The following is a 50166-nucleotide window of genomic DNA, read 5'->3' as shown; positions in this document are numbered from 1 at the left end:
ATCGCCCGCAAGACGCCGCGCTCGAAAGTTACATTCGCCCTCACGACGGCGCTGTCATTGTCGATGAGTGGTACCGAGACCAGATAGCTTCCTTCAGCAAGTGCTTTGCGTACATCCGCAAGCGCGACGATCGCCTCATGGCTGGACGGTTCGGGAACAGGCATGTCCTCCGCCCACAGTTGCAACGCTTCGACTGCATTCGGAACGATGTCTTCCGCCTCGTCCGCGGCTGAAAAGCAGCCGGGAATGTCGGGAAAGCGAATGCCGAACGCGCTGTTGGGATCTTTATCGACCAACGCGAAATAGTTCTTCATCTCAGCCTCCAAGACGCTTCAGGTCACCTATATCCAGCCCGCTTGTTTGGAGATGGCGCGAGCTGTACCGGTTGGTAGATCCTTCTCCGGATGCGGAACGATCAACACGATCTCGCCCTTTCGAAACTTGTGATGCGAGCCGCGTACGGAAACCAGCTCGAAACCATCATCCTCGAGACGCTTCACGATTTTGCGGCTGTCACGCTCAAACAAAGATCCCTGTGCGCACATATATACACATCAACAAAAAATTCAATAGAAAGCATCAGGCCGGTACCCGCCTTGGTGGGATCGAATAGGTGCCCGTTGCGTGCGCTACCGTGTGTCTCTCAGGCCCGGCGACGATGTCGATGTCGAACACCATCAGGCTCTTGCCCAGCTTCAGGATGCGGCAATGGCCGTCGATCGGCCCGGCCTCGGCCTTGCGGACGAAATTGATGTTGAGGCTGGTGGTGACCGAAAGCGCATCCGGTCCGGCATGCGATAGCACGCAGACATAGCCGCCTATGTCGGCCAGCGTGAACAGCGCCGAACCCGACACGGTGCCGCCGGGGCGCAAATGGCGCTCGTCGGCATTGAGTCGCACGATACAACCGCCTGGAAACACCTCCAACGCCTCATAGAAGGTGAACTGGTCGTTGAGCTGCGGGAAAACGGTTGCCATCAGCGTGTTGATTTCGGCAGCCGTCAGCACCGGCTGGAGATTGCTTTGGGCAGGCATTTCAGTCTCCCGGTTTTCCGCCCTGCTTGTATGAACGCGACGTGGCGTTTCTGGCAACGGCCATTCATTAGGGCAGAAGCGGACGAGGGAGTTGGACGAAGCGAGACGGCATACTAGATTAGTTCATCACCGATCCGGAATCGCAGAGGAACGATCATGGCCGAAATCGTCGCCATCAAGCCTGCCGTTGCCGAAGGGCCGGTCGTCTCCAGGCTGGACAACGGCGTGCTACGCCTGACGCTCGCCAATCCGCCGGCCAACGCTCTTTCGCTTGCAACGATGGCGGCGCTGACGGCGGAACTCGACCGCGCCAAGGCCGACAAATCCGTCCGCGTCATCGTGCTTGGGGCGACCGGCAAAGTGTTCTGCGCCGGGCACGACCTCAAGGAGTTGAGCGCGCACCGCGCCGATGCCGATCGCGGCAGGGCCTTCTTCGAAAAGACGTTTTCCGCGTGCGCTTCACTGATGCAGGCGATCGTTCGCCATCCTAAGCCGGTGATCGCCGAAGTCGATGGCCTGGCGACAGCGGCCGGATTGCAGCTGGTCGCCAGCTGCGACCTCGCCATCGCCTCGCACGAGGCGACCTTCTGCACGCCTGGCGTCAATATCGGGCTGTTCTGCTCGACACCGATGGTGGCGCTGTCGCGCAACGTCTCGCGCAAGCACGCCATGGAGATGCTTTTGACCGGCGAGACGATCGATGCGGCAACCGCCAAGGAATTCGGCTTGGTCAACCGCGTCGTGCCGCGCGAATATCTGAATCAAATCGTCACCAAATACGCGCAAACCATTGCCTCCAAATCGTCCTTGGTCGTCAAGATCGGCAAGGAAGCGTTTTATGAGCAGGCCGAGATGGGGCTGGCCGAGGCCTATGATTACACGGGGCGCGTCATGGTCGAGAACATGCTGGCGCGCGATGCGGAAGAGGGCATCGGCGCCTTCATCGGCAAGCGCCAGGCGGAATGGCCGGAGGAATAGGAGGCGGATATGGAACCGCGCATCTCCATCATCACCATCGCCACGGACGATCTCGACCGCGCCGTGCGCTTCTACGAGGCGATGGGTCTGAAGCGCCATGCCGGGATCACCGAGGGCGTTGCCTTCTTCCAGATGGGCGGCGCCATTCTCGGCCTGTTCCCGCGGCAAAGCGCCGAAGAGGATTCGGGCGTTACCTTCTCCAAGGCGCCGTCGGCCGTCTATCTCGCCTACAACACCCGCTCCGACGCCGAGGTCGATGCAGTGCTGGCGATGGCCGAGAAAGCCGGCGGCCGTATCGTCAAGCCGGCTGGCCGCGCATTCTGGGGCGGCTGGTATGGATATTTCGCCGATGCCGACGGGCATGTCTGGGAAGTCGCGCACAATCCGGCCTTTCCGATTGCGGAAGACGGAACGATCTCGCTGCCCGGCTGACGAGGTTCCCCTCTGGCCCATTGCAAGCCACTTGCTCGGCTGTTGGCACCTCGCTCCGAAGCGCTGTATGACGAGGCATGAACCACGACGCCTACGACAACGCCTATATCGCCGGCATCCTCAATTCGGTGAAGACCATCGCCATGGTGGGTGCGTCGGCCAATGACGTGCGGCCGAGCTACTTTGTGCTGAAATATCTGCTCGGCAAAGGGTTTTCGGTGTTCCCGATCAATCCCGGCCAGGCCGGCAAGGAAATCCTCGGGCGGATGACCTATGCCAGGCTGGCCGATGTTCCAGAGCCAATCGACATGGTCGACGTCTTTCGCGGCTCCGTGGCAGTGCCGGGCATCGTCGAGGAGGTGTTGCGGCTCGATCCGCTGCCGAAGGTCATCTGGATGCAGCTTGGTGTGCGCAATGACGAGGCCGCCGCGCGCGCCGAGGCCGCCGGCATCAAGGTGGTGATGAACCGTTGCCCCAAGATCGAATACGGCAAGCTGTCCGGCGAGATCGGCTGGACCGGCGTCAATTCCGGCGTCTTGTCGTCGAAAAAGCCGCTGATGCGCCCGGGATTCCAGAGTTTCGGCGTTCGCCAGAAATAATCTTCCAGCTCTGCCGTATTTTTCCGCCAGCCCCGCCCGCCGTTATCACGGGGAAGGGCATTTTCTTCTTTGCATTCGGAGCCGGGCTCCGCCAAGAATGCGGCGCGCTTTTCAGAAGGTTCAAAGGGAGGTTTTCGATGGCCCGCACGCCCGGTTTCAACACGCTCGCCGTCCATGCCGGCGCCAAGCCGGATCCGGCGACCGGCGCGCGAGCGACGCCGATTTACCAGACGACCTCCTTCGTCTTCGACGATGCCGACCATGCCGCCTCGCTGTTCGGGCTGAAGGCGTTCGGCAACATCTATACCCGCATCATGAACCCGACCCAGGCGGTGCTGGAAGAGCGCATCGCGGCACTCGAAGGCGGCACGGCAGGCCTTGCGGTCGCCTCCGGCCATGCCGCGCAGGTGCTGGTCTTCCACAATCTGATGCAGCCCGGCGACAATTTCGTTTCAGCGACAAAGCTTTACGGCGGCTCGATCAACCAGTTCGGTCATGCCTTCAAGAATTTCGGCTGGCAGGTGCGCTGGGCCGACACCAATGACATCTCGAGCTTCGAGAGCCAGATCGACGACAGGACCAAGGCAATCTTCATCGAAAGCCTGGCCAATCCGGGCGGCGTCTTCGTCGACATCGAGAAGATCGGCGACGTTGCCCGCAAGCACGGCCTGCCACTGATCGTCGACAACACGCTGGCCTCGCCCTATCTGCTGCGGCCGATCGAACATGGCGCCGACATCGTCGTGCATTCGCTGACCAAGTTCATCGGCGGTCACGGCAATTCCATCGGCGGCGCCATCGTCGACGGCGGCACGTTCGATTGGTCGAAGTCGGGCAAATATCCGATGCTGTCGGAGCCGCGCCCCGAATATGGCGGCCTCGTCCTGCACGAAACCTTCGGTAATTTCGCCTTCGCCATTGCCGCCCGCGTGCTCGGGTTGCGCGATATCGGCGCGGCGATTTCGCCGTTCAATGCATTCCTTATCCTGACTGGCCTGGAAACCTTGCCGCTGAGGATGCAGCGCCACTGCGACAATGCGGCCGCAGTCGCCGGATGGCTTTCCAATCATTCCAAGGTCGCCTGGGTGTCCTATCCCGGCCTGCCTGACGACAAGAACAATGCGCTGCAGAAGAAGTACTCGCCGCTTGGCGCCGGCGCTGTGTTCACCTTTGGGCTGAAGGGCGGCTATGCGGCGGGCATCAAATTCGTGGAAGCGCTCGAATTGTTCTCGCACTTGGCCAATGTCGGCGACACCAAGTCGCTGGTCATCCACCCGGCATCGACCACGCATCGCCAGCTTTCCGACGAGCAGAAGATCAACGCGGGGGCAGGGCCGGACACAGTCAGGCTTTCGGTCGGTATCGAGGACGTCAACGACATCGTCGCCGATCTGGAACAGGCTCTCGCCAAGGTTTGATCGCCATGACCCCGCCGAAATTTCTTTCAGTCGGCGTCGACACCGTCGAACCGGAACTTGGCGCGCCGGCGCCGGATCGCCTGATTTCGGGCGATCCGAAGTTCCGCACCTGGAATGTCGAGGAACAGGACGGCGGCCTTTATGCCGGCGTCTGGGAAGCGACGTCAGGCAAATGGCGCATCGAATATGATGAGTGGGAGTTCTGCCACATCCTGTCAGGAGTTTCGGTGATCGCCGAAGACGGCGGCGATGCGCGCACTGTCAGGGCAGGCGACAGCTTCGTGCTGAGGCCGGGCTTTAAGGGCAGCTGGGAAGTGCTTGAAACGACTCGCAAGGAGTATGTGATCAAGCTTTGATCACCCCTGCGGCTGAGCCTGCCGGGCCGAATGCTCAAAAGCGCACGGCGAGCGTTTCCAGCCCATGGAAATGATAGGTGTCGCGCAAGCGCGGCTGTTCGGCAAGATGCAACTGCGGTAGCCGGTCGAACAGGGTTTTCAGCGACACCTGCAATTCGAGCCGGGCGAGCGGCGCGCCGATGCAGAAATGAATGCCGGCGCCGAACGATACGTTCTTCTGGTCGGCGCGGCCCGGCCTGAAGGCGAAGGGCTCGGCGAAGGCCACCGGGTCGTGATTGGCCATGCCGAGCAGCAGACCGATTGTCTCGCCCGGCTGGACGACGATACCAGGCCCGGCCTCGACCTTCTGATAGGCGTAGCGCGTGAACATGTGCAGCGGCGCGTCGAAGCGCAGGCACTCTTCGATCGTCGCGGCTGTTGCTTCCGGCGAGGTGAAGAAGCGTCGTGGGTCGCCGCCTTGTGCAAGGATCGAGCGCACCGCATTGCCGGTCTGGTGGACAGTTGCCTCATGGCCGGCATTGAGCAAAAGGATGGCCGAGGATACCAGCTCGTCCTCCGACAGTTTCTGGCCGTCCTCCTGTGCCGCAATCAGCAGCGACAGAAGATCCTCGCCTGGCCTCTTTCGTCGCTCGGCGACGTAGCCACGCAAAAAATCCGAAAAGTCCTGCGCCGCGCGATTGGCCGTCTCTTCGGTCTTGCGGGTGCGGCCGTGCATGTACATGGCGACCATCCGATGCGACCAGTCGAGCAGCTGCGGCCCCATGTCGACCGGCACGCCGAGCATCTCGGCAATGATGGTGATCGGCAAGGGAGCGGCGAGCGCCGGCAGCAGGTCGACTTCTCCTGGTTCGAAACGGTCGATCAATTCGTTGGCCAGCGCCTCGACGCGCGGCCTGAGCCGCTCGACCTGGCGCGAGACGAAGGCGCGGTTGACCAGCGTTCTGAGCCGTGTGTGGACAGGCGGCTCCAGCTCCAGCATCGAATTGGCCTCGACGCCGTCGAAGGCGCTGAGATGCGTACGGTCCTGGCCGATGCCTCGGCTGTCCGGAATGCCGGCCGGGTTCTGGCGGCCGAAGCGGCGATCGCGCAGCAGACGGTTGACGTCGTCGAAGCCGCCAAAGCACCAGAAGCCAAATTCTTCCCAGAAGAAGGCGTTCGATGCGCCATGCAGGAAGGCGTAGGCCTCGTATGGATTCTGGAAAAAGGCCGGCTCGTGCGGATCGAGCCGCAGGCTGCGCGTGGCTGGATCAAAGGCAAGGTAGGGCGGCTTCAATTCGGTCATGCCAGATCATTAGCGCGGCTTGCCAGTCTGGTGCCAGACCGTATGTTAGCCCTGCCGTGAGGTGAGCCGCCGAAGCGGTTGCGGAAGGACAGTTTTCATGAATGTGATCGTGGTCGGTGCAGGTATTGCCGGACTTTCGACGGCGTGGTCGCTGGTCAAGGCTGGTCACCTCGTCTCGATCGTCGAGCAGGGATCGATCCCCAATCCGCTCGCCGCCTCCGGCGACCACCATCGCATCATCCGCCGCGCCTACGGGGCCGGATCGGGCTACGGCCGGCTGATCACCGAAGCCTATGAGGCCTGGGACGAGATGTGGGCCGATCTCGGTGAAAGCCATCTCGATCCGCGCGGCTTCATCTGTATTTCGCGCGAGCCGGGAGATGAGGCGGAGGAATACCGCGAGGGCATGGAAGCGGGAAATTATCCGTTCGAATTGGTCGAGCCGGACGCTGCGGTCGAACGCTGGCCGTTCCTGCAGCCCGGTTCGTTCCGCTACGCATATTTTTCGCCGGACGGCGGCGCGCTGCACTGCCGCAAGATCGCTTCGGGCCTCGCCAGGTGGCTGCGCGCGAACGGCGCCAATGTCTACGAAAACAGCAAGGTCGCCGAAATCGACGCCGACGCCGGACAGGTCGTGCTTGCGAGCGGCGAAACGATGCAGGGCGACTGGATCGTCGTCGCTGCCGGCGCCTGGGTCCTGAAACTGTTCCCGGAACTGGACGGCGAACTGAAAACCTGGCGTACCGCGCTCGCCTATGTCGAACCGCCGGCGGATTTGAAAGAAACGTGGCAGGCAGCGCCGGTCGTCCTCGACATCGGCGGCAGCGTCGACGGCTATGCAATCCCGCCGACAGGTGGGGCCGGCATGAAATTCGGCTCGGGCCTGCACAGGGTGCCGACTAGCGATGCCGACTGGAACCGCCAGCCGGTGCCGGGCGAAGGCGAGGCGATCCGCAACCTGTTTTCGCCGCCGATTGCCCGTATCGAGGAGTATGAGGTCACCGAAGTGGTCACCTGCGCCTACACCTTCACCGTCGACGAGAAGTTCCTGGCCCACCAGAAAGGCAAATGCCTGGTCGTCTCGGCCTGCTCCGGCCACGGCTACAAGTTCGGCGCGGCAGTCGGCAGAAAGGTTGCGGCCTGGGTCGGCAATGGCGATGTCGACGGCCTGAAGAAATGGCTCAGGGCCGAGGCGCCCTGAGCGCCTAGTATCGGCAATGCCTCGGAATATGCACGCGCCGCCAGCTCGACGAACCCTCCCTGACCACCACGCGGCGAGCCACTGTCTGGTATGACGCCGGAATGTCGATGATGCGCCGCTGCTCCGGCCGCACCAGAACCTCTTCGGCGACGCTCTCGTATTCGGCGGGGAGGACAACGCGCCGCCGGCGTTCCGGCTCAACCACGACGATTTCGGCCACTCGTTCATAGCGTGCCTTGTGCCTGACCTTGCACAGCACCTTGCGGCCGTGGATGATGCGCCATTCCCAGGAATAGCCGCCGTCAGCAACCCTCACGGCGCGGTAGATGGTGCGGGTGATGGCGGGCACGATCTCGTAGCTGACACGCACCGGCGCGATCTGCACCACGCGCTCGCGCGTTCCGTAGATTGGCGCCTCGTATTCCACCTGCTGGCCGGCTGGGCTGACGAGCACGTCCTCATAGACCGTGTCGTAGACGGCCGGCCTGTTGACCTGCTCGTAGCATTCGACCGCGCGTCCGCCGGCAGCCGTTTTGGACGCCATGCCGAGAACGGTGATGCCGGTGAGGGCCAAGGAAGCAGCTTTCCGGATCATCGCACTCCCCCTGTTTGAACTGCATGAAGCAAGTTCAACGTTGAATTGTAGGGTAAGCCGCGGCTGGAAAAAGCGGTTTCACTACTTTTCGTTAAGCGATGCGGTTAAGAAAACGCTAAACGCCGGCCAGGCATGAGCGCCCTTCCGACGGCAGGAGAGGGCTGCCGGCACGGCGACGGGCGAAACTTGCTTTGGAAACCTTGATTCGACTTAACCGGATGGCTAGGAGAGGCGGCCTTGCGCTAGGGTGAGCCGGCATCCTATTTACACAATTACGATCCAGAACCGATTCTGCCCGATTGCAAATCTCCGGCGCCGGAATCCCATCCTCAAAAAGGGATAGTCCATGAAGAACCCCGTCGAAACCTACATGAACCTCGTTCCGATGGTGGTCGAACAGACCAATCGCGGCGAGCGGGCCTACGACATTTTCTCGCGGCTCCTCAAGGAGCGCATCATTTTCATCACCGGCCCGGTCGAGGACGGCATGGCGACGCTGGTCTGCGCGCAACTGCTGTTCCTCGAAGCGGAGAATCCGAAGAAAGAAATCAACCTCTATATCAACTCGCCCGGCGGCGTCGTCACCTCCGGCATGGCGATCTACGATACCATGCAGTTCATCAAGCCCGCCGTGTCGACGCTCTGCATCGGCCAGGCCGCATCGATGGGTTCGCTGCTCCTGACTGCCGGCCACAAGGACATGCGCTTTGCTACGCCGAATGCCCGCATCATGGTCCACCAGCCTTCCGGCGGCTTCCAAGGCCAGGCCTCCGACATCGAGCGCCATGCCCAGGATATCATCAAGCTGAAGCGCCGCCTCAACGAGGTTTACGTCAAGCACACCGGCAAGAGCTACGATGAGATTGAAAGAACGCTCGACCGTGACCATTTCATGACTGCCGACGAGGCCAGGGATTTCGGCCTCATCGACAAGGTCATTTCGTCACGTGAGCCGGTCGAAGGTATTGCCTTATAGTCTCGCGGTGCCCCTGCGGTGGCAATGAGTGGCGGGATTACGCGCTTTTGGCGCAGCTTGCGGCATTTCGGCCACAATTGGCTGTTCCCTCGACGGGTGCAATTGCCTACGTTAAGGCTATGTTGATTTTCGACGGCTTAGCTTTGCGTGGGGTTGTTCGAATCATTGCCCCGTTTTCCGATTTGTGTTTCGTACGGAATGCGTTGCGGGAGCCGGGGCACTGGCGGCAGCGGATTCCCGCGATAGATTGAATATGCGCCCTTTCAACCAGACCATCGGCGGGCGGCCATGAAAGGACAGGAAAATGAGCAAGGTCGGCAACAACAGCGGTGATTCCAAGAACACGCTTTATTGCTCGTTTTGCGGCAAAAGCCAGCACGAAGTGCGCAAGCTGATCGCCGGGCCGACGGTGTTCATCTGCGACGAATGCGTCGAACTGTGCATGGACATCATCCGCGAAGAGAACAAGACCTCGATGGTGAAGTCGCGCGAGGGCGTGCCGACACCGCAGGAAATCCTCAAGGTTCTCGACGACTACGTCATCGGCCAGCCCTACGCCAAGCGCGTGCTGTCGGTGGCCGTCCACAACCACTACAAGCGCCTCGCCCATGCCGGCAAGAACAACGATGTCGAACTGGCGAAGTCGAACATCCTGCTGATCGGCCCGACCGGCTGCGGCAAGACGCTGCTGGCGCAGACGCTGGCCCGCATCATCGACGTCCCCTTCACCATGGCCGACGCGACGACGCTGACCGAAGCCGGTTATGTCGGCGAGGATGTCGAGAACATCATCCTGAAGCTGTTGCAGTCGGCCGACTACAATGTCGAGCGCGCCCAGCGCGGCATCGTCTATATCGACGAGATCGACAAGATCTCGCGCAAGTCGGACAACCCCTCGATCACCCGTGACGTGTCGGGCGAGGGCGTGCAGCAGGCACTTTTGAAGATCATGGAAGGCACTGTCGCCTCCGTGCCGCCGCAGGGCGGCAGGAAGCATCCGCAGCAGGAATTTCTGCAGGTCGACACCGCCAACATCCTATTTATCTGCGGCGGCGCTTTCGCCGGGCTGGACAAGATCATCTCGGATCGCGGCAGGAAGACCTCGATCGGTTTCGGCGCTATCGTCGCTTCGCCCGAGGATCGCCGCACCGGCGATGTTTTCCGCCTGGTCGAGCCTGAGGACCTCTTGAAGTTTGGCCTCATTCCCGAGTTCGTCGGCCGTCTGCCTGTCTTGGCGACGCTGGAGGATCTCGACGAGCCGGCACTGATCCAAATCCTGACCGAGCCGAAGAACGCGTTGGTCAAGCAGTATCAGCGGCTGTTCGAGATGGAAAATGTCGACTTGACCTTCCACGAGAACGCGCTCTCGGCGATCGCCAAGCGCGCAATCGAGCGCAAGACCGGCGCACGCGGCCTGCGTTCGATCATGGAAGCGATCCTGCTCGACACCATGTTCGAGCTGCCAGCACTGGAAGGCGTCCGCGAAGTGGTTATTTCGGAAGAGGTGGTGTCAGGCAACGCCAGGCCGCTCTACATCTATTCCGAGCAGAAGGAAAAGAAGGGCAACGTCAGCGCCTGACGTGAGCCGGCAATGGATTTTCCTGAAACGGCGCCGCAGGGCGCCGTTTTGCTGTCGCACACCGCTTACGGCGCCGCGTGCTGGGTGCGGATTGGAGGTACGGACCGTGTTGACCCTTGATCTTTACCCTCAGTGCCTCCAACTAGAGGCAGAAGGCCGTGGTGCCGAATTCTGTGCTGTAAAACTCCCGTCACAAACGGTGGTAGGCGGAACGATCCTCGGTCGTTAATATGAGATTCGCGGTTGGCCGATTGGCGGCCGCGACATGAAAGGTTGGACAATGGCCAAATTATCCAAGGCTCCCAGCGACGGCGTCTTCGCAGTCCTCCCACTGCGCGACATCGTGGTGTTCCCGCACATGATCGTTCCGCTCTTTGTCGGGCGTGAAAAGTCGATCAAGGCGCTGGAAGAAGTGATGGGTCAGGAAAGGCAGATCCTGCTCGCGACCCAGATGAATGCCGCCGACGACGATCCGGAGCCCGATGCCATCTTTGACATCGGCACGCTCGCCAATGTGCTGCAATTGCTGAAACTGCCGGACGGCACCGTGAAGGTGCTGGTCGAAGGTGCCTCGCGCGCGAAAATCGTCGCGTTCACCGACCGTCCCGACTTCCATGAAGCCCGTGCTGCGGCGCTGGTCGAACCGGATGAGGAAGAGGTCGAGGTCGAGGCGCTGGCGCGTTCCGTGGTCACCGACTTCGAGAACTACGTCAAGCTGAACAAGAAGATCTCCCCCGAAGTGGTGGGTGCCGCCAGCCAGATCGACGACTATTCCAAGCTCGCCGACACGGTCGCTTCGCATCTTGCCATCAAGATCCCCGAGAAGCAGGAGATGCTCGCCACGCTGTCCGTCAAGGAACGGCTGGAAAAGGCGATGGGCTTCATGGAAGCCGAAATCTCGGTGCTGCAGGTCGAGAAGCGCATCCGCTCGCGCGTCAAGCGCCAGATGGAGAAGACACAGCGCGAATACTACCTCAACGAGCAGATGAAGGCGATCCAGAAGGAGCTCGGCGAGGGCGAGGACGGCCGCGACGAGGCCGCCGAGATCGAGGCGCGTATCAAGAAGACCAAGCTTTCCAAGGAGGCCCGCGAAAAGGCGGAAGCCGAACTGAAGAAGCTGCGGACGATGTCGCCGATGTCGGCTGAATCGACCGTGGTGCGCAACTATCTCGACTGGCTGCTGTCGATCCCATGGGGCAGGAACTCCAAGGTCAAGCAGGATCTGGCCTTTGCCCAGAACACGCTCGATACGGATCATTTCGGCCTCGACAAGGTCAAGGACCGCATCGTCGAATACCTCGCCGTGCAGAGCCGCCAGAAGAAGCTGAAGGGGCCGATCCTGTGCCTCGTCGGACCTCCCGGTGTCGGCAAGACCTCGCTCGGCAAGTCGATCGCCAAGGCGACCGGTCGCGAGTTCATCCGCATGGCGCTGGGCGGCGTGCGCGACGAGGCCGAGATCCGCGGTCACCGGCGCACCTACATCGGCTCGATGCCCGGCAAGGTCATCCAGTCGATGAAGAAGGCGAAGAAATCCAATCCGCTCTTCCTGCTCGACGAGATCGACAAGATGGGCCAGGATTTCCGCGGCGATCCGTCATCGGCTTTGCTCGAGGTGCTCGATCCCGAGCAGAACTCGACGTTCATGGACCATTACCTCGAGGTCGAATACGACCTGTCGAGCGTGATGTTCGTGACGACGGCGAACACGCTGAACATCCCTGCGCCCTTGATGGACCGCATGGAGATCATCCGTATCGCCGGTTACACCGAGGACGAGAAGATCGAAATCGCCAAGCGTCACCTGATGCCCAAGGTGATCCGCGACCACGCGTTGCAGCCGAAGGAGTTCTCCGTCGGCGAGGACGCGATCCGCGGCATCATCCAGACCTACACCCGTGAAGCGGGCGTCAGGAGCCTGGAGCGCGAGCTGATGAAGCTCGGGCGCAAGGCGGTGACCGAGATCCTGAAGACGAAGAAGAAGACGATCAACATCACGGCGGACAATCTTGCCGATTACCTTGGTGTTCCGCGCTTCCGCTTCGGCCAGGTCGAGAGCGACGATCAGGTCGGCGTGGTCACCGGGCTCGCCTGGACGGAAGTCGGCGGCGAGCTGTTGACGGTGGAAGGGGTCATGATGCCCGGCAAGGGCCGCATGACCGTGACCGGCAATCTGCGCGATGTGATGAAGGAATCGATCTCGGCGGCGGCCTCTTACGTCCGCTCGCGGGCCATCGATTTCGGCGTCGAGCCGCCGCTGTTCGACAAGCGCGATATCCACGTCCACGTGCCGGAGGGCGCAACCCCGAAGGACGGACCGTCGGCTGGCGTGGCGATGGCAACGGCAATCGTTTCGGTGCTGACCGGTATCCCGGTCAGGGCCGATGTGGCGATGACCGGCGAGATCACGCTGCGCGGAAGGGTGCTGCCGATCGGCGGCCTTAAGGAAAAGCTGCTTGCCGCACTGCGCGGCGGCATCAAGAAGGTGCTGATCCCGGAAGAGAACGCCAAGGATCTGGCGGAGATTCCGGAAAACGTGAAGAGCGGCATGGAAATCATTCCGGTCTCACGCGTCGGTGAAGTGTTGCGCCATGCGCTGGTGCGTATGCCGGAACCGATCCAGTGGGTCGAACCCGTTAATGCGCCGGCCGTGGTCGATGTCGCAGACGAAGCTGGTAAATCGCTGGCGCATTAGCGCTTGCTAAAGTTGCAATGCACAAAGAGAGAGCCGGGCCTTGAGCCCGGCTTTTTCATGTGAAGAACCGCAGATTTCCGGGCTTTTTTCAACTTTCTTGGCGCTTTTCGACTTGGTTGCCGGGGCGCTTCTTTCTAAAGTCCGTTTCCTGCCGGATGAGTCGAGTGTTCCGGTTTTCTCATGGAAGGGAATTTTTATGAACAAGAACGAACTGGTATCCGCTGTCGCCGATGCCGCGAGTATTTCGAAGGGTGACGCGCAGTCGGCGGTTGATGCGGTGTTTTCCGTCATCACCGGCGAACTGAAAAAGGGCGGCGATGTCCGGCTTGTCGGCTTCGGAAATTTCACCGTGTCAAAACGCGCCGCGTCGACCGGCCGCAATCCGCAGACCGGTGCGGAAGTGAAGATCCCGGCGCGCACCGTGCCGAAGTTCTCGGCCGGCAAGGGCCTCAAGGACGCGGTCAACTAAGCGCCTCCTTAAGTCTTTCAGAGAAAAGAAGAACCGGCATATCCGGTTTTTCTTTTCTGTTGGAAAGGACGGCGCTACGCCGTCGGCGCGTCCGTGCGCATCAAGCCTTCTTTCTTGAGATCGGCCCACAGCGCCGATGGCAGCTTCGCGTCGAGCAGCGAGCGATTGCTTTCGACTTCGCCAGGCCGCTGGCCGCCGGGGATTACCGAGACGACGGAAGGATGCAGCAGCGGGAACTGCAGCGCCGCCTCGATCAGGCGCGCGCCGTGGCGCTTGCAGACGGCCTCGATACGGGTGACGCGGTCGATGATGTCCTGCGGCGCCTTCGAATAGTTGTAGTAGGCGCCGGGCTTCGGCCCGGTTGCCAGGATGCCGGAATTGTAAGGCCCGCCGAGAACGATGCCGATGCCGCGTTGCTGGCATAGCGGCAGGAAAGACTGCAGCGCCTCCTGCTCCAGCAGCGTGTAGCGCCCGGCAAGCAGGAACAGATCGAAATCGCCGCGCTCGGCCAGCGTCTGGGCAACCTGCCACTCGTTGATGCCGCCGCCGAACGCCTTGATCACGCCCTGGTCGCGCAATGCCAGCAATCCATAGTAGCCGGAATTCATGAATTCCTGGATGCGCTGGTCCGAGGCTTCCTTGCTGCCATGCGTGAAGATGTCGACATCGTGCACGAAGAGGATGTCGATGCGGTCGACACCGAGCCGTTCCAGCGAGGCCTCGAAGGAGCGCATGATACCGTCATAGCTATAGTCGTAGACCTCGCGGCGCGAAGGGGTGTCGAAGAATTTGCCGATGCCGGTGCGCTGATCCGGCGGACAGGCGCGCATGATGCGTCCGACTTTGCTGGACAGCACGTAGTCGTCGCGCTTCTTCGAACGCAGGAACGGATTGAGCCGCGTTTCGGCTAGGCCTAGCCCATAAAGCGGCGCGGTGTCGAAGTAGCGGCAGCCGACCCGCCATGCTGCCTCCAGCGTGGCATTGGCATCCTCGTCTGAGACGGCGCGGTAGAGATTGCCGAGCGGCGCGGTGCCGAAGCCGAGCTCGGTGAAGGTGATGCCGCCATTGCCGATGCGGTCGAAATGCCGTGTCTTCATATACTGTTGTTCCTCATTTGCGATTTGCCGTGACACTATCACGGCTGTGGCACATCAAAAGCACTGCGTGTCGTTGGACACCGATTTTCGCGGTGATAGCATGAATGAAAACAAGCTGTTCGGGGCAGATGTGACTGACATATTCAAGTGGTTCTCCGGCACCTGGAAGCTGGTGCAAATGTGATGAGGGACGCCGGCGAAAACCTGTTTGGGATTGCGCTGAACGAGCTTGGTACCGTGCTGGAACGTATCGACGAAAGCCGCATCGACGCCGCTTGCGCCATCTTGGCGGGCGCGAGAAAGATCGTCACCTATGGCTGCGGCCGCGAGGCGCTGCAGGTCAAGGGTTTTGCCATGCGGCTCTATCACCTGGGTCTGCCGGTTTCGGTTGTCGGCGATATGACCACGCCGCCGCTGGGCGCGGGCGATGTCTTCCTCGCCAGTTCCGGCCCGGGCGAGACCTCGACGGTGCTGACTTTGATGCGGGTCGCGGGCGAGGCCGGTGCCACAGTCCTGCTGCTCACCGCGCAATCCCACAGCACTGCCGCGAAGCTGGCCGACTTCACACTGCTTATCCCGGCTCAGACTATGGCCGACGACCAGGGCCCGGAAAAGACGTCCGTGCTGCCGATGGGCTCGGTCTTCGAAGGCGCGCTGTTCGTTCTCTTCGAAGTGATGGTGTTGAAGCTCCGGGACCTGACCGGCGTCTCGCCTGAAGCGATGCGCGCCCGCCACACCAATATGGAGTAGTTGTCATGCGGTACGAATTGATGCTGCCGCACCAGATCCGCAAGGCGATCGTCGAGAACCGGCCGGTCGTGTTGCCGCTCGGTGTGCTTGAATATCATGGCGAGCACATGGCCGTCGGCATGGACACGCTGGCGGTGATCAAGAGCCTGGAGCTGTTCGAAAAAGAAGCCGAGATCGTCATTCTGCCGCCCTTCTATTACGGCGCGGCGAGCTATGCGGTTGCAGCACCGGAGGGCAGTGGTTCGGTGCAGGTCGGCGGCAATGTGCTGGCGCCATTTGCGGAAGAATTGTTCTACAGCCTGCTGCGTATCGGCTTCCGCAACATCCACGCCATCATTCACCACCAGACCGAAAATTTTGCTGCCGGCATGCCAACCGATCTCGCCTTCAAGGCCGCCGGCCGGCAGGCGATCTTCCGCTTCCTGGAGAAAGAACGTGGCGAAGGCTGGTGGGGCTCTGCGGCGATGGCCGACTATTATGCCGAGCACGCCGAGGGCAGGAATTTCTTCAACTGGGTGCAGGTGCATCCGCTGATGCCGGCTTCAATGCACACCCAATACCCGTTTGACCATGCCGGCATCGGCGAGACGTCGCTGATGCTGGCCTTGTGCCCGGAAGCGGTCGATGCCGACCGCTTCGCCGACAACACCGGCTGGTACACGGCAAGTGCTTCCGAAGCCTCGGCCGAATTGGGGCAAAAAGGGATCGCCATGATCCTCGATCATTTGCGGGCAACCCTTTCGGGTTAGCGCGGTTATCCCTCTCCCCTTGTTGTTCCCTTGTTGTGGAAGAAGGGAAGGCTGGCGCAGTTATTTCACCGCACCCGCCGTCATGCCCATGATCAGGTAACGCTCGAGCGCGATGCCGATAACGGCGAGCGGTGTGATGGCCGCGGTGGCGAGCGCCGCCATCGACCACCAGTTGATGCCTTGTGAGCCGGTCTGGCTCGCCACCATGACAGGGATGGTTTTGGCGTCGGTCGAGGTCAGAAGCGCGGCGAAGAAATACTCGTTCCAGCACAGCACCATTGCAAGGATGAAGGCCGCGACCATGCCCGGCAGCGCGATCGGCATGACGATGCGCAAGAAAGCGCCCCAGATCGACAGGCCGTCGACGAGTGCTGCCTCCTCCAGTTCTACGGGGATGGAATTGAACTGGTCGCGCATGATCCAGATGACGATCGGCAGCACCATCAGCGTGTAGAGCAGGATCAGCCCGACGCGTGTGTCGAGCAGGCCGACTTCCCGGTAGAGCACGAGAAAGGGCAAGGCCAGTACCACCGGCGGCAGGATCAGCTGCGACAGGAAGAAGAAGGAGATGTCCTCGTTCCTGAACCAGGCGAACTTGTAACGATAGCGGGTCAGCCCGTAGGCGGCGAGGCTGCCAATGACGATCGCCAGGCTCGAGGCGCCGACCGAAGTGATGACCGAATTCATGAAGCGCTTGATAAATTCGTCGCGAACCGTCGACGTCCGAAAGATCGAGTCTGGAGAGAGGCCGAGTGACCGCCAGCCTTTCCAGTCGGGCTGGAAGTCGACGAACGGGATCAGATGGCCCTGGGTGACGTCGACCGCGGTCTTGAACGAAGTGGTTATCGTCCAATAGATCGGGAACAGGCAGATGAAGGCCCAGAAGATGAGCGCGCCGTAGATGAAGACGCGATTGGCGACGAAGCTCGCCGGCGAGCGAATTTCGGAAGCGGCATAGTCCGTGGTCTGAACGCTCATCTTGCCGGCCCGATCAGTTGACGTTGCGCACGAAGCGGCTGGCGAATTTCAGCAGCCAGGTCACGAACACGATGATGATGATCAAATAGGCCATCGCCAGCATCGTGCCGTAGCCGACATTCGATCGATCGCGATATTCGCGGTAGATGAAGCTCGACACTGAATCGGTCGCGCCGCCCGGGCCGCCGGAGGTGACGGTGATGATGATATCGGCGAGCTTCAGCTTGAAGATGATGCGCAGGATGACTGCCGTCACCGACACCGGCAGCATCAGCGGGAAGGTGACCTGCCAGAAGGTCTGCCATGGGGTGGCGCCATCGACACGCGCCGCCTCGAGCACTTCGCGCGACATCGCCTGCAGGCCGGCGAGCAGCATGATCATCATGAACGGGATGAAGGTCCAGGCGTCGAGCACCATGATCGAGATGCGGGCGGTGATCGGGTTGGAGAAGAAGGCCGGGTTTTCCCAGCCGAGATGGCGCGCCAGCGTCGCGGCCGGCCCGAAGCGGTATTCCATCAGCGACTTGCCGATCATCCACGACACCGCGACCGGCGACAGCATCAGGGGCATGAGAAAGACGACGCGGAAGAATTTTCGTGCCCTAATCTGCGCGTTGAGCAGCAGCGCCAGGCCGAAGGCGATGACATATTCGACCAACACCGCCAGCACGTAGAGCACCATGTTGAACAGCGCGTTGCGATAATAGGCGTCGTTCAGCATCTGCCAGAAATTGTCGAGCCCGTTGAACTGCCGTCCGCTGAAGGAACTGAGGTTCCAGTCGGTCAGCGCGATGTAGAAGCCGAACAATGTCGGGAAGATTACCATGGCAATGGTGAACAGCAGCGCCGGCAGCAGGAACAGCGCGCGCTGGCCGTCCTCGCCGCGCGTCAGCACCTGGCCGATGCCGAGTGCGACACCCCACAGCACATAGGCGTAGACCACCGGCCGCCAGTTCTCGAACCCGACGGTGTCGACCTCGCTCTTGTAGAGGATTTGCAGCGTAATCACCGCCAGAAGGCCGAGCGTCGCAGCAACCATCAGCGCCCAGCCAAGCCTTTTGCGGCTCCGCGATATCAGGTCGGATGGCACGGCGCCTGCCGGCCATTCACTTGTCGACAAAGTCTGGTCAGCCAGGGTCCGGTCAGCCACGCGTCTTGCCTGTTCACAGGAGGCTCGATGACCGGCCGAGCCGGTCGAGGCCAAGTCGGTCAAGGGGAGGTCCGGCGGCTGTGCGCCGCCGAACCAGGTTCACGATCTCAGCCTACATGCCGAGCGAGGCCTTGTAGAGCTTGATCTGGTTGTCACGGCCGATCTGGTCGGTCAGCTTCTCCCAGGCGGCTGCGATGGCGTCGGCGCCTTCCTGCGCCTTCATCTTGCCGGCAAAAGTGTTGGCCAAAATGTCCTCGGCGGCGCTGTAGTACTGGAAGATGCCGGGGATGCGTGGCTCGATCGCGGCGTTGGGATGGTTGTAGCTGTCGGCTTCCGACTTCAGATACGAGGTGATGAACGCCTCGTCGTAGCCCGCCGCCACCCATTCCGGAATGTTGAAATGCGAGTTGCGATAGGGCTGGAAACCCGACGGATAGGCCGCGCACCAGAGCGACAGGTCCTTGCCGCCGAGATGGGCAGCGGCCGACCATGCCGCCTTCTTTTTCTTTTCGTCGCTGTCGACACGGGCCATGACATACACGCCCCAGCCGAGATAGGCGCAGTTCGGCGCATGGTTCGGTCCGCTGGCCAGTTTGTCCCACTGGCCGGTCTTGGAGTTGTAGACATCGTCCGAGCCCGGCAGGATCGAGAAGCCGGTGACGTCGCCGACGACCGAGGAGTCGTTGGTCTTGACGTTCGAACCAACGTCGCCCCACCAGGTGACCATCGAACCGGTGCCTGCCAGGAATTGCTGGAAGGCGGTGGTGTTCGGGTCGGCGTTGATCTGGTCGGCAGGCTCGGAAGGCAGCGCATCGATGACGTCCTGGATCGCCCGCACCCATGCCGGATTGTTGATGCGCGGCTTCATCGTGTCGGCGTCGAACAGCCAGGCCTTGTCGTCGGGATGCTTGGCATAGGCGCTGGCGCGGCTGCCGAGGAAGTAGAAGCCGAAGCCGCCCCAGGGCTTGGGCGCGTCGAGATAGCCAAAGACGTCCTGGCCCTTCACCTGCTTGCCCTTGAGGAACTTGGTCACCGCCTGCACCTGCTGCCAGGTCTTCGGCACGCCCCATTCGCCTTCACCGCCGCCGTCCTTCCAGGCCTTGGCGAGGTCGGCATCGGCGAACACGTCGGTGCGATAGTTGAAATTATGTGCATCGCCGTCGACGGTCACGCGGTACTGCTTGCCCTCCCAGGTGCCGACTGGCGGCTGCAGATAGGCCACGACGTCCTTCATGTCGATCTGGTCCTTGACCCAGTCCGGCATTTCGGAGGTGAGACCCTTGCCGCAGACGTCGCCTTCGAACGGTGCTCCCATTTCGATGATGTCGAAATCGACGGTGCCTGTCGCGATCGACTGCTGCAGGCGGGCGTTGTAGTCAGCCTGCGCCAGGTCGATCCAGTTGATCTTGGCGCCGGTATAGGTCTCCCACGGCTTCAGAAAGCCGCGAAACAGCACATTGTGCAGGTTCTGGTTGTTGAGGCCCATGAAGGTGAGTTCAACGCCGGCGAATTCGCCTTCCTTGACATTGGCCTTGGTGGCTCCCAGGCAAAGCTCGCCGACCTGCTGGAAATCGGCATCGGTCGGCTGACCCTTGCCGACGCCCGGAATCTGCAGGATCTGCGCACGCAGGTCATCGGCGGCCGCGGCCGGGCGCGTCAGGGCGCCAAGCCCGGCGCCAGACGCCGCGGCGAGGGCGGCCATGCTGGCCGCTCCCTTCAGCACGTCGCGGCGGGTGGCCCCGGCGCGGACGAATTGGTTATAAAGGCTGACTTTCATCTCGTTCCTCCCAGAAGGTCAATCGTGAATTTGGTTCAGATGATGGAGCGCCGATTATGTTCCCCAACGACAGCGACTCCCGTAAATAGCGGCCCGAATTCTCCCTCCCGCGACGCTTGGCATTCAGTACCGGACAAGCGTACCGGTGCGCCCGGAACAGGGTCATAAGCCGGACACTGTCACTATTCGCACAACGAAGTGCGGTGTCAACGTGAATGGGTTTTTTATCTATAAGAGACCGACTTGCCCTCGCCGTTTGCGTTGTTTAGCTTCACGGCAACCAAAGGGGGAATGATGGCTCAAGTCGCGATCCGCAATGTGGCCAAGGCGTTCGGAACCGTCAAGGTTCTGCACGATGTCAGCGTCGACATCGCCGACGGGCAGTTCGTGGTGCTGGTCGGGCCTTCCGGCTGCGGCAAGTCCACGTTGCTGAGGATGGTAGCGGGGCTGGAAACGGTCTCCGGCGGCACCATCGCCATCGGCGAGCGCGTCGTCAACCATTTGCCGCCGGCCAAGCGCGACATTGCCATGGTGTTCCAGAACTACGCGCTCTATCCGCACAAGACGGTCGAGCAGAACATGGCCTTCGCTCTCAAGCTGCGCAAAACCGACCCGGCGGTGGTCACTGAGCGGGTCAAGCGGGCCGCCGACATCCTCGACCTCAATCCCTACCTCAAGCGCTATCCGCGCCAGCTCTCGGGCGGCCAGCGCCAGCGCGTCGCCATGGGCCGCGCCATCGTGCGCAACCCGCAGGTGTTCCTGTTCGACGAGCCGCTCTCCAATCTCGATGCCAAGCTGCGCGTACAGATGCGCACCGAGATCAAGGAACTGCATCAACGACTGAAGACCACCACCATCTACGTCACCCACGACCAGATCGAGGCCATGACCATGGCCGACAAGATCGTGGTGATGCGCGACGGTCGCATCGAGCAGGTCGGCGCGCCGCTGGAGTTGTTCGACCGGCCCGCCAACCTGTTTGTCGCCGGCTTCATCGGCTCGCCCTCGATGAACCTGCTCAAGGGGGTCGTGCGCAAGGGCGACAAGCCCGTCGTCGAGATCGCCGGGACGCCGTTCCCGATTGCTGCCAAGAGTGCCGTGGAAGATGGCCGCAATGTCGTCTACGGCGTGCGGCCCGAGCATCTCGAAATCCATCCAGATGGTGTTCCGGCGAAGATTTCGGTGGTCGAGCCGACCGGTTCCGAGACTTTGGTGTTCCTGCGCTTCGGCGAGGGCGAGATGGTGGCGCTGTTCCGTGAGCGCCACGACTTCAAGCCGGGCGACACACTGCACCTGAAACCGCGGCTCGACCAGGTGCATCTCTTCGACGCAGAGACCGGCAAGCGTCTCTGATTTCGCCCCAGCAAAACTTCGCGAGGAATACCATGCTCAAAGGAATCAATCCCCTGCTCAATGCCGATGTGCTGCAGGCGCTGCGGGCGATGGGCCACGGCGACGATCTGATTATCGCCGACACCAATTTCCCGTCCGATTCGGTGGCGCGCCAGACCGTGCTTGGCCGGTTGCTGCGCATCGATGCGCCGGCGGCCGACGTGGTCAAGGCGGTGCTTTCGCTCTATCCGCTGGACACCTTCGTCGACGACGCGGCCGCGCGCATGGAGATCGTCGGCAAGCCGGACGACATTCCCGCCGTGCAGCAGGAAGTGCAAAAAGAGATCGATGCCGCCGAGGGCAAGGCCTGGCCGATGATCTCGGTCGAGCGCTACGCCTTCTACGAACGCGCCAAGAAGGCCTATTGCGTCATCCAGACCGGCGAGCGCCGCTTCTATGGCTGTTTTGCCTTCCGCAAGGGCGTCGTGCCACCGGATGCGGAGTAGGGGCATGCCGGCGAAACCGATCGTCATGAAGCCGGTTGTCATATTGGGCGTCTTCGTCGCCGACACGGCCTACCGCGCCGCCCGCCAGCCGCGGATGGGCGAGACGATCCTGGGCACGTCCTTCACGCTCGGCCCCGGCGGCAAGGGCTCGAACCAGGCGGTGGCAGCCGGCCGGCTCGGCGCCGATGTCACCTTCCTTACCCGCCTCGGGGTCGACCCCTTTGCCGATATGGCGAGACAGACCTGGTCGCAGGCCGGCGTGAAGAGCGCCGTCATCGACACGCCGGAAAGCTACACCGGTGCCGCCTATATCTTCATCGAGGAGACGAGCGGCAACAACGCGATCATCGTCAGCCCCGGTGCGGCGATGCTGATCTCGCCCGCCGATATCGAGGCAAATGCCGGCCTGATCCGCGCGGCCGGCGTCTTCGTCACCCAGCTTGAGCAGCCGATCGAGGCGGCGATGCGGGCGCTGGAGATCGCGCGCGGGGCAGGGGTGACCACCATTCTCAACCCGGCGCCGGCGGCCAAGCTTCCGGACCGCATCTATGCACTTTGCGACTATGTGACGCCGAACGAGACTGAGGCCGAGGAACTGACCGGCATCAAGGTATCCTCCATCGACGATGCCCGCCGTGCCGCCGACAGCCTGCTCGAGAAGGGCGTGGGCGCTGTCGTCGTGACGCTCGGCGAAAAGGGCGCGCTGCTGCACACGGCCGACCGTTCCGAGCATGTCGCTGCGGTCGCCGCCGGCCCGGTCATCGAGACCACCGGCGCGGGCGACGCCTTCAATGGCGGCCTGGCCGCAGCGCTGTCGAGCGGGATCGAACCCCTGCAGGCGGTGCGCTTCGCTTGCGCCGTCGCAGGCATTTCGGTGACGCGCCCGGGCACCGCGCCGTCCATGCCGACGCTGCAGGAAGTCGAGGCACTGCTCGCCAAGGGGTGAAGCCCGAGCGGGAGCGAATGGGTTAGACCCGGCTCTTGTCCGAGAAGCTATTGTCTTCTGGCTTGACCACAACAGGCGGGCAGGTCGATGGATGAGGATCAATGCCAGAATTCGAAAGGAATGGACCTGGACTGGGTCACGAAAGAAGATGATTTTTGACAAATCAACGTCGACATTTCTCCGACATCAAGGGCACGTGGCCCTAAGGAGAAATGGCGCGAGTGACGGGGCTCGAACCCGCGACCTCCGGCGTGACAGGCCGGCACTCTAACCAACTGAGCTACACCCGCGCATAGACGAGCACGTGTCAGCCGTGTTCGTCGTTGGGGCGGTGGATAAGGGGTAAGCCACCGGGTGTCAAGCGGACCCGGACAGCATAACAGCAAACAGGAGAAGGTTTTTTGACAAGCCGAACTTTGTTGCCGAAACCGGCTCCCGGCCAAGCCACTGGCCGTTCATTTGGCCTTGCGAAGCCGGTCCTAACTGCTTAAAGGTCCGGCCCGGAGCGGGCGATTAGCTCAGTTGGTAGAGCGCTTCGTTTACACCGAAGATGTCGGCGGTTCGAGCCCGTCATCGCCCACCATTTTTCCATAATGAAATCAATGTGGTCTGCCTCCGCTTGGAGGTAGTCTGCGTCCGGTGCGCCCAGTTATGCGCCCAGAAACGAGCATTTTGGGGCGGCTTAATAGGCATCGGCGGCGGCCTGCTGGAAGTCGGGATGATGGTGGCCGTAGCTTGATTCCATCTGTTTGACGGTCATGCCGAGCGAGCCGGCGGCATCCCAGATCGGCACGCCTCGCTGCATCAACCAGGTCGCCCTCGTGTGGCGCATGATGTGTGGCGTGACCTCGTCGCCGAGCTTGGCCTCGACGCGCGCGGCATCGAATGACTTGCGCATGAGGCCGATCTGTTTTCCGCCCTTGGCATGGATCACCGGACCCTTGCCGCCGTCGGCAGCCTTCCATCGCTTCAGGTGCAGTTTGAGCCGGCGCGGCAGCCGCATCGGCGGTTTGCGTTTGGTTGTCTCGCGCACGCGCTCGCCGCGGCGATAGAGCACGCCGGCGTCAAGGTCCGGCCAGCCGCCGGCCGGGCCACGGTTCCAGTTCAATTCGAGGATGGCGGCATGCCTCGTGCCGGTGTAGAGGCCAATCAGGATAAAGCGCGGCAGGCATTGGAAGGTTTTCGGCCGTGCACGGCGCAGCCGCAGGGCGCTGCGTAGCAGCTCGGCGGCTTCCTGGCGGGTCAGCCATCGCTCGCGGGCAACTGGCTTGTCCGGCAGCTCAAAATGCGGCCGGAAGTTCAGCCGCTTCTCCTTCGAAAACAGATTGACGGCCGACCGCAGGTCCTCGAGCTCGCGGCGTGCCGCCGCCTGTCGCTTACGGCTCTCGGCGTATTCGCGGCATGTCTCACCTGAGATCGCCGACAGTGGCTTGTCGCCCCAGAAGATAGTCAGGAAGGCGACACGACCCTCCAGCGGGCCAGTGTCCTCGTCGCGGGACTGCTTGGCTGTGACGTAATAGTCTAGCGCTGCGGCGCACGCAATGTGATCGGGACCACGTTCGACGGCGATGGGCTTTTGCTTTTTTTGCCCGATATATTCCGCGAGCTTTTCCGCCGCGCTCTCAGTTTCGCCAACAAGGCATCCCGTTCGCTTGTAAACGGACCCGTCCCGGATGACGAGCCGCTTGACCCCGTCCCGGTCGAGCCTTGGGACGATGCGGGGCGGGCTTTTTCGACGCGGCATTTGAGTCGCATTTCCCTGATTGCGGACGGTGTGACGAAATCCTTGTTGGCAATCTGCTCGATTGTCAAATTCCCCTTGCGGGCCTCGGCGCGCAGGGCCTTCGGCGTAATCCTGCCGCCAAAGAACCTATCGCAGGCTTCCTGCAGCCTCATCGGCGTGTCGTCTTCTGGGCTTGAGGCCGCCTCGCGCAGGGTCATTCTCCACATCCCTTTCCAGAGAGGCGATCATCCTGGCGGGGAAGGATAGCGCGGGCGGCTACATCGCGGATTTTCTCATAGTTGGCCTGCCACGGTGCATCGCCAAGATTGCCCTCGGCTATGTTGCGCAGTGCCTCTCTCAGTGCTTCCCGGTCAGATTCGGCGGCGGTGGCTCGGTTGCGCAAACCTTGGATGACCGTCTGCATGTCTCGCGCCGCTTTATCCTCGCGATCCGCTTCGGCTTCTGCCTCCTTCACCAGCCTAGCGTTCTCAGCTTCGAGGGCCGCGATGCGTTCGGCGGCTTCCAAGCGGACAGCGCTTGGCTTGACACGTAGCGGCTCGTAGTTAGGGCCGCGATTGTAAAGCAAGTCGTCGGCGCGCAGTCGTTCGATCAGATCGGCGCTCATGATTTCGCCTCCAAATATTCGCGAAGACCAACGAGCGAATTGAGAAAATCAATTATAGCCACCGCCTGTTCGTTTGGATCAGTGCACCCCCATTCGGCTAAGGCAGCCATGAAATGCGGCAACTCAGCAACGCGCTCTGCCATTGGCGACAAGATCAGCGCTCGCTTCAGTCTGGCGTTTTCCGCAACCACGGCATTGTATTCGGCTGCGGTCTGGTAGGTTCCGCTCGATTCGCTGGCGCTCATGGCCGCGGCTCCTGTTGAAGTGCAGCGCGGCCAGCTTCATCGGCATCAAGGTAGCGCAATTGCCACGTCGGGTGATATGGACGGGAGTGCTGTTCCCCGTCGAGACGTACTTGTAGGTGCGGTCCAGATGTGCCGGTGATAGTGCCAAATCGAGCTTTGTCTTTGCTGCCTTCGCAGGGCTTGTACTCAACGCGCCCGCCTCGCTTGGCAGGCACGCCATAGTATCGGCGAACCCATTCGATGCTCACGGCTTTTCCTCCCTACCAGCGGCGTGAGAGGGTTGGCCGGCGAGGACGGCTGCCGCTTCATCTATTGCCCGGCAGTGATTGTCGAAACCGCCGTGCGCTGCAAGCTCGCCAGAAGCATTCCACAATCGGGCCTGGATATCGCTCACCACCGGTGCGGCTGGCGCTTCGGGATTGCTGAGAGGCGCAAGCAAACCAGCGTCTCTGAGGGCTATGGCGGCTTCCCGGCTGTTGCAATTGGAATACATGCCGCATGCCGCGCCGCATATGATCGACGCTGCACGAGACAAAATAGGGTCAGCCGCCACCATCTCATCAAACTCAGGCGTCCACCCCTTCACCGCCACAGCTTCAACCGGGCATATGTCGTAAACCGCGTCGAGAAGTGGGTCTGCGCTAGCCAACCGGTCGAATTCTTGAGCCGGCCATTCGTAAGGGCTGATCTCGTCCGCCTTTGCCTCGGCGGGCATCCCGTTGATCATGTGCCGCACCATCGCTTCGGCCTGCACGGCGTCGAAAATGTTCGTTCCCATCGGGCCGGGAAGCGTCGGAATGTGGGGATACGGGTTGGTGTACGAAATGCCATGATCTGGCCGGAAGTCTTCCGGGAGCTTCCACATCAGGAAGCGGCCAACCATGTGCTTGATCTGGTCCTCGCCCACCGGTGCGGCTGGCGCTTCGGGATTGCTGAGAGTGGCAATGTTCTGCCAAGCCGCCGCCTCGCCAGCATTCCCTACACTGGCGTCATAGCGGCGCTGCATACCTTCCAAATCGCCGCCGAATTGCGCATGGGCGGCAAGCACGTCACGATGGAATTTCATAGCCGGTTCCACTTCCAATGGTTGCGGGCGTAGACGATCCAGAGGGCCGCATTCATCGGGAACAGGCCCCACGCGCTGGCACTGAATATCCAGGCGAGCCAGAGAGCTTGATTGCCTAGGCCGAACAGCCACGCATGACGCGACTTATTGCCGGCGAGGACGGTCATGTAGATCGTGACGGCGGACAGCAGCCAAGGGAGATAATTGCGGATTGCGCCGATGATGTCGGTCATTTGCCCGCCTCTATGGCTGCGATCAGCAGATTGTGCGTATCCTCGGAAAGAACGTCCTCGCTGCGTCCAGTAGCATCGTGGAATATCAGTATGTCGTCGTAGACCGCCTTGAGAACTGCCAGCAAGTCAGTCCCATGCGCGTCTTCCACCACCGGTGCGGCTGGCGCTTCGGGAAGCGAACCGAAGAACACATGCTCGGTGATGCTGATGGTTGGATCGGTGTCGATCATTAGGTAAGCATTGAACGCCTCGACATCAGCCTTCGATGTGAAGCGTTTTGCCATCGCCGCCGTTGGCGTCCACCAATGAAAGCCCAAGCGATTTTCTGCATACCAGCGTGTTTCTGGTGTCGACAAGCCATCGGCAGGGAACTTCCGCTCGATCAGCCACGCGACAGTCCTGCCGGCTGGCGCTTCGGGATTGGCGGCGAAACGGGCGAGGCGGTGCGCAATAACCTCGGGTGTGATCCGTGCGTTCGGCAGCGGCGCATTTCCATACCAATCCGCAACCATTTCGGCGATCGACGTTGATGCTATATCGATATCGATCAACGTTCCTTCCTTGTACCCGTCGACATAGCCGCGAACGTATTCGTCTTTCTTGAGAGTGGCAGGGGCAAGGGACGAGCGGATGCGAACTTCGTAATCGGCCTGTGCGGCGGCTTTGGCTTCGTCCTCTGCCACATTTTCGGCAAGGATGGTGTCCTCGTCCTGGCCATCCTCGACGCTTCTGCGGATTGCCATAAAGCCGTGCGTGACGATGCCGACATCGTATCTGCCAACAACAGTATTGGCCTTCCACTCATCGGAGAACGCGCTACTGCGTAGTTTCCACTCCAGCGCCTTCACCGCCTTCCCATCCACCGCCGCCTCACCCTGTAGAGTGGCCTTGGAGAGGGCGGCGACGGCTTCTTCCAGCAATGCATTGCCGCGAGATTGGATTGGGCCGGAGAGATGATCCGAAAGGAACGAAGTGATCCGCGTGATCAAATCTGCACCATCGACCGCCGATGTTGGAGCGGGGGCTACGAGAGCGGCGGCAGCTTCACCAAGTGCATGCCACAGTTCGAAGAACCAAATATCGCCGGTAAGATTGTATTTCTTTTCCGTCCCGACTAGCAGGTTCTTCAGCTTCTCGACCAGTTTCTCCCCCACCGGTGCGGCTGGCGCTTCGGGAAGGGGCATTCCCTCAATCATGTTCCGCACCATCGCGGTGGCCTGCGTTGCATCGAACAGGTTGGTCCCGAATGGCTCGTGCTTCATTGGATGAGCGGTATTCTCATTGAACGTCGCCTTGAAGCTGATGCCCCCGTCCGGATTGAAGTTCTCCGGTAACCGCCATGTAAGGAAGCGGCTCACCATGTGCTTGAGCTGGTCCTCGGTCATGGATCAAAAACCTTTCTGAAGGTTGAGGCTCACTTCATCTTCATAGAGGCGCTTGAGGTGTATCACCTCGGCCTCCAATTCCACTATGCGTCGGGCTGTCTGAGCGGGCGGGGTGGCTACGAGAGCGGGAGTGGCGAAAAGAGGCTGCTTTTCCCAGCAATGAAAATGTGGGTCGCGATCGGGGTCGGTACGGACTAGACCCCATTCAAAGCCAGGCCGCTCGCGCACCCGCCAAGCCACCGGTGCGGCTGGCGCTTCGGGATTGCTGAGAGTGGCAGGAGCGAGGGCTGCGAGAAGTGTACGAATGTCGTCGCGGTCGAACTCCGATAGATTATCGTCGGTCGGATCGCCCTCTTCGTGGTCATGAGAGACGTTGTTGTCGTAATCAGCCAACCACTCGCCGACGCGCTTGGTCGTATTCACAAGCCAGTCGGGTTTCACCTGTACTGGCTCTACAGTGCCGGTGAGAGCGGCGCGGATTGCTGCGGCTGCCTCGTCGCATGTCATTTGCGTGCCAGGGAGCATGACGCTGCGCACAGCTGGCTTCTCCCAATTCGCCAGCATTCGTTCCAGCTTCGCGTCTAGCGTACCCTCGGTGGGCTTGGAGGTGCTCATGGGGACACCACCACGATTTTATCTGGCGAGACCTTCTCAGCCAGTTCGGACAGGGCGTCGATCCGCTCATGCTCGGCGATCGTCATTTGCGGGACGGTGATCGTCTTGCCGTAGCGCTCTTCCCATGTTGCCAGCCACGTCAGGTAATTCCCCTGTGTGACTTGCTCGGCCTCGGTGATGGTCGCTTCGAGCTGAGGGTGCAGCTTCAGCACGACCGGCGTTGCCTCACGGCTGATGCGCGGTATCTGGTGCGTAAACACGGACTCGCCGGTCATGAAGTTCAGCACCTCGTAGACGCCGCCGATCGGGCCCATCAATATGCCGGTGATGGTCGACAGGACGTCGCATGTCGGGAATTCTTTCGTAGTCATGGTGAAACCTCTTCGCATCTGGTGGCAAAGCGCTGCCGGCTGACGAGTTGTTCGGGATCGTTGGCGATGTTGAGCAGGACGTCGGCATGACACGGCTTGCCGTCGAGCGCGCACCAGCAGGCGAGATTCCTGCCGGTCAGGGTGTCTAAGCGGCGAAATATGCTAAGCCTCGCGGCGTCCTGTTCCTGTGGCGAAGGATCCGGCAGCATAACCGTCCAGCAGCACATAAATTGGCTGAACAGCTGGACGGCGTAGGCGCGGTCGTGCCGGGCGCTGACCTTAAAAGGATTGCCGAAGACCGATGGCCTGGCGACGTTGACAGCGTCGAGGCCATTGAACGACCGAGAGTGCGCCTGAAGGTCGAAGCCTTTGGAGCGGGAGAGACGGAGGCGAACGGGCTTTGTCATGGCCGCACCGCGCGATAGAGGTGGGTTGCGTATGCGCCAACCGCTTTCCAGTAGACGGCCATAGGGCCTTTGTTCTGGCGCCAACTGCGCTGCGCTCTGGTCCGAGCATCGATTGACAGTTCTCGCAGGATTTCGGCGACCAGCTGTCGCTGATCTGCCGGCAGCGCCATTAGCCTGGCCGCTGCCGGGAGCGACAGAACAGGGTTGCGCACATCGGGCTTGCTCGACCGGTGCATCACAGCAGCCTCCGCTGAGGCCGGGCCGGGCGTGCGCAGTCCTGGCAGGTGTGCTGCCACTGGCCGGCGACCTTGACGATGACGAAGCCTTCACGGCGCGCGTCGGACACCATCACGTCGAACTCGTCGGTCTGATAGGTTCGGCTCTGCGATTCGCCGCATTCGCAGACGATCTGCTGCTGGCCGGAGTGTTTCTCGATCATCGCGGATGCCTCCACACGATCGGTTGCTGGTCCCGGGGTATGCGGTGCAGCCCGCGAGCCATAGGGTGCTTTGGCGCACCGCTCTGCGTGGTGCCGAGGCAGATCAGTTCGACGCCGAGGTTGAGGGCGCGCTCGATCGTCCAGAACGCCCGCTCGTTGCCGTCATTGCCCCATGCGGCCAGCATCCTGCCGCCATTGTCGCGGGCATAGAGAATGGCCAGGTGGAGATAGTCGCCGTTTCTGAGGCCAACAGGATCCTCGGCCTTGAACATCGCCGCCGGAGATGATGACCGGAAGGCGTAGAGGTTGACGATCAGCAAGCCGCCGTAGCCCCACCGCTTTGCGAAGTGGATCAGCGCCAGGATAGTCGGGTCGTTGCTCTGGTGATCAGCCGTGCTCGGGTTGAGCATGCACACGACGAGGAGCGGAAGCGTGTCATCCCAGATGCGCCGCAGCTCGTAGCGATAGATGTTGTCCCAGCCGCCGAACACGGCCGTCATCTGCATGTCGAACAGGCCTGGTTGTGGGCGCTCGCTCATGCCGCCACCCGATCAAACCGAATATGCTTGCCATCGGGGCAAACCATTTCCATCTCATGAGGGACGCGCCGGCACTCGGCTTCCGCCTCGGCGCGGGTGTATTTCCCGGCGCTAATCCGGTCGGTCGTGTACCCGGCATATTGCGATCGGTAAAAGGCGCTGTGATCGCGCGCCCAAATCATGAAGGTCTGCTCGCCGCCGAATAGGATCATCTTGAGAAGCTGGGCGCGCTGGAAATCCATGCGCTCGACCGCAATGGCCAATTCCTTCTCCAGCCGTGACCGGCGGGCGCGTTGGTTGCGCTTTGCGCGAATGTCGGCAGGCGTCGCAGTCAACAGCGAATGGCAGCCCTCGTTATAAAGCTGCCCGCCGGCCACCACCCACCACATATTGTTGATGTTGTAGTAGGCGACGCCTCGGACGAGACGGCCCTTGTGGTCGGGTATCCAGACCGTCTGGCCGTGTTCGAGCAAACTCCCGTCCTGCGACTTCCGTTGCGATTCGCTGCTCCACGTTGGACGCCCGAGCACCTTGTCCTTGTGCCAGCTCTCGGCGTAGCGCTTTTCGATACGCTCCATCGGAGACATATCGCGGGTTTCGGAGCGGGAAACTTTCACCGGAGCTATCGTCTCCAGCCAAGTTACGATGCGACGGAATTCCAGCACCACGCGGAGCTGCTCGATGTGGTGCATGCGAGCCTTCCGGTCGAAGTCGTATCGCCTGCCGTTCTGGTTCACCTGAGGTGCCGTCATCGACCAGAACTCGACCTTCACCACACGGCCTGAAATCTCGATCGCGCAGCGCAGCGTGCCGCGTGCGCCAAGGCGGTGGCTCGGGCTCAAGCACTTGTGCCGGTAATGAATGCCGGGATCGCGCTTGATCGACCAGCCTCGGTCGCGCATCTGGCGGATCAAGACGCCGTACACCTCGGAACGGAAACTGGCATCTTGCGCATTGTCTTGCCAGATGCCGATGCTGGCGTCGTGAATCCGAATATCGAGCGGAGCGCGCTTCATGCTGTCACCTCCGGCATGGCGTTGTGTTCGATGCCGTCGAGCAGCCGGCCGGCGGCTTTCTTGTTGGTGAAAGTCATCCAAGCGCCGCCACGTTCGCGCCAATCCGGTTCGACCGAACCCTGCATCAAACGCCTTGCCCGGCCTCCGGCACCAAGGACCGTTCCGTCAGCCGCGAAGATGTAGTCCTCGCTGCCGTGAACCAGATCATCTGCGTCCGTGGAATCAGCCCATGCACCCCACTGCTTGAAAAAGAACGGCACGCGCGCCGCCTGGCATTGGTCGCGGGTCGAGCGCGCCCATGCGGGATGCATTGGCCTCGCATCGGGTCCGCTCTCGCCGCCGACGATGACCCAATCGAGGCGGGTGCAATGCTGGCAGCCGATGCGGCACGGCACTTCCCATGGCGGGCAGCGATCGCAAAGAGGCCGGAGATATTTGGCAATATCTAATGATCCGAGAAGCGGTTCGGCTGAGACGAAACGAAGCTTGGCCGGCGTGGCCAGTAGTGCCGGCAGGCGCTCATCCGCGCGCTTCTGATCCTCGGCCGAAACGCCGCACCAGACATTGTGCAGCGGCCAGGAATAGACCTCCGCCGGCTTCCCGGTGAAAGTGTACCAGTTCGCGTAGATGTCCTCGAGCAGATCGCGGCGCGACAGGAACTCGCGCATGCGGTCGGCTCGCTTGGTCAGCACCTGATAGGTGTGATGGTCGGCTGCGGCCATGACGGTGAACACGTCGAGGATCCATTCGTCCGGTACGTTCTCGGCGAACAGGTCGCCATGGGCACAGACGAAGATGCGGCGCGGCTTTTTCCACTCGAGCGGCTGATGCAGCCATTGCCGGTTAAGCCGCACTTCGCCGGTCCAGACCGGGCCGGCCTTGGTCTCACGGGTCAGACCTTTGCGGCTGTCGATGTGCTTCAGCCGCGTCCCGGCGAGCTTCATGGCGTAGCAGTTGGTGCAGCCCGGCGAGACGATCGAACAGCCGGTGATCGGATTCCACGTCGCGTCGGTCCATTCGATTGCGGATTTGTCAGCCATTGTGGCCACCCCGCTTCGGCTTGATTGAGAAGTCGGTACGGCGCTCGTCGAGATAGGCGGTCCCGCTCGCCTTCATCGCGTCGTCGATGACTTTCATCGCCGCGGCGTGAGTGGCGGCGCCAAAGAACATCAGCTTCACCGGCACCCCGGCCTTGGTCAGATCGAAATGGTGCGTCTTGCCGTCCTTCATGTACTCCCAAGCGCCGGCGGGGACGCCAACGATGAGGATTGGAACGCCATCACCCTGCCGGGTCGGGGACACGGCAAAGACCAGCTTCTCTTCCATCGTTGCCATCAGTATCCCCGTCCCGGGTTGTCGCAGTAGCCGTCACGGTCGTAGTGCCGATGAAAGCGCCACCAGCCGGTGCGCGCGCCATCGACAACGGTCTGAAGTCGGCCTTCGAACATTTCGACCTTGCCCGGAATCTCACCTGGCAAGCTCGCTTCGGTGGACCTGGACGGGGGGAATTCAGCCACTGGCGCCATCCTTGTTCCTGGCGCCGGCAAAGCGCTCGATCGCCGCGTGCAGGCTTTCCTCGCATAAGCCGACAGCGGCGGCGGGCGCGAGCTCGTAGTGGCGATGCAGAACCTCCATCAAGCTGAACTGGACGGTCTCGAAGAGGACCGTCAGCTCCGCATAGGTCGCGCCGCCCTTGATCGCCGGGCCGATGACTTCGCGGACGAAGCGGCCGGACAGCAGATCGTGCAGATCGCTGGCCGCACTCATGGCCGCTCGCCTCGCAGCAGCGGGCCAAGGGCGGCCAGCTGGTCGGCCGCGAAGTCTTTCGGCTCGGTCGCCGTGCAGGCCGACAGGAACAGCAGGGCGAAGATGGCGGCGCGCTTCATCAGCGCAGCCCCACATAGAGCAGGCCGGCGACGATCATCGCCACTGCGATCATCAGGAGCGCAAGGATGCCTGAGGCGACTGGACTTCTGACTGTATCATCTGGGCAGTCGCCGCGGCACATGCACTCCGGCCACTGGTCGCAGATCAGTTGCTTGTTGCTGTGCGGCGGCACCGAAATCAGTTCACGGGGCGGCGTGCGATTGAGGCGGGCGTTCATCAGTCGAGCCTCGGCCAGCAGCCGATGACGCCAACGACCAGCGCCGCCATCAAGAGGACGATCAGGAACTTTGCCTGAAAGTCCCAGAGCGGACGGGCGCCGAGCGGCGGCAACTCTTCAGCTTCGAACTCGACATCGTCGAACATGCGATCGAGGTAATCGAGCGGTGCGCGGTCGGGCAGTTCGCCGCGGACCTGCGAGCGGCTGCGGTTCAGGCGGTCAATGGCATCGCGCGCGCTCATGCCGGTATTCCCATCCAGCATGCGCAGAAGGTCAGGCCGAACATAAAGCACATTGCAAAGGCCAGAGAGGTCGGCGGAAAGCTGTCGTCGACGGCTACCTTCACCTTCGAGATGATGCCCGGCCGCAGCCGCTCGGCTGTCTTCCTGGCCTCAAGGGCGTTGTTGGCGTCGACGGCGACTTTTGTCCCGTCGGCGAAATGAATGCGGAACGTCGGCATCAGCGTTGCTCCTCGTGGTATTTGGGAAAGCCGCGCGATTGCAGCGGGCGGACAGGCTTCGGCCATGTGCCGTCGTTCTTGCGCCGCTGGCGGTCGGCCTTGGCGCGGAGATCCGTTTCAATCGACGACTTGGCCTGGTGGTAGAGGTTCAGTGCCGGTGCGAGGTTGCTTTCGCGGTGCTCGCCGCCGAGAGACAGTGGCTTGATGTGCTCAAGCTGCCAGCCTTCGCCGGGCCGGATCCTGCGGCCGGAAATGTGGCAGCGGCGCCCGGCGCGAACGAAGATGCGGTCGCGTACCCAGTCCGGAACATTGGCGTCAGGCGTCGAGCCAATCCATTCGGAAAGGCTTCTGCCGCCATGGGGATCGGTAATGCGGGGCGCTTTCATGCCGACATCGCATCATGTGTGACGTTTCCCGCCTGTGAATTGCGGGTGCCGCCGGCAATTTCGGATGCAGTCTGCTCCGAGCCGTGCGTAGATTCGCGGCACCGAGTCGCGCAGCAACGCGGCCCGGTGCCTGTCAACCCCTCCTGTAGACCCCAAGAGAGGATGCATTCATCATGACGGTTACCTGGAAATCCGGTTCCCGAGGAAATTCCCTCAAGCGTATGCCCGTGGTCTCGCTCTGGTTCGAGGAACGCGACTACGCAGCACTTCAGCGGATCGTGAATGATCCGAAGGCAATGCCCCTCAGCTTTGAGGACTGGAAGAAGAATGCCGAGCTGTTCGAGCGCAATTGGAAGCGCAACGGTCACCTCGTCACCCGGGTCGTAGTCGATCCGGATCTGTTTCTCCGTTACTGCGCCGCCCGTTCCAAAGACCCAAGCGGTAACATGCTCAAAGACTTCGGCTACGCTTGGATCGAAGCCGGAAAGAGCTTGTAATGATGACCCTGATAGAGCCGAACGCTGGCATTCGCACTGAATCGCGAGGCGGGCCTCTGGATGTGGCATCCCACACGCCTTGCAACATGGCGTTGAGATCGGGATGTCATGCTCGCCGATCCGGAAAGTCTTGGGGGAACCCTTGCGCTGGCGCATCAAGCCATCTCCTCGCTTGCAGCCAACAGCAGATCGCGATGGTTCCAGCCGAAGTCGGCCTCAAAGCCCTTGGCGACGCATTCCGCGTGCGATGGACCGCAATTCGATCGCGACTGGCGAAGATGAGCGACCAGCTTGTCGAACTCTGATCTGCCGGCGTCCCATGGCCCGGGCGCAGCTCGTCGCGTCGGTTGTGGAAGATCAGCGAGGATTTCAGACGGCTTGCGCCCTGCCTTCAGTTGCAGGGATACCCAGTCGAAAACCTTGGGCGAGGCGTCGGCCAGCGCGATCAGCTTTTCGGCGGTGTTCATTGCTTGCCGTCGCCGCTGCGGCGGGCGTTCCAGGCCTCCAGGGCCTCGGCATAGGTGACGCCCTCCGGGCCATGGGCACCGCAATCGTGGCAGACACCATGAAAATGGTTGTTGATCGGCTCGATCGTCGATCCGGAGATGATCGGATGGTCAAATGGGCAGGCTTGGGGTTGCTTCGACGGCTGCTTCGACATCGTGGGTCTCCCGTTCTGTCGGGAAACACCAATCGCATACAAATGTACGCAGCGTCAATACAAATGTAGACAGAAGTCTGTGGAATCGTTTTTTTGGCTTTTAGGGGTAATTTCAGTTGGCGGCGCGCCTGGAGACGCTTTCCAGTTGGTCGAGAGAATCGGCGACCTGCTCCGGCGCCATGCGGATTGCCAGTGGCAGGCGGTCTGGAAACTGCAGCATGAATAGGCGGTCGGATGTTTCCGGGTCGATGGAAACGGTGCAGTCGGCCGGGCTGAGTGCGGTGCGAAAGCTATCCGCGAAGGCGGTCATGCCCTCGTCGGGGCGGGCCGACTGGCGATAGACCATCAAAGCGGACAAGGCTTCGATCTCGGCGTGCACGGCAGCAAGCTGTTCGTGCAGTACTATCAGCTTGATGCTGCCCTTGGTGGTGTGCAGCGTCAGTTCTGCTTCGTTGCCGTCTGGACTTACAAGTGATCGCAAGGCGAGCAGCTCGTGCTCGTCTTGCACATTAGCATGTGAAAATATATCGCCTGCCGTTGCCTCCACGGCATTGCCGTCGCGCGTTTCGCCCACTTGCCCGTTTCCCGCCAATTCTTATTGTTGCTCTTTTGTACGCAAGCGTACACTGGAGAACAGCAAGCGGGTGAAATGCAAATCACGTTATTGGGGCTGTGGATAAGTTCGCGCCGGACCGGTTAACGGAAAGTTAATGCAGCTGCGAGCTTTCCTCGTCATCGATTAAGACGTTGATCTGCCGGTGCAGTCTCTCAACTGCGTCCGGCTTGATGCGCTCAAGACGCTTGAGGCGCTTATCGATGCTGGCCGCAATGTTCTTTTGGCCCTTGCCGGTCAATAGCCAATCGTGGTCGACCTTGAGCGCGGCGGCAATGGCCGGCGACCATTTCGACGCCTCACTGGCGCGATCCTCGATCTTGGTAATGGTGACACGCGGGCACTTGACGCCAGCGGCGATCGAGACGCGGTCGGCCAGCTCCTGATAGCTCAGGCCCTGCGCGATGCGCTCGGCCCTGACTCGATCACCAAATGTACTCATGACTACGATTGTACACGGCTTAATGTCTACAATGGTATTGACTTGGCTGCGTACATTTGTATCAGTGCCGGCCATGAATCAAGTCCTGAAGGAAAAAATCAAGGCAGAGCGGCGGGCGGCACTCAACGCGGCCTGCGATGCTGTCGGCGGTGTGGCGCGGCTGGCCGAGCTCATTGGCAAGACGCATGCCCATGTCTCGACATGGAAGCAACGCGGCATGATCCCTCCTGAAATGGCCATCCCTATCGAGCGCGCTTCCGGCGTGTCGCGCCAGGTTCTGCGCCCAGATCTGTATCCGGTGGAGGAGGCGGCGCAATGATGTTCCATCATCATCAAATGCGCCTTAGCCCCGTTTTCTTCCACGGGAACCGATCGGTAACCTTAAGCCGTAACCATTTTGCGGGCCTGCGCATCATCCAATCTAATGGCGATGACATCGAGGTGCTGCCATGAAGGCGCCCCTCGCTGGCATCGGTTTCACCGACCGTCTGGTGCCCCGGCCTGTTTCCAATATCAAAGCTCCCTCCCAGGAGAACGCGGCTGCCGCCGAAGCCCAAGACCTCCCGGCTTCGGCGGCATTTTCCCATTTCACAGAATCCTGTCCTTGCCCCGCAACGGGGCAGGATAAGACCGCGCCGGAGTTGAAGATTGCCTCTTCCGGCCCCGGCGCGGTCACCCTTTCGCTCGAGCTGAAACCGGCAGTAGCGCTGATCCTCAACCTGGCGGTCACCGCCAAGGGCTTGCCCGCCGAAGAGATCATCGCTCGCGCCATCTGTGTGTATGCCGAAGCCATCGGGATTCCCTCGCTTGCCCGCCAGATAGAATCCGACGGGGGCGAGCGTCACGCAAATAGGTTTTCCGACGATTTCCACGAAGTGCCGGCGTTCGACCGCACCGGCCTCAACCGGTTTGGGAAAGGCCGCTAAAAAAATGTCCCGCTCATCTTCCGACAAGCAGCGCCACAGCCTGAAGATGGCAGTGGCGCGCGTCATCGACCTGATCGGCGCGGGCAATCTCGCCGAGACGGTCACGCGGGTGAACGCGACGATGCTGTCGCGCTACATCGCGCCGCACGAAGACGACCGACATGCCGGTATCGACGTGGTGCTCGACCTCGAGCTCGCCGCCGGCGACCCGGCGGTGACGCGCACACTGGCCGCCCTGCAAGGCTATGACCTGGTCAAGGCCGAGCAGAAGGGCAGCGGTCAAAACCTCGACCTCGACGATCTGCAGCGCCTGCATCGCGAGGCCTCGGAAGCGGTGTCGGCGATCATGGCCGGCATCGCCGACCAGACGATCACGCCATCGGCAAAGAAACGGATCCTGAATGAGCTCGCCGATCTTCGCCAGGCGATCGCAGCGATCGAGGCGAAGGTGGAGGCGGCATGATCACGAATCCAAGCACTTATTCCGAGGCGGAGATTGCCCTCATCGCCGACTGGCTGGGCGAGAACCTCTCGGCGACCCAGATCGCCTACCGGCTGGCAAGGCAACGAGGCTGCGCCGTCTCGCGCAATGCCATCATCGGCATCGTGCATCGCAACAAGGTGCTGGCGGCCATCGGCCTGAGCGGACCATCGGGAAAGCCGTCGGCGGGATCGCCTGTGCCCCAAGCGCCTTCGGTGCCGCGCGCGCCGAAACCGGAGGCTCGGCTCCATCCCGGTAACATCCGCAGCAAGAAGGAGGCGAGGGCGCTCGACCCGGTGTTTGCGCCACCGGCGCGACGGCCGGTCGATGGCCTCAAGCCTCATGCATATGACGCCGCTGCCCGGCACATTCCGCTTGAAGAGTTGCGCCATGGCGAATGCCGTTGGCCGGTCAACAATGCCGCCCAAGGGGAAAAGCATTTGTTCTGCGGCAAGGCTGCGAGCTTAAGTTCCTATTGCCCGCACCATGCGCTGCGCGCCGGTGTGCGCCCGCTGTTCGTGGCGGAGGCGGCATGACGCCCGACACCATGGAGCGCAAGCAGTTCGGCATCGCCGTGTCGCCGAAAGTGTACGAGGCGGTGAGCAAGCGTGCGCGCTCGCAGGGCATGTCGCCGACCGGTTACGCGAAGCTCCTGTTCGACGCCGCCTTTGCCGCGCGCATCGGCCAGGAGCGCGGTGATCCGGCCAGCGATGCCGAGCTCGACCGGCAGGTGACGCTGGTCTTTGCCTGCGCCGGGCAGGGAGATGCGGAAGCGATCGCCACCGCCACCGGCGTCAGGCTGTCGTTGGTCACGATGATCCTCAGGGCATGGCGCAAGCAGGGAGGGGCAAAATGATGCGTTCGTTTTTCACCGTAAGAGCCACCATCGCCGCTGCCGTTCTTGCGGTCGGCTATGGCGTCGCCTGTTCGATGATCTTCGGCAGCGACGTTGCCTTCCCGCACGAGGCGATTCCAACTGCCGCCATGCCGCAAGGCTGGTCTTATCCGTTCGCCTGCTGCTCCGGCTATGACTGCCGCGAGGTGCCCGACGCCGACATCGTCGAGGGCGCGCGCGGCTACGAGATCCGCCGCACCGGCGAACTGATCGCGATGACCGATCCCAAGGTCAGGCGGAGCCCCGACGGCAAGTTCCATTGGTGCTCGGTCGCCGGCGCCAATGACGGCAAGACGATCTGCCTGTTCGTGCCGCCGCGGGGGTTTTGATGGGCGGCTTTGGATTCAAGGAAGCCGAGCGTGCCGATGCCGTCTACCGGTATTCGGTCAGGTGCGACCGTGCGACCAGCACCAGGATCGAAGCGGCGGCGCGCAAGGCCGGCATCAGCGTGACGGCGTTCGTGCAGCGGCATTTCGAGACCATCCTCGATGCCAGGCCGAATGCGACCAAGCTGGCCTCTTTCGATGCTGCCGGATTCGATGCCGTCGAATTCAGCAAGCGTCATCACGTCACGCTGATGGCGGCGCGGCTGTGGGGCACGCTCCGCGTCCATGCCGGAGACAATGGCCACGTCCAGCGCTTCCAGACGCAGCTCGCCGAAGACATCGGCTGCGACCACGCATCGACTGGCCGGCTGATCACAGCGCTGCTCGAAGCTGGCCTGCTGGAAACGGTGCGCAGAGGCAAGCAGGGCGCGCCTGCAGCTTACCGCGTCATCGGGGGCTGAACGATGAACGCCCAGGCGCTTCCGAAGAATTTTCCCAACCCGAAAGGAACCGACCATGAGCCGCGTGCTGCGCACTTTCCGTGAAATGCTTGGCCTGCTGTCGCGTGGCGATTTCTCGCGCCACTGCGACAAACTTCTGAACGAAGCGATTCAGGCGGTCGAAGAATGCCCGGCCGACAAGTGTAAGGCCGAAATCACGATCAAGATCACGCTCGATTACGAGCTTGGTCGCATCGACATCAAGGCCGACGCCAAGTCGAAACTGCCCGACACCGTGAAGTTCATGAAGACGCCGTTCTGGACAATCGATGGCCAGCTTTCGGTCGAGCACCCGAACCAGATCGACATGTTCCGCGCGCCGCGCGCGGCTGCCTCGCGCGAAAGCGAGGATGACGACACAGACGAGGAAGCCGCGGCCTCCTGATCTCTCTTTCCGAACCCTGAAAGGAAACGGCCATGGCCGACAAGCAGCAGAACGTGCCTATCGAACCGCATGCCATCGAACTGGTGACAGCCCTGGCAAAACAGGCGGCCGCACCCGAGGTCCTCATTCTTGACACGGCGGGGCTCGGCGACGACCTCCCTGCAAAGATACCTGTCGCCTTTGATCGTGTCACTTCCAGCTTCAAGTCGCTGAAGGGCCTGGTGCAGGAGTTCCGCGACGTCAAAGCTCGCCGCAAGGGCACAGCGCGCGCCGAGACGCTGGAAAGCTTCATCGCCCTGATTGATCGCCACAAGGACACCCAGTCGGCGCTGTTCGGAAAGTGCGCATGGCCGGAGCCGAAGCTCACCGCCGTGCTGAACTACAACGCGGCAAATGCTGACGTCCGTCCCGCCGATCATCGGATCATCTACGCGTTCCCGCTGACGGAAGAGTTCAAGGCGTGGGTTGGCGCCAACGCCAAGCCGATGGAACAGGAAGTCTTTGCCGCCTTCCTCGAGGAGCATGCCGCCGAGCTCGCCGCGCCGACGGACGGCGAGGTCAGCGAATACGAAAGGCTGTTCAACGAAAAGATGGCGACGCCGTCCGACGTCGTCGCGTTGTCGCGCTATCTTGAGGTGTTCGTTGCCGCCCGCGCAAAGCAGGGCATTCGCCTGCAGACGGGCGAGCGCACCGTGGAGTTCGCGGAAGAGCATCAGAACGCCAAGGGCGAGGCGATCACGGTGCCTGGCATCTTCATGCTGTCGGTGCCTGCTTTCGTCGACGGCGAGGCCGTACGTATTCCGGCGCGCCTGCGCTATCGCGTCACCAGCCAAAAGGTCTCGTGGTTCTACCAGCTCTATCGCTGGGAATTCTTCCTGCGCGAGCAGGTGGAGAGTGACCTCGAAACCGTCGCCAAGGCGACCGGCCTGCCTGCATTCGAAGGTGCGCCGGAGCAATGATCCGCGCCAAGCCGAAGTCATCCGCCATCGCGCCGGCCTCGCCGTCGGCACTGCCATCGCTTGTTCGTCAAGCGGCGGCAGCGCTGGCACGTGCGGAGACTTCGGCCGAGGTGCTGGCCGCCGCCGAAATGGCATCGACCATCTATGATGCCGCCAAGCGCACGGCTCGCCTGCAGAAGGCAAGGCGGGCGCATGACGAGCTGATCGCCGCGACGCACCGCACGCAAGCCGACGCGCTGGAAATCGAGGCGATGGCCAAGCGCCGGCTGGCCGACGAATATGATGCGGCGCAGCCTGCCGGTGCTGCCAAGGGCGGACGTCCGAAAACCGTTCCGGACGGGAACGGTTTTACCGCGCAAGAGGCCGGGCTATCTCGCAAGCAGGTTTTCGAATCGCGGCAGATACGGGACGCGATCGAGCAGGATCCGGATGTCGTCAAGCGTGCGCTGACCGACATCCTCGCAAGTGGCTCCGAACCGACGCGCACGGCATTGAAGCGTGCCATCGCGCCGGCGGTGAAATCGATCCGCGCCGAGGTGCAGGCTGAAAAGAAGGAACGCCGCGGCGAGCGCGAGATCGAGCTTGCCGCGCGCCAGGTGGCGCTGCCGGTAAAGAAATACGGCATCATCTATGCCGATCCGGAATGGAAGTTCGAGCCGTGGAATGCCGACACCGGCATGGATCGCGCGCCGGACAATCACTATCCGACCAGCGATCTGCTGACCTTGATGAAGCGGGACGTCGGCGCGATCGCCGCCAAGGATTGCGTGCTGTTCCTGTGGGCGACGGCGCCGATGCTGGTAGAGGCGATCTGCGTTCTCGACGCATGGGGCTTCGCCTGGATCGAGCGCGACGCCACAACCGGCTACCTGATGCCGAACAAGGCGCATGCCCGCTATGTCAGCCACTGGGCCTGGCTGAAGCAGAAGATTGCGCCCGGCTATTGGAACCGCGGCAAGCACGAAATCCTGCTGATCGCCACGCGCGGCAACCCGGTGGCCCCGGCAATGGGCGACCAACTGCACAGCTGGGTCGACGATGTCGCGATCGAGGCCGATGCGACCAAGCATTCTGCCAAGCCGGACGTCTTCGCCGAGTGGATCGAAAAGCACTGGCCGAACACGCCGAAGATCGAACTCAACGCGCGCAGCGCGCGCCCAGGCTGGGAGGTCTGGGGCAATGAATCGGAACTGGCGACACCTGAGGCGGTCGGTGATGGCGGACCTGTAGCGCCGCACGCCGTGCCAATTGCAGTAACGGATGACGGGTGCGCATCGGTTACCGCCGCCGAGCTTACCGAATTCAAGATGCTCGGCGCTGTCGCCGACGGCATCACAGTTTCCGGACCACTGTTCGAAACCCTCAAGGAAAGGGGCCTGATTTGGGCGGGCAGGGAACTGTCTGTCGGCGGTGCCAAGCGTCTCGCCGAACTTGGGCGGTTGGTAGACGCCGCGTCCGATGGCGATGCCGTCAATGTTGTCGATTGCAAGAAAAGAGGCTTCAGCGATGCGTTGGCCGATTGGACCGAATTCAATCGGCTGAAGGCTCGTGACGATCTGAGCCCGGACGAAATCGCGCGGCGTGATGCGCTCCAGCCCATCGTCGAAGCCGAGATCACGCCAAAAGCGGAGCCCATCCCACCTCCGACGAAGCGCCGACCGCGCAAGGCGGTGCCGGCATGAGCGAATTCCAGAGATGCCTAGCCTTCGCCCGCGCCGACGCGCTCGAGCTGCGTCGCCTGCTGAAGCGGACGGATGAAATCCCTTCGAACGAATTGGCAGCGCACCTCGCGGCATTGCGTGTTCAGCACGCAATGATCGGCCGCGATCTCGATAGGCTGCACAAGGCCGCAGCGGCTGAAAAGGCGGTGCCGGCATGATCGCCACCATCTTCATCGTCGGACTACTTTCGGCATTGGGTTGCGGCTTCAATATCGTCGCCACGAAGAATTCCGATTGGAAGCTTGAACTGGTCTGGACACTCGGCGGGGCGACTGGCGGCGCCTTGATGTTGGCGGCGCTCTATCTGTCGCGGGTGCCGGCATGAATGCGCCCGTCACCTCAAGCTGCCTTGCCGCGCTGAAATGGCTGCGCAACCGCAATGGCGACGGCGGCTTCGACCGCCACCAGGTGCTGCTCGCCGGCGGCGAGCGCGCGCCTGTCATGCGGGCGACCTGGAACAAGCTCGCCGCCGCTGACCTGGTCGAGTTCTACCAGGAGCGCAGGCGCCTCCGCGTAACTCAGGCCGGATACCTCTGCGACCTCTCGCGTGTCGAGGAATCGGCATGAAGGCGCCCGTCAGCTTCCCCGACGATCCCTATCTCGATTTCCTGCGCGGCAAGATGCAACTGGCCAAGGCGGACGGCTTCGACGTCGCGCTTGACGACATCAACCCGGCCGGCGCGCCGCATTGCAGGGCGATCGTGCGCTGGGCGCTGAAGGGCGGCAGCCGCGCCATCTTCGCGTCATTCGGTCTGCACAAGACCTTCATGCAGATCGAACTGATGCGGCTGGTCGGTCAGTTCGCGCCTGGTCTTCGGCTGATCGTAATCCCGCTCGGCGTGCGGCATGAATTCTTTGCCGAAGCGGAAGAGCGCTTTGCTGGCGACTGCGCCGTGAAACTGAAGTTCATCCAGAGCGATGCCGGCATCGAAGGCGACGACACGATCTATCTGACCAATTATGAGAGCGTCCTGGCCGGCAAGATCGATGTATCGCGGTTCGTGGGAGCGAGCCTCGACGAAGCGGCCGTGCTGCGCGGCTATGGCACAAAGACCTTCCAGACGTTCCTGCCGCTGTTCAAGGCGGTGCGCTTCAAGTTCGTCGCCACCGCGACGCCGTCGCCGAACCGCACCAAGGAACTGATCCACTATGCCGGCTTCCTCGGCGTCATGGATACCGGCCAGGCGCTGACGCGGTTCTTCCAGCGCAATTCGGAAAAGGCCGGCGACCTGACGCTCTTCCCGCACAAGGAAGATGAATTCTGGCTGTGGGTGCACAGCTGGGCGGTGTTCCTGCAATCCCCTTCCGACCTCGGCTTTTCCGATGACGGCTATGTGCTGCCGCCGGTGACGGTGAACTGGCACGAGGTGCCGATCGACCATTCGACGGCCGGCGAAGATCGCGACGGGCAGGGCCTGCTGTTGCGCAACGCGGCGCTCGGCGTGGTGCAGGCGAGTGCTGCCAAGCGCGACAGCCTGGCTGCCCGCATCGCCAAGATGGTCGAACTGATCGCGCAGGATCCAGAGGCGCATCGCATCCTGTGGCACGACCTCGAGGATGAACGCCGCGCCATCGAAGCGGCAGTGCCCGGCGTGCGCTCGATCTATGGCACGCAAGGCCTAGAGGCGAATGAGAAGAACGCCATCGGCTTCAAGGACGGCAAGTTCCGCGACCTCGCGACCAAACCGGAGATGTCGGGCGCCGGCAACAATTTCCAGAAACATTGCCACTGGGCGATCTTCGTCGGCGTCGGCTTCAAGTTCCATGACTTCATCCAGGCGGTGCACCGCATCGTGCGTTTCGGCCAGGCGCATGAATGCCGTATCGACATCATTTTTTCCGAAGCCGAGCGCGAGGTGCGCCGCAATCTGGAAGGCAAGTGGGCCGAGCACGAACGGCTGATGGCGCGCATGGCCGAGATCATCCGGCGCTACGGGCTGGACGGCCTGCCGCTCGACGACGTCTTGTCGCGCTCGATCGGCGTGGCGCGGCGCGAGGAGCGCGGCGAAAGTTTCGTCATTGCCCACAATGATGCCGTGCTCGAGGCTCGGCTGACGGCCAGCGCCAGCATCGGCGAGATCGTCACCTCGATCCCGTTCGCCAACCACTACGAATACACGGCGAGCTACAATGATTTCGGCCACACCGACGACAATGGCCACTTCTGGCGGCAGATGGATTTCCTGACGCCGGAGCTGCTGCGCATCCTGAAGCCCGGCCGGCTGGCCTGCATCCACGTCAAGGACCGGGTGCTGTTCGGCTCGGTGACAGGCGAAGGCGTGCCGACCGTCTCGCCGTTCCATGCCGAGGCGATCTTCCACTATCTGAAGCACGGCTTCCAGTTCGTCGGCATGATCACCATCGCCACCGATGTGGTGAAGGAAAACAACCAGACTTACCGGCTCGGCTATTCCGAGATGATGAAGGACGCCACCAAGATGGGCGTCGGCTCTCCGGAATATGTGCTGCTGTTCCGCCGACCGCAGAGCGACCTTTCGCGCGGCTATGCCGACGAGCCTGTCGAGCACGACAAGCCGCTGGTCATCGCCGCCGACGGCCGCCACGAGCGCTGGACCGATGGCGACCGCCGGCCGCAGGTGCCGGGCAGCGGCTACACGCTGGCGCGCTGGCAGATGGATGCGCATGCCTTCTGGCCGTCATCCGGCGACCGGCTGCTGACCACCGACGAGATCGTGCGGCTCGGGCCGAAAGCGGTGCGGGCGCTGTTCCAGACGATGTTCGAAGGCGCGGTCTACGACTTCGAAGCGCATGTGCGGCTCGGCGAAGAGCTGGCGGCGAAGGATGCGCTGTCGAAGACCTACATGATGCTCGATCCGCCCGCCGCCGATCCGAACATCTGGACCGACGTGGTGCGCATGCTGACGCTGAACGGCGAGCAGGCGTTCAAGAATCTGGAAAAGCATGTCTGCCCGTTGCAGTTCGACATCGTCGACCGGCTGATCGAGCGCTATTCGAACAAGGGCGACATCATCTACGACCCATTCGGCGGGCTGATGACAGTTCCCTATCGCGCCATTCTCAAGGGCCGGCGCGGACAGGCCTCCGAGCTTTCAGCCACCTACTTCCACGACGGCACGCACTACTGCCGCAAGGCCGAAGCGCAGATGGCCGTGCCGACCATGTTCGACATGCTGGGCATTGGCGACGAGCTGGAGGCGGCGGAATGACGCCAGATGCCTCTATCCTTCGCGCCATGACACGGCTGCGCAAGGCGTTGGAAAAGCGCATGCGCATGGACGACCGCGCCGAGGAACTCGCCGTGCGCACGGGCCGGCCGATCCGCTCCGGCACTCTCGCCGCCTATGACACCGCCGGGCTCGGCCGCAAGCTTCGGCCGATGCTGGAATATGACGGGCGGGGATGGAAAGCATTGGCGGAAGAGATCGGCGTGACCTCGCCGGATCTGTCGCGTGTCATGGCCGGGCAGGACATCGCCGCCGGAAAAGTCTTCGCCATTTGCGACTGGGCCGGACTCGATGCCCGCTCCTTCTACCGGCCGCCGCTCGGCGCGCCACCACCGCGCAAGCGCCCACGGCGCGGGCCGATGTTTCACGGGAAAAGCACTGAAACAGGAATTTCCACGAATGCTTAAGTCGATCATTTTGCGGCTTGCGCCGCGCCTCATCGCGCTCTCAGGAAAACGGCCGCCCGACGTCATCATCGGCGGTGCGGCCGATCCCTACATGCTGCGGTGGTGGATCATTCCGCGCAACCGCGTATTCAACATCTACCTTCACCATTTCATGCGCTCCGACGATGACCGTGCGCTGCACGATCATCCGTGGTGGAACCTGTCGGTCCTGCTACGCGGCCGGTATGTCGAGCACACCATCTCGGCCGGCGGCATCAACCAGCGCGTCGAAAGGCAAGCAGGCGACCGCAAGTTCCGCCTGGCATCGGCAGCGCATCGCATCGAACTTGTCGATGGCCCCTGTTGGACGCTGTTCCTGACCGGGCCGAATCTGCGGACATGGGGCTTCCATTGCCCACGCGGCTGGGTGCCATGGCAACAATTCACCAAGCCTGAAAAACCCGGCGAGATAGGCCGCGGCTGCGGCGAGTTCGACCAATGAGAGCGGCTGATCTCGAAAAAGCGCGGCTGATCAGCAATGCGCGTGATCAGAACGTCGCCATGCTGGCACGACTTTCCGCCGGTGAAGCGCTGACCTTGCGCATCGGCGAAAGCAACGGGCTTTCGGCTATCGTCCTGACGCCAGGCTATGAGACGCGCATTCGCGACGATCTGATCGCCGCCTTCACGCTGCGCATCACCGAAAACGAGACGGCGCTCGCAGCCATGGGTGTCGAGCCATGAGCGCACTCGGCAAACGTGTCGATCCGCTGGCGCGCGCGCTGGCACCGGTCGTGCGCGAAATGCTGCTGGCCGAAGTCGAGCGGCTCGCTGCGGCTTTGCCTGCCGCCAAGCCGAAGGCCAGCAAGGCCGATGACGACATCATGGAAGCCTGCCGAATGGTTGCCGGTGCTGCCGACAGGCTGGCGCAGGCGAAGTTCGGAGTTGGCGAGATCGCTGCGCGCAAGTCGCTGGAACGGGCCGGAACCATTCTCGGCCGCGTCATGCGCAAGCACGGGCGGATGCAGTGAACGCCGCCGTGCTGTCGCCCGATGCCGCGAAGCTGAAGGCCGTGCGTGCCGCCCTGGCCGCGATCGAGCCGGCGGTGTGGACACGCGTGCATGGCGCCGATGGCGCCTTTGTGGAATCGCGCGGCGACATGGGCGAGCTGTTCGTGCTGGCGAAGTTCCACGAAGCGACGGTCGACGAGATCGACTTCATCTGCACCGCGCCGGAGACAGTCGCTTTCCTCCTGCGGCTGTTCGATGCCGCTTGCTTCAAAATCCGCCAGTTGCGTGGCCTGCCGGAGCCTCGCCGGCAGAACGAACCTGCAGGCGAGCCGATGGCGCAAGACGTCAAGAACTTCGCCGCCGAATGCGCGATGAAGTGCAAGGACGATGCCGCATTCAAGCTATTCCTGCATGAGGCGCACGGGCTGGAAAAGCCGCTGACCGACGAGCGCGTGGCGCAAAAGGTCCGCTCGCTGCTCGGCGTGCAATCACGAAAAGAACTGAACAATGGCGGGCGGGCCAGCGAGGCGTGGATAGCGCTGCGCGGCAGCTTTTCCGCATGGCTGAAGGCGGGACGATGAACGCACCTTTCTTCCTCGATAATCGGATGACGATCGTGCTGTTCGCCGGCATGGGCGGCGGCTGCGATGGGCTGGAGGAAGCCGGATTCCATGTCCACGTAGCGATCAATCACGATCCGGTCGCCGTCGCCGTGCATGAGAAGCGGCACCGTCATACCACTCACCTGCGCTGCGACGTGTTCGAAGCCGATCCGCGCAAGGTCACCAACGGGCGCGGCGTCCGCGCGCTGCATGCCTCGCCGGACTGCACGCATTTCTCGGTCGCCAAAGGATCGAAGCCGGTCAGCAAGCGCCGCCGGTCGCTGGCCTGGGTAATCTGCCGCTGGGCGGGCACGGTGCGGCCCGAAACGATCACCATGGAGAACGTCCAGGAGATCACGACATGGGGACCGCTGATCGCCAAGCGCGATCCGGAGACCGGCCGTGTCCTGCGGCTCGACGGCTCGATTGCAGCCAAGGGGGAGCGCGTGCCGGTGGAAGAGCAATGGCTGGTGCCGGATCCTCGCCAGAAGGGCCGCATCTGGCGCGCCTGGCTGAAGCATCTGCGCGGCCTCGGCTACAATTTCGAGCACCGGGTGCTGGTCTGCGCCGACTATGGCGTGCCGACCATCCGCAAGCGTTTCTTTGGCGTTGCCCAGGCTGATGGCCGGCAGATCATCTGGCCGGTGCGCACGCATGCGCCTCGTAAGGATGCCAAGCGGCTCGGCCTGAAACCATGGGTCGGCGCGCATACGATCATCGACTGGTCGCTGCCGGTGAAGTCGATCTTCGGCCGCAAGAAGCCGCTGGCCGAGGCGACGCTGCGGCGCACGGCGCGTGGCGTCATGCGCTACGTCGTCGATGCTGCCAAGCCGTTCATCGTGCCGATCACGCATTCAGGCGGCGATCGCGTCCATGATGCCGGCGAGCCGCTGCGCACGCTGACGACCGCGCACCGTGGCGAGCTGGCGGTGGTGGCGCCGGCGTTGATCCGCACCGACCAGCAGAGCGCTGCATCGCGCAATGGCGTCCATTCCGTCGAGGAGCCGGTTAACACGCTGCACACCTCGTCGGGCATGGCGATGCTGGGCGCGACCATCGTCGGCGCCGGCGGGCGAGCCGCGCAATCAGCGCCGCGCGACCTCGAGGAGCCGCTTGGAACGACGACCGGCAAGGAAGACCGGGTGCTGGTCGCCGCGCATATGACCAAGTTCAACCAGAACGGCGACGGCTACATGCCGACAGAACCGCTGGATACGATCATTGCGGGCGCGCCGCGGCACGCTGTCGTCGCCGCCAGCCTTATCCAGTCCGGCTATGGCGAACGGCCGGGCCAAGCGCCTCGTATACTCGACCTTGAGGAACCGGCGGGCACCCAGGTGGACGGCAGCAAGGCAGCCTTGGTTGCCGCCTTCCTGGCACAGCACAATGGCGATCCGCGTGCCGATGGCATCAGTGAGGCTCGCCCGGGTCGACCTATCGATGAGCCGCTCGGCGCATTCACGACCAGCCCGCAAGTTGGCCTCGCCGCTGCCTTCGTAGCGCAACACAACACCGGCGAGCCTGGCCGATCAGCGGAGGATCCGTTGTCGACCATCGTCACGCTCGGTTCGACGCAGGGCGTCGTCGCTGCAGCGCTCGGCAACCTGCACGGCACAAGCCGCGATGGCAGATCGATCGACGAACCGCTCGCAACCGTCTCGGCCGGCGGCAATCACGCGCATCTGATCCTCGCCTTCCTTCAGCACTATTTCGGCAGCGGAAAGCAGGATGACGATGTGCGCCAGCCTTTGGGCGCGCTGACCGGCAAGGCGCGCTATGGCCTAGTCGAGGTAATGGTGAAGGGCGTCCTGCACTACATCGACGACATCGGCATCCGCATGCTGGAGCCGGAGGAGGGCGCTGCCGCGCACGGTTTCCGGCCCGGCACTCTGCCTGCTGAGATCACAATTGACGGCAAGACGCGACGGTTGACCAAGACCGAGAAGTATCACTTGGTCGGCAACAGCGTGCCGCCGCACATGATCAAGCTGCTCGCTGAATGCAATGTCCGCCATGCCTTCGCGGAGGCTGCGGAGTGAAGCGGC

The 50166-nt window shown here is 62.2% G+C and carries 70 protein-coding genes and 2 tRNA genes (1 of these 72 cut by a window edge); 37 read left to right on the top strand and 35 right to left on the bottom strand.

The annotated features are described in order from the left end of the window. The 3 genes in view from NKH17_RS12965 to NKH17_RS12955 are tightly spaced (at most 34 nt apart) and all read right to left on the bottom strand, a layout consistent with a single transcriptional unit that may run on beyond the window. On the bottom strand, positions 1–314 hold the 5' portion of the coding sequence (locus NKH17_RS12965; RefSeq protein ID WP_352477304.1) for a type II toxin-antitoxin system HicB family antitoxin. 85 nt of this gene lie to the left of the window's left edge; the window shows 314 of its 399 coding nt (coding positions 1–314); its start codon is at positions 312–314; its stop codon lies beyond the left edge, outside the window. Positions 315–341: 27 nt separating this feature from the next. Beyond that, positions 342–545 (bottom strand): type II toxin-antitoxin system HicA family toxin, encoded by a 204-nt coding sequence (locus NKH17_RS12960; protein WP_352477305.1) that lies wholly within the window; start codon positions 543–545, stop codon positions 342–344. 34 nt (positions 546–579) lie between these two features. Next, positions 580–1035, bottom strand: a complete 456-nt coding sequence (locus NKH17_RS12955) for a PaaI family thioesterase (RefSeq protein WP_352477306.1) — start codon at positions 1033–1035, stop codon at positions 580–582. A 156-nt stretch (positions 1036–1191) separates the two neighbouring features. Here NKH17_RS12955 and NKH17_RS12950 point away from each other — a divergent pair, with 156 nt between their 5' ends. The 5 genes from NKH17_RS12950 to NKH17_RS12930 all read left to right on the top strand — a co-directional run bounded on the left by NKH17_RS12950 (position 1192) and on the right by NKH17_RS12930 (position 4818). Next, complete coding sequence (locus NKH17_RS12950; protein WP_352896611.1) at positions 1192–2013, top strand: enoyl-CoA hydratase; 822 nt, start codon at positions 1192–1194, stop codon at positions 2011–2013. Between the two features lie 9 nt (positions 2014–2022). Further along, positions 2023–2445, top strand: coding sequence for a VOC family protein (locus NKH17_RS12945; RefSeq protein ID WP_352896614.1), 423 nt, complete (start codon positions 2023–2025; stop codon positions 2443–2445). A 77-nt stretch (positions 2446–2522) separates the two neighbouring features. Then, on the top strand, positions 2523–3044 hold the full coding sequence (locus NKH17_RS12940) for a CoA-binding protein (protein WP_254817595.1): 522 nt from the start codon (positions 2523–2525) through the stop codon (positions 3042–3044). 137 nt (positions 3045–3181) lie between these two features. Continuing rightward, positions 3182–4462 (top strand): O-acetylhomoserine aminocarboxypropyltransferase, encoded by a 1281-nt coding sequence (locus NKH17_RS12935; protein ID WP_352650028.1) that lies wholly within the window; start codon positions 3182–3184, stop codon positions 4460–4462. Between the two features lie 5 nt (positions 4463–4467). After that, entirely contained in the window at positions 4468–4818 is a 351-nt protein-coding gene (locus NKH17_RS12930) for a cupin domain-containing protein (protein WP_352806013.1), read from the top strand. A 34-nt stretch (positions 4819–4852) separates the two neighbouring features. Here the strand turns inward: NKH17_RS12930 and NKH17_RS12925 are convergent, their stop codons facing one another. After that, entirely contained in the window at positions 4853–6100 is a 1248-nt protein-coding gene (locus tag NKH17_RS12925; protein WP_352806011.1) for a cytochrome P450, read from the bottom strand. Between the two features lie 97 nt (positions 6101–6197). Here NKH17_RS12925 and NKH17_RS12920 point away from each other — a divergent pair, with 97 nt between their 5' ends. After that, entirely contained in the window at positions 6198–7301 is a 1104-nt protein-coding gene (locus NKH17_RS12920; protein WP_352896619.1) for an NAD(P)/FAD-dependent oxidoreductase, read from the top strand. Between the two features lie 4 nt (positions 7302–7305). Here the strand turns inward: NKH17_RS12920 and NKH17_RS12915 are convergent, their stop codons facing one another. Continuing rightward, positions 7306–7896 carry a hypothetical protein gene (locus NKH17_RS12915; RefSeq protein ID WP_352896622.1) on the bottom strand — a complete coding sequence of 197 codons (591 nt, stop codon included), beginning with the start codon at positions 7894–7896 and terminating at the stop codon, positions 7306–7308. Between the two features lie 346 nt (positions 7897–8242). Between NKH17_RS12915 and NKH17_RS12910 the strand changes: the two genes are divergently transcribed. From NKH17_RS12910 to NKH17_RS12895, 4 genes are all read left to right on the top strand, one after another. Continuing rightward, positions 8243–8872 carry an ATP-dependent Clp protease proteolytic subunit gene (locus NKH17_RS12910; protein WP_254817601.1) on the top strand — a complete coding sequence of 210 codons (630 nt, stop codon included), beginning with the start codon at positions 8243–8245 and terminating at the stop codon, positions 8870–8872. Positions 8873–9176: 304 nt separating this feature from the next. Next, positions 9177–10451 carry an ATP-dependent Clp protease ATP-binding subunit ClpX gene (gene clpX / locus NKH17_RS12905; RefSeq protein ID WP_006332719.1) on the top strand — a complete coding sequence of 425 codons (1275 nt, stop codon included), beginning with the start codon at positions 9177–9179 and terminating at the stop codon, positions 10449–10451. Between the two features lie 280 nt (positions 10452–10731). Continuing rightward, complete coding sequence (gene lon, locus NKH17_RS12900) at positions 10732–13143, top strand: endopeptidase La (RefSeq protein WP_352896755.1); 2412 nt, start codon at positions 10732–10734, stop codon at positions 13141–13143. 196 nt (positions 13144–13339) lie between these two features. Continuing rightward, the gene (locus NKH17_RS12895) at positions 13340–13612 is read left to right on the top strand and encodes an HU family DNA-binding protein (RefSeq protein WP_006201846.1); all 273 of its coding nucleotides are present in this window, start codon (positions 13340–13342) and stop codon (positions 13610–13612) included. Positions 13613–13686: 74 nt separating this feature from the next. Here NKH17_RS12895 and NKH17_RS12890 read toward each other — a convergent pair whose 3' ends face one another. Beyond that, positions 13687–14709 carry an aldo/keto reductase gene (locus NKH17_RS12890; protein WP_352896625.1) on the bottom strand — a complete coding sequence of 341 codons (1023 nt, stop codon included), beginning with the start codon at positions 14707–14709 and terminating at the stop codon, positions 13687–13689. A 183-nt stretch (positions 14710–14892) separates the two neighbouring features. Here NKH17_RS12890 and hxlB point away from each other — a divergent pair, with 183 nt between their 5' ends. After that, a complete protein-coding gene (gene hxlB, locus NKH17_RS12885; protein WP_352896628.1) occupies positions 14893–15459 on the top strand; it encodes a 6-phospho-3-hexuloisomerase in 567 nt (188 codons plus the stop codon). Between the two features lie 5 nt (positions 15460–15464). Next, on the top strand, positions 15465–16208 hold the full coding sequence (locus NKH17_RS12880) for a creatininase family protein (RefSeq protein ID WP_352896630.1): 744 nt from the start codon (positions 15465–15467) through the stop codon (positions 16206–16208). A gap of 60 nt (positions 16209–16268) precedes the next feature. Here NKH17_RS12880 and NKH17_RS12875 read toward each other — a convergent pair whose 3' ends face one another. The 3 genes from NKH17_RS12875 to NKH17_RS12865 all read right to left on the bottom strand — a co-directional run bounded on the left by NKH17_RS12875 (position 16269) and on the right by NKH17_RS12865 (position 20113). After that, positions 16269–17186: a carbohydrate ABC transporter permease gene (locus NKH17_RS12875; RefSeq protein ID WP_352649089.1), complete on the bottom strand. Its 918-nt coding sequence runs from the start codon at positions 17184–17186 to the stop codon at positions 16269–16271. A 13-nt stretch (positions 17187–17199) separates the two neighbouring features. Further along, a complete protein-coding gene (locus NKH17_RS12870) occupies positions 17200–18321 on the bottom strand; it encodes a carbohydrate ABC transporter permease (RefSeq protein WP_352806192.1) in 1122 nt (373 codons plus the stop codon). Between the two features lie 127 nt (positions 18322–18448). Next, entirely contained in the window at positions 18449–20113 is a 1665-nt protein-coding gene (locus NKH17_RS12865) for an ABC transporter substrate-binding protein (protein WP_352896632.1), read from the bottom strand. A 294-nt stretch (positions 20114–20407) separates the two neighbouring features. Between NKH17_RS12865 and NKH17_RS12860 the strand changes: the two genes are divergently transcribed. Genes NKH17_RS12860 through rbsK form a run of 3 tightly spaced genes read left to right on the top strand, consistent with a single transcriptional unit; the run spans position 20408 to position 22897 of the window. Next, positions 20408–21466, top strand: coding sequence for an ABC transporter ATP-binding protein (locus tag NKH17_RS12860; RefSeq protein WP_254817606.1), 1059 nt, complete (start codon positions 20408–20410; stop codon positions 21464–21466). Positions 21467–21498: 32 nt separating this feature from the next. Beyond that, positions 21499–21951 (top strand): RbsD/FucU family protein, encoded by a 453-nt coding sequence (locus NKH17_RS12855; protein WP_352477323.1) that lies wholly within the window; start codon positions 21499–21501, stop codon positions 21949–21951. Positions 21952–21955: 4 nt separating this feature from the next. Continuing rightward, positions 21956–22897: a ribokinase gene (gene rbsK / locus NKH17_RS12850; protein WP_352896636.1), complete on the top strand. Its 942-nt coding sequence runs from the start codon at positions 21956–21958 to the stop codon at positions 22895–22897. Positions 22898–23110: 213 nt separating this feature from the next. On the opposite strand, the gene NKH17_RS12845 is transcribed toward rbsK, so the two are convergent. Then, positions 23111–23187: transfer RNA gene (locus NKH17_RS12845), tRNA-Asp, on the bottom strand. Between the two features lie 217 nt (positions 23188–23404). Between NKH17_RS12845 and NKH17_RS12840 the strand changes: the two genes are divergently transcribed. Next, positions 23405–23480, top strand: a tRNA-Val gene (locus NKH17_RS12840). Between the two features lie 99 nt (positions 23481–23579). Here the strand turns inward: NKH17_RS12840 and NKH17_RS12835 are convergent. The 21 genes from NKH17_RS12835 to NKH17_RS12735 form a co-directional block, all read right to left on the bottom strand. Further along, positions 23580–24641, bottom strand: a complete 1062-nt coding sequence (locus NKH17_RS12835; protein ID WP_352971064.1) for a site-specific integrase — start codon at positions 24639–24641, stop codon at positions 23580–23582. Between the two features lie 193 nt (positions 24642–24834). After that, complete coding sequence (locus tag NKH17_RS12830) at positions 24835–25245, bottom strand: hypothetical protein (protein ID WP_352971061.1); 411 nt, start codon at positions 25243–25245, stop codon at positions 24835–24837. Continuing rightward, complete coding sequence (locus NKH17_RS12825) at positions 25242–25490, bottom strand: hypothetical protein (protein ID WP_352971058.1); 249 nt, start codon at positions 25488–25490, stop codon at positions 25242–25244. The genes NKH17_RS12830 and NKH17_RS12825 overlap by 4 nt, the downstream gene beginning before the upstream one ends. A 244-nt stretch (positions 25491–25734) precedes the next feature. Then, the gene (locus tag NKH17_RS12820; protein ID WP_352971055.1) at positions 25735–26556 is read right to left on the bottom strand and encodes a hypothetical protein; all 822 of its coding nucleotides are present in this window, start codon (positions 26554–26556) and stop codon (positions 25735–25737) included. Further along, the gene (locus NKH17_RS12815) at positions 26553–26789 is read right to left on the bottom strand and encodes a hypothetical protein (RefSeq protein ID WP_352971053.1); all 237 of its coding nucleotides are present in this window, start codon (positions 26787–26789) and stop codon (positions 26553–26555) included. Before NKH17_RS12815 ends, NKH17_RS12820 begins: the two co-directional genes overlap by 4 nt. Next, positions 26786–28174: a hypothetical protein gene (locus tag NKH17_RS12810; RefSeq protein ID WP_352971051.1), complete on the bottom strand. Its 1389-nt coding sequence runs from the start codon at positions 28172–28174 to the stop codon at positions 26786–26788. Before NKH17_RS12810 ends, NKH17_RS12815 begins: the two co-directional genes overlap by 4 nt. 3 nt (positions 28175–28177) lie before the next feature. Then, positions 28178–28789, bottom strand: coding sequence for a hypothetical protein (locus tag NKH17_RS12805; protein ID WP_352971049.1), 612 nt, complete (start codon positions 28787–28789; stop codon positions 28178–28180). Next, positions 28786–29160, bottom strand: a complete 375-nt coding sequence (locus NKH17_RS12800) for a DUF7736 domain-containing protein (RefSeq protein WP_352971046.1) — start codon at positions 29158–29160, stop codon at positions 28786–28788. Before NKH17_RS12800 ends, NKH17_RS12805 begins: the two co-directional genes overlap by 4 nt. Beyond that, a complete protein-coding gene (locus NKH17_RS12795; RefSeq protein WP_352971043.1) occupies positions 29157–29567 on the bottom strand; it encodes a DUF4326 domain-containing protein in 411 nt (136 codons plus the stop codon). Before NKH17_RS12795 ends, NKH17_RS12800 begins: the two co-directional genes overlap by 4 nt. A gap of 235 nt (positions 29568–29802) precedes the next feature. Beyond that, positions 29803–30006: a hypothetical protein gene (locus tag NKH17_RS12790; protein WP_352710902.1), complete on the bottom strand. Its 204-nt coding sequence runs from the start codon at positions 30004–30006 to the stop codon at positions 29803–29805. Beyond that, entirely contained in the window at positions 30003–30545 is a 543-nt protein-coding gene (locus tag NKH17_RS12785) for a DUF1643 domain-containing protein (RefSeq protein WP_352971040.1), read from the bottom strand. Before NKH17_RS12785 ends, NKH17_RS12790 begins: the two co-directional genes overlap by 4 nt. Further along, entirely contained in the window at positions 30542–31663 is a 1122-nt protein-coding gene (locus tag NKH17_RS12780) for a hypothetical protein (protein ID WP_352971037.1), read from the bottom strand. The genes NKH17_RS12785 and NKH17_RS12780 overlap by 4 nt, the downstream gene beginning before the upstream one ends. After that, positions 31558–32601 (bottom strand): DUF5131 family protein, encoded by a 1044-nt coding sequence (locus NKH17_RS12775; protein ID WP_352971035.1) that lies wholly within the window; start codon positions 32599–32601, stop codon positions 31558–31560. The genes NKH17_RS12780 and NKH17_RS12775 overlap by 106 nt, the downstream gene beginning before the upstream one ends. Further along, positions 32594–32896 (bottom strand): hypothetical protein, encoded by a 303-nt coding sequence (locus tag NKH17_RS12770; RefSeq protein ID WP_352971032.1) that lies wholly within the window; start codon positions 32894–32896, stop codon positions 32594–32596. The genes NKH17_RS12775 and NKH17_RS12770 overlap by 8 nt, the downstream gene beginning before the upstream one ends. Continuing rightward, complete coding sequence (locus NKH17_RS12765) at positions 32896–33078, bottom strand: hypothetical protein (protein WP_352971029.1); 183 nt, start codon at positions 33076–33078, stop codon at positions 32896–32898. Before NKH17_RS12765 ends, NKH17_RS12770 begins: the two co-directional genes overlap by 1 nt. Beyond that, on the bottom strand, positions 33071–33328 hold the full coding sequence (locus NKH17_RS12760) for a hypothetical protein (RefSeq protein ID WP_352971026.1): 258 nt from the start codon (positions 33326–33328) through the stop codon (positions 33071–33073). Before NKH17_RS12760 ends, NKH17_RS12765 begins: the two co-directional genes overlap by 8 nt. Beyond that, a complete protein-coding gene (locus NKH17_RS12755) occupies positions 33325–33447 on the bottom strand; it encodes a hypothetical protein (protein WP_352971023.1) in 123 nt (40 codons plus the stop codon). The genes NKH17_RS12760 and NKH17_RS12755 overlap by 4 nt, the downstream gene beginning before the upstream one ends. Next, positions 33447–33665: a hypothetical protein gene (locus tag NKH17_RS12750; protein ID WP_352971020.1), complete on the bottom strand. Its 219-nt coding sequence runs from the start codon at positions 33663–33665 to the stop codon at positions 33447–33449. Before NKH17_RS12750 ends, NKH17_RS12755 begins: the two co-directional genes overlap by 1 nt. Continuing rightward, positions 33665–33907: a hypothetical protein gene (locus tag NKH17_RS12745; protein WP_352971017.1), complete on the bottom strand. Its 243-nt coding sequence runs from the start codon at positions 33905–33907 to the stop codon at positions 33665–33667. Before NKH17_RS12745 ends, NKH17_RS12750 begins: the two co-directional genes overlap by 1 nt. Then, on the bottom strand, positions 33904–34125 hold the full coding sequence (locus NKH17_RS12740; protein WP_352971014.1) for a hypothetical protein: 222 nt from the start codon (positions 34123–34125) through the stop codon (positions 33904–33906). The genes NKH17_RS12745 and NKH17_RS12740 overlap by 4 nt, the downstream gene beginning before the upstream one ends. Continuing rightward, positions 34125–34511 carry an HNH endonuclease gene (locus NKH17_RS12735; RefSeq protein ID WP_352971012.1) on the bottom strand — a complete coding sequence of 129 codons (387 nt, stop codon included), beginning with the start codon at positions 34509–34511 and terminating at the stop codon, positions 34125–34127. Before NKH17_RS12735 ends, NKH17_RS12740 begins: the two co-directional genes overlap by 1 nt. Before the next feature lie 173 nt (positions 34512–34684). On the opposite strand from NKH17_RS12735, the gene NKH17_RS12730 reads away from it, so the two are divergent. Further along, positions 34685–35008: a hypothetical protein gene (locus NKH17_RS12730; protein ID WP_352971009.1), complete on the top strand. Its 324-nt coding sequence runs from the start codon at positions 34685–34687 to the stop codon at positions 35006–35008. A gap of 155 nt (positions 35009–35163) precedes the next feature. On the opposite strand, the gene NKH17_RS12725 is transcribed toward NKH17_RS12730, so the two are convergent. The 4 genes from NKH17_RS12725 to NKH17_RS12710 form a co-directional block, all read right to left on the bottom strand. Further along, entirely contained in the window at positions 35164–35475 is a 312-nt protein-coding gene (locus tag NKH17_RS12725) for a hypothetical protein (RefSeq protein ID WP_352971006.1), read from the bottom strand. Next, entirely contained in the window at positions 35472–35669 is a 198-nt protein-coding gene (locus NKH17_RS12720) for a hypothetical protein (protein ID WP_352971003.1), read from the bottom strand. The genes NKH17_RS12725 and NKH17_RS12720 overlap by 4 nt, the downstream gene beginning before the upstream one ends. A gap of 112 nt (positions 35670–35781) precedes the next feature. Beyond that, positions 35782–36243: a hypothetical protein gene (locus NKH17_RS12715; protein WP_352971000.1), complete on the bottom strand. Its 462-nt coding sequence runs from the start codon at positions 36241–36243 to the stop codon at positions 35782–35784. A 133-nt stretch (positions 36244–36376) separates the two neighbouring features. After that, on the bottom strand, positions 36377–36799 hold the full coding sequence (locus tag NKH17_RS12710) for a helix-turn-helix domain-containing protein (protein ID WP_352970997.1): 423 nt from the start codon (positions 36797–36799) through the stop codon (positions 36377–36379). Between NKH17_RS12710 and NKH17_RS12705 the strand changes: the two genes are divergently transcribed. The 20 genes from NKH17_RS12705 to NKH17_RS12610 all read left to right on the top strand — a co-directional run bounded on the left by NKH17_RS12705 (position 36798) and on the right by NKH17_RS12610 (position 50160). Further along, positions 36798–37043, top strand: coding sequence for a transcriptional regulator (locus NKH17_RS12705; protein WP_352710857.1), 246 nt, complete (start codon positions 36798–36800; stop codon positions 37041–37043). The two genes, NKH17_RS12710 and NKH17_RS12705, sit on opposite strands and share 2 nt — an antisense overlap. A gap of 130 nt (positions 37044–37173) precedes the next feature. Next, positions 37174–37650, top strand: a complete 477-nt coding sequence (locus NKH17_RS12700; RefSeq protein WP_352970994.1) for a hypothetical protein — start codon at positions 37174–37176, stop codon at positions 37648–37650. A 52-nt stretch (positions 37651–37702) separates the two neighbouring features. Beyond that, positions 37703–38113, top strand: coding sequence for a phage regulatory CII family protein (locus NKH17_RS12695; protein ID WP_352970991.1), 411 nt, complete (start codon positions 37703–37705; stop codon positions 38111–38113). Further along, positions 38110–38667, top strand: coding sequence for a GcrA family cell cycle regulator (locus NKH17_RS12690; protein ID WP_352970989.1), 558 nt, complete (start codon positions 38110–38112; stop codon positions 38665–38667). The genes NKH17_RS12695 and NKH17_RS12690 overlap by 4 nt, the downstream gene beginning before the upstream one ends. After that, positions 38664–38987, top strand: coding sequence for a hypothetical protein (locus tag NKH17_RS12685; protein WP_352970986.1), 324 nt, complete (start codon positions 38664–38666; stop codon positions 38985–38987). The genes NKH17_RS12690 and NKH17_RS12685 overlap by 4 nt, the downstream gene beginning before the upstream one ends. Continuing rightward, positions 38984–39355 (top strand): hypothetical protein, encoded by a 372-nt coding sequence (locus NKH17_RS12680; protein WP_502901891.1) that lies wholly within the window; start codon positions 38984–38986, stop codon positions 39353–39355. The genes NKH17_RS12685 and NKH17_RS12680 overlap by 4 nt, the downstream gene beginning before the upstream one ends. After that, entirely contained in the window at positions 39355–39813 is a 459-nt protein-coding gene (locus tag NKH17_RS12675; protein ID WP_352970983.1) for a hypothetical protein, read from the top strand. Before NKH17_RS12680 ends, NKH17_RS12675 begins: the two co-directional genes overlap by 1 nt. Positions 39814–39868: 55 nt before the next feature. Next, positions 39869–40237 (top strand): YfdP family phage-associated protein, encoded by a 369-nt coding sequence (locus tag NKH17_RS12670; RefSeq protein WP_352970980.1) that lies wholly within the window; start codon positions 39869–39871, stop codon positions 40235–40237. A 32-nt stretch (positions 40238–40269) separates the two neighbouring features. Further along, positions 40270–41196, top strand: coding sequence for a DUF2303 family protein (locus NKH17_RS12665; protein ID WP_352970977.1), 927 nt, complete (start codon positions 40270–40272; stop codon positions 41194–41196). Next, positions 41193–42878 carry an MT-A70 family methyltransferase gene (locus NKH17_RS12660; protein WP_352970974.1) on the top strand — a complete coding sequence of 562 codons (1686 nt, stop codon included), beginning with the start codon at positions 41193–41195 and terminating at the stop codon, positions 42876–42878. The genes NKH17_RS12665 and NKH17_RS12660 overlap by 4 nt, the downstream gene beginning before the upstream one ends. Next, positions 42875–43075 (top strand): hypothetical protein, encoded by a 201-nt coding sequence (locus NKH17_RS12655; RefSeq protein ID WP_352970971.1) that lies wholly within the window; start codon positions 42875–42877, stop codon positions 43073–43075. The genes NKH17_RS12660 and NKH17_RS12655 overlap by 4 nt, the downstream gene beginning before the upstream one ends. Further along, positions 43072–43242, top strand: coding sequence for a hypothetical protein (locus NKH17_RS12650; RefSeq protein WP_352769860.1), 171 nt, complete (start codon positions 43072–43074; stop codon positions 43240–43242). Before NKH17_RS12655 ends, NKH17_RS12650 begins: the two co-directional genes overlap by 4 nt. Further along, complete coding sequence (locus NKH17_RS12645) at positions 43239–43484, top strand: hypothetical protein (protein WP_352970968.1); 246 nt, start codon at positions 43239–43241, stop codon at positions 43482–43484. Before NKH17_RS12650 ends, NKH17_RS12645 begins: the two co-directional genes overlap by 4 nt. Beyond that, the gene (locus NKH17_RS12640) at positions 43481–46105 is read left to right on the top strand and encodes a DNA methyltransferase (protein ID WP_352970965.1); all 2625 of its coding nucleotides are present in this window, start codon (positions 43481–43483) and stop codon (positions 46103–46105) included. Before NKH17_RS12645 ends, NKH17_RS12640 begins: the two co-directional genes overlap by 4 nt. Next, positions 46102–46530: a hypothetical protein gene (locus tag NKH17_RS12635; RefSeq protein WP_352970963.1), complete on the top strand. Its 429-nt coding sequence runs from the start codon at positions 46102–46104 to the stop codon at positions 46528–46530. Before NKH17_RS12640 ends, NKH17_RS12635 begins: the two co-directional genes overlap by 4 nt. After that, positions 46523–47011, top strand: coding sequence for a hypothetical protein (locus NKH17_RS12630; protein ID WP_352970960.1), 489 nt, complete (start codon positions 46523–46525; stop codon positions 47009–47011). The genes NKH17_RS12635 and NKH17_RS12630 overlap by 8 nt, the downstream gene beginning before the upstream one ends. Then, a complete protein-coding gene (locus tag NKH17_RS12625) occupies positions 47008–47253 on the top strand; it encodes a hypothetical protein (RefSeq protein ID WP_352970958.1) in 246 nt (81 codons plus the stop codon). The genes NKH17_RS12630 and NKH17_RS12625 overlap by 4 nt, the downstream gene beginning before the upstream one ends. Next, entirely contained in the window at positions 47250–47540 is a 291-nt protein-coding gene (locus NKH17_RS12620; RefSeq protein ID WP_352970955.1) for a hypothetical protein, read from the top strand. The genes NKH17_RS12625 and NKH17_RS12620 overlap by 4 nt, the downstream gene beginning before the upstream one ends. Beyond that, positions 47537–48100 carry a hypothetical protein gene (locus tag NKH17_RS12615; RefSeq protein WP_352970952.1) on the top strand — a complete coding sequence of 188 codons (564 nt, stop codon included), beginning with the start codon at positions 47537–47539 and terminating at the stop codon, positions 48098–48100. The genes NKH17_RS12620 and NKH17_RS12615 overlap by 4 nt, the downstream gene beginning before the upstream one ends. After that, positions 48097–50160 carry a DNA cytosine methyltransferase gene (locus NKH17_RS12610; protein ID WP_352970949.1) on the top strand — a complete coding sequence of 688 codons (2064 nt, stop codon included), beginning with the start codon at positions 48097–48099 and terminating at the stop codon, positions 50158–50160. Before NKH17_RS12615 ends, NKH17_RS12610 begins: the two co-directional genes overlap by 4 nt. Positions 50161–50166: the final 6 nt, after the last annotated feature.

Origin of the sequence: Mesorhizobium sp. M1334, from assembly GCF_040317995.1 — a bacterium.
Taxonomy (GTDB): Bacteria; Pseudomonadota; Alphaproteobacteria; order Rhizobiales; family Rhizobiaceae; genus Mesorhizobium.
The sequence above is the reverse complement of the archived record's forward strand: the minus strand, read 5'-3'. Positions and strand labels throughout refer to the sequence as shown.

What these genes read in the sequence shown, in the direction of transcription:
- NKH17_RS12960 (WP_352477305.1), bottom strand. Translation starts at nt 545, where the DNA reads ATGTGCGCACAGGGATCTTTGTTTGAGCGTGACAGCCGCAAAATCGTG.
- NKH17_RS12955 (WP_352477306.1), bottom strand. Translation starts at nt 1,035, where the DNA reads ATGCCTGCCCAAAGCAATCTCCAGCCGGTGCTGACGGCTGCCGAAATC.
- NKH17_RS12950 (WP_352896611.1), top strand. Translation starts at nt 1,192, where the DNA reads ATGGCCGAAATCGTCGCCATCAAGCCTGCCGTTGCCGAAGGGCCGGTC.
- NKH17_RS12945 (WP_352896614.1), top strand. Translation starts at nt 2,023, where the DNA reads ATGGAACCGCGCATCTCCATCATCACCATCGCCACGGACGATCTCGAC.
- NKH17_RS12940 (WP_254817595.1), top strand. Translation starts at nt 2,523, where the DNA reads ATGAACCACGACGCCTACGACAACGCCTATATCGCCGGCATCCTCAAT.
- NKH17_RS12935 (WP_352650028.1), top strand. Translation starts at nt 3,182, where the DNA reads ATGGCCCGCACGCCCGGTTTCAACACGCTCGCCGTCCATGCCGGCGCC.
- NKH17_RS12930 (WP_352806013.1), top strand. Translation starts at nt 4,468, where the DNA reads ATGACCCCGCCGAAATTTCTTTCAGTCGGCGTCGACACCGTCGAACCG.
- NKH17_RS12925 (WP_352806011.1), bottom strand. Translation starts at nt 6,100, where the DNA reads ATGACCGAATTGAAGCCGCCCTACCTTGCCTTTGATCCAGCCACGCGC.
- NKH17_RS12920 (WP_352896619.1), top strand. Translation starts at nt 6,198, where the DNA reads ATGAATGTGATCGTGGTCGGTGCAGGTATTGCCGGACTTTCGACGGCG.
- NKH17_RS12915 (WP_352896622.1), bottom strand. Translation starts at nt 7,896, where the DNA reads ATGATCCGGAAAGCTGCTTCCTTGGCCCTCACCGGCATCACCGTTCTC.
- NKH17_RS12910 (WP_254817601.1), top strand. Translation starts at nt 8,243, where the DNA reads ATGAAGAACCCCGTCGAAACCTACATGAACCTCGTTCCGATGGTGGTC.
- clpX (WP_006332719.1), top strand. Translation starts at nt 9,177, where the DNA reads ATGAGCAAGGTCGGCAACAACAGCGGTGATTCCAAGAACACGCTTTAT.
- lon (WP_352896755.1), top strand. Translation starts at nt 10,732, where the DNA reads ATGGCCAAATTATCCAAGGCTCCCAGCGACGGCGTCTTCGCAGTCCTC.
- NKH17_RS12895 (WP_006201846.1), top strand. Translation starts at nt 13,340, where the DNA reads ATGAACAAGAACGAACTGGTATCCGCTGTCGCCGATGCCGCGAGTATT.
- NKH17_RS12890 (WP_352896625.1), bottom strand. Translation starts at nt 14,709, where the DNA reads ATGAAGACACGGCATTTCGACCGCATCGGCAATGGCGGCATCACCTTC.
- hxlB (WP_352896628.1), top strand. Translation starts at nt 14,893, where the DNA reads ATGAGGGACGCCGGCGAAAACCTGTTTGGGATTGCGCTGAACGAGCTT.
- NKH17_RS12880 (WP_352896630.1), top strand. Translation starts at nt 15,465, where the DNA reads ATGCGGTACGAATTGATGCTGCCGCACCAGATCCGCAAGGCGATCGTC.
- NKH17_RS12875 (WP_352649089.1), bottom strand. Translation starts at nt 17,186, where the DNA reads ATGAGCGTTCAGACCACGGACTATGCCGCTTCCGAAATTCGCTCGCCG.
- NKH17_RS12865 (WP_352896632.1), bottom strand. Translation starts at nt 20,113, where the DNA reads ATGAAAGTCAGCCTTTATAACCAATTCGTCCGCGCCGGGGCCACCCGC.
- NKH17_RS12860 (WP_254817606.1), top strand. Translation starts at nt 20,408, where the DNA reads ATGGCTCAAGTCGCGATCCGCAATGTGGCCAAGGCGTTCGGAACCGTC.
- NKH17_RS12855 (WP_352477323.1), top strand. Translation starts at nt 21,499, where the DNA reads ATGCTCAAAGGAATCAATCCCCTGCTCAATGCCGATGTGCTGCAGGCG.
- rbsK (WP_352896636.1), top strand. Translation starts at nt 21,956, where the DNA reads ATGCCGGCGAAACCGATCGTCATGAAGCCGGTTGTCATATTGGGCGTC.
- NKH17_RS12835 (WP_352971064.1), bottom strand. Translation starts at nt 24,641, where the DNA reads ATGCCGCGTCGAAAAAGCCCGCCCCGCATCGTCCCAAGGCTCGACCGG.
- NKH17_RS12830 (WP_352971061.1), bottom strand. Translation starts at nt 25,245, where the DNA reads ATGAGCGCCGATCTGATCGAACGACTGCGCGCCGACGACTTGCTTTAC.
- NKH17_RS12825 (WP_352971058.1), bottom strand. Translation starts at nt 25,490, where the DNA reads ATGAGCGCCAGCGAATCGAGCGGAACCTACCAGACCGCAGCCGAATAC.
- NKH17_RS12820 (WP_352971055.1), bottom strand. Translation starts at nt 26,556, where the DNA reads ATGAAATTCCATCGTGACGTGCTTGCCGCCCATGCGCAATTCGGCGGC.
- NKH17_RS12815 (WP_352971053.1), bottom strand. Translation starts at nt 26,789, where the DNA reads ATGACCGACATCATCGGCGCAATCCGCAATTATCTCCCTTGGCTGCTG.
- NKH17_RS12810 (WP_352971051.1), bottom strand. Translation starts at nt 28,174, where the DNA reads ATGACCGAGGACCAGCTCAAGCACATGGTGAGCCGCTTCCTTACATGG.
- NKH17_RS12805 (WP_352971049.1), bottom strand. Translation starts at nt 28,789, where the DNA reads ATGAGCACCTCCAAGCCCACCGAGGGTACGCTAGACGCGAAGCTGGAA.
- NKH17_RS12800 (WP_352971046.1), bottom strand. Translation starts at nt 29,160, where the DNA reads ATGACTACGAAAGAATTCCCGACATGCGACGTCCTGTCGACCATCACC.
- NKH17_RS12795 (WP_352971043.1), bottom strand. Translation starts at nt 29,567, where the DNA reads ATGACAAAGCCCGTTCGCCTCCGTCTCTCCCGCTCCAAAGGCTTCGAC.
- NKH17_RS12790 (WP_352710902.1), bottom strand. Translation starts at nt 30,006, where the DNA reads ATGATCGAGAAACACTCCGGCCAGCAGCAGATCGTCTGCGAATGCGGC.
- NKH17_RS12785 (WP_352971040.1), bottom strand. Translation starts at nt 30,545, where the DNA reads ATGAGCGAGCGCCCACAACCAGGCCTGTTCGACATGCAGATGACGGCC.
- NKH17_RS12775 (WP_352971035.1), bottom strand. Translation starts at nt 32,601, where the DNA reads ATGGCTGACAAATCCGCAATCGAATGGACCGACGCGACGTGGAATCCG.
- NKH17_RS12770 (WP_352971032.1), bottom strand. Translation starts at nt 32,896, where the DNA reads ATGGCAACGATGGAAGAGAAGCTGGTCTTTGCCGTGTCCCCGACCCGG.
- NKH17_RS12760 (WP_352971026.1), bottom strand. Translation starts at nt 33,328, where the DNA reads ATGAGTGCGGCCAGCGATCTGCACGATCTGCTGTCCGGCCGCTTCGTC.
- NKH17_RS12755 (WP_352971023.1), bottom strand. Translation starts at nt 33,447, where the DNA reads ATGAAGCGCGCCGCCATCTTCGCCCTGCTGTTCCTGTCGGCCTGCACG.
- NKH17_RS12750 (WP_352971020.1), bottom strand. Translation starts at nt 33,665, where the DNA reads ATGAACGCCCGCCTCAATCGCACGCCGCCCCGTGAACTGATTTCGGTG.
- NKH17_RS12745 (WP_352971017.1), bottom strand. Translation starts at nt 33,907, where the DNA reads ATGAGCGCGCGCGATGCCATTGACCGCCTGAACCGCAGCCGCTCGCAG.
- NKH17_RS12740 (WP_352971014.1), bottom strand. Translation starts at nt 34,125, where the DNA reads ATGCCGACGTTCCGCATTCATTTCGCCGACGGGACAAAAGTCGCCGTC.
- NKH17_RS12735 (WP_352971012.1), bottom strand. Translation starts at nt 34,511, where the DNA reads ATGAAAGCGCCCCGCATTACCGATCCCCATGGCGGCAGAAGCCTTTCC.
- NKH17_RS12730 (WP_352971009.1), top strand. Translation starts at nt 34,685, where the DNA reads ATGACGGTTACCTGGAAATCCGGTTCCCGAGGAAATTCCCTCAAGCGT.
- NKH17_RS12725 (WP_352971006.1), bottom strand. Translation starts at nt 35,475, where the DNA reads ATGAACACCGCCGAAAAGCTGATCGCGCTGGCCGACGCCTCGCCCAAG.
- NKH17_RS12720 (WP_352971003.1), bottom strand. Translation starts at nt 35,669, where the DNA reads ATGTCGAAGCAGCCGTCGAAGCAACCCCAAGCCTGCCCATTTGACCAT.
- NKH17_RS12705 (WP_352710857.1), top strand. Translation starts at nt 36,798, where the DNA reads ATGAATCAAGTCCTGAAGGAAAAAATCAAGGCAGAGCGGCGGGCGGCA.
- NKH17_RS12710 (WP_352970997.1), bottom strand. Translation starts at nt 36,799, where the DNA reads ATGGCCGGCACTGATACAAATGTACGCAGCCAAGTCAATACCATTGTA.
- NKH17_RS12700 (WP_352970994.1), top strand. Translation starts at nt 37,174, where the DNA reads ATGAAGGCGCCCCTCGCTGGCATCGGTTTCACCGACCGTCTGGTGCCC.
- NKH17_RS12690 (WP_352970989.1), top strand. Translation starts at nt 38,110, where the DNA reads ATGATCACGAATCCAAGCACTTATTCCGAGGCGGAGATTGCCCTCATC.
- NKH17_RS12685 (WP_352970986.1), top strand. Translation starts at nt 38,664, where the DNA reads ATGACGCCCGACACCATGGAGCGCAAGCAGTTCGGCATCGCCGTGTCG.
- NKH17_RS12680 (WP_502901891.1), top strand. Translation starts at nt 38,984, where the DNA reads ATGATGCGTTCGTTTTTCACCGTAAGAGCCACCATCGCCGCTGCCGTT.
- NKH17_RS12675 (WP_352970983.1), top strand. Translation starts at nt 39,355, where the DNA reads ATGGGCGGCTTTGGATTCAAGGAAGCCGAGCGTGCCGATGCCGTCTAC.
- NKH17_RS12670 (WP_352970980.1), top strand. Translation starts at nt 39,869, where the DNA reads ATGAGCCGCGTGCTGCGCACTTTCCGTGAAATGCTTGGCCTGCTGTCG.
- NKH17_RS12665 (WP_352970977.1), top strand. Translation starts at nt 40,270, where the DNA reads ATGGCCGACAAGCAGCAGAACGTGCCTATCGAACCGCATGCCATCGAA.
- NKH17_RS12660 (WP_352970974.1), top strand. Translation starts at nt 41,193, where the DNA reads ATGATCCGCGCCAAGCCGAAGTCATCCGCCATCGCGCCGGCCTCGCCG.
- NKH17_RS12655 (WP_352970971.1), top strand. Translation starts at nt 42,875, where the DNA reads ATGAGCGAATTCCAGAGATGCCTAGCCTTCGCCCGCGCCGACGCGCTC.
- NKH17_RS12650 (WP_352769860.1), top strand. Translation starts at nt 43,072, where the DNA reads ATGATCGCCACCATCTTCATCGTCGGACTACTTTCGGCATTGGGTTGC.
- NKH17_RS12645 (WP_352970968.1), top strand. Translation starts at nt 43,239, where the DNA reads ATGAATGCGCCCGTCACCTCAAGCTGCCTTGCCGCGCTGAAATGGCTG.
- NKH17_RS12640 (WP_352970965.1), top strand. Translation starts at nt 43,481, where the DNA reads ATGAAGGCGCCCGTCAGCTTCCCCGACGATCCCTATCTCGATTTCCTG.
- NKH17_RS12635 (WP_352970963.1), top strand. Translation starts at nt 46,102, where the DNA reads ATGACGCCAGATGCCTCTATCCTTCGCGCCATGACACGGCTGCGCAAG.
- NKH17_RS12630 (WP_352970960.1), top strand. Translation starts at nt 46,523, where the DNA reads ATGCTTAAGTCGATCATTTTGCGGCTTGCGCCGCGCCTCATCGCGCTC.
- NKH17_RS12625 (WP_352970958.1), top strand. Translation starts at nt 47,008, where the DNA reads ATGAGAGCGGCTGATCTCGAAAAAGCGCGGCTGATCAGCAATGCGCGT.
- NKH17_RS12620 (WP_352970955.1), top strand. Translation starts at nt 47,250, where the DNA reads ATGAGCGCACTCGGCAAACGTGTCGATCCGCTGGCGCGCGCGCTGGCA.
- NKH17_RS12610 (WP_352970949.1), top strand. Translation starts at nt 48,097, where the DNA reads ATGAACGCACCTTTCTTCCTCGATAATCGGATGACGATCGTGCTGTTC.